Source organism: Ectothiorhodospira sp. PHS-1 (assembly GCF_000225005.1).
Taxonomy (GTDB): domain Bacteria; phylum Pseudomonadota; class Gammaproteobacteria; order Ectothiorhodospirales; family Ectothiorhodospiraceae; genus Ectothiorhodospira.
This window is the reverse complement of record NZ_AGBG01000009.1, coordinates 57,278-110,804: the sequence shown is the minus strand read 5'-3', so window position 1 is coordinate 110,804 and position 53,527 is coordinate 57,278. Positions and strand designations below refer to the sequence as shown.

The following is a 53,527-nucleotide window of genomic DNA, read 5'->3' as shown; positions in this document are numbered from 1 at the left end:
ATCAACAGGCGCGGGTCGCGCACCACTGGAGGCGTCGACCCACAAAGAATCGGCGCGTACTTTGCGATCAAGTCTGTTTTCATTGTTTGATGTGTCCTGGTCTACGACTGGTCCGACAGCCTGTTGGAATCAGTCCGAAGCCCACAGCCGCTCGTCATCCTGGGTGCAAACAGACAAGAAAAAGCCCCAACTGATAACAGTTGGGGCTTCAGTATTGGTGGTGGGGCGGCAACCAGCGCCAAACCCTGATAACTCAGCGCCTTAGAGCCGCTGCGGGCTCCTGCGGATAGGCGCGGAGCCGAGCCCCTGCTGTCGGTAATCGAATCAGTTTCGGCCGGCCTTGGCATCAGCCAAAGTGCCTCAGATCGACCGCCAGTTCGATTCCCAATTTTGGAATCGAACCCGCGTCCGCCTATGATGTCGCGCCACCCTTCGGCGGGGAGCGGGCTTGGGGCGTGGGTGACCATCACTGCTGGTGATGATTCGGAGCGGTTCCACCGGGCAGTAGAGGAAGTGCGTCCGGTCCTTGTTAGTCAGGCAGGAATCTCACCAACGGGAAGAAAATCCCCTTGCTCGTCGTCGCGTAAGCTGACGTATTCTAGTCTCCACTGATCTACGCGTCGAAGATCGGCAAGCGTCATGTGCGTGTCGGCCACCGCTTCGCAGGCATCAAGTGCGATTTCCGTGGCTATGTCTGGCGTCCCGTAAACCCTCTCGAAAAGATCGCGCAACTGCTTCGCGACGCGTTCAGCGGACTCACGTGCAGGTGAGCCACCCTCAATTGCGTCATAGACCACCGATATAGACAGTGCGTATGGTTCGCCGTCGGTCTCCTCTGTCTAACGCTGGGCACCCAGATCAAAGAACAAGCCAACCAGATGCCTTGCCTCTGGCTCCAGAATCCTTGCAATCCAGTTCTTGACCTCTCGTTTGCCGGAGCGCTTGCTCAGCCGGTTCTCGAACGCATTTGGGAAAGCCGGCCTTCCATAGCGGGCGGCAAGCCACTGTTTCAAGACTCGCTTCGATTCGGTCGGGAGTGAGACGCTATCGTCCCTCGCTGCGTACTTGGCAAAGGCGTCTTTGGAAATCGGGTGTCGATTCCCGTGCCGAAGCTCGAGTATCAGTGGGCTGCGATCCGCAACGTGATACGCAAGATGGAGTCGACGCGGGTTCTTGGCATAAGAGAGCTGCGGGTCAAGCGTTGCATCGCCGATTACGTCAGCGAGGATGACCTCGAGGCAATGCTCGGCTTCATGCGAGATGTCACAGTCGTGCGTGATGATGATGGCGCGGACCCCGTCATCCGCCGTCTCGACCAAGCCCAGTTGTGCCGCAGCTTCGCGAGTGAGTAGGTCTCCCTGTCGCCAACCCGTATCCCGTGCCAGCATTCATCATTCCTCCCACGTCATTGCTCGGGAGACCCGGGAATGGAAGCTTCAGTACGCCAATCGTCCGAAGGTTCGGCTTTGGTTCGCGCCAGCCCGGAACGGTCGTATGCCATATCCATGGCTCGTGCTTCGGAAATCAATGATTGAACGTGCGATGGCGAAAGCTGGTCGGCGGTGATTAGATCCATCAGCGATCGGCCTTCGAACACCTTCATTTTCAGCATCGCAGGCGCACGCGTGATTCCAGCTTCGTGAAAAGCATCGGCCACATGGCTGAGCGATTGGATTCGCTTGAAATTATCGGCCTCAGGCATCGACTCGCCGCCAAGCCACTTGTAGATCGCTTGCCTGGAGACACCAAATGCCGCCGCCAGATCAGCGATGGCTGGATTGAGCACCTGCCGTATGTTGGTCAGGTGTTCCGAAGCGGAACGAAGATCCGGGCGCTCGACGACGTCGTCTGTCGCTCCAATATCGACATGGACAGGAATGCGAGCCTCGACCAGCTTGCGCCACTCCCCGGCGCGGGAGATATCGAACACGCTACCGGTGCCGCTGACCGCGAGCGTCGAGCCGATCAACGCGAACGCTGCCGTGGCGGCAGCACTGATCGGTAAGATGAACGGCGCACTTCGATGTGTAGGAAATGCTTCGGTGTACATAGCAGATGCCTCCAATGAGCTCATGCCCATGCCTTGCGTGCGTGATCCGTCGTGGTTGCTTCGAACACGGATTTGATCGTCGCATGAAGCGAAAGCAGCTGCTCTCCAAGCTTGTCCATATCGATTGGCATACGCCCTTCGGCGTAATGATCCGTGTCGATCACGCCATGTTCGCGAGGTTCTTTCATCTCGAACCGTGGATTCACCGCCAGACCGCTAGGTAGCATGTCTGGAGGGAAGCCGAGCGCTGCAGTCATCCTGTACACGCGGGCCACCAACGTCCCGGTTGGTAGGAGTGGGCGAGTTTCTGTAGTAAACACAGATTCGGTCATCGTGTGTCGGCGAGTTGCATTGAAGTCCACGCCATGCAGTCCACCGACCAGGTACTGTTCGACTGTTTCGCCGGCTTGTGGCAATACGGCATCCAGGTAGCGCAGTCCCAGTCGGCCAACGTGGTCGAGGGTTACAGTTTCATGCACTGCATTCAAACCGCGCAGCAATTCCGGGATGAACTCATTGTGGGTTTCGTAATGAGTCGTGTGGAAGGTGATCGCCGAAGGCGAAAGGATGTAACCGGCTGTCCGGTCGCTCCTGGTCATGAGCCAGGAAACCGTCTGCTGGATCTGCGGCTCGACGCGCTGTGCCTGTCCAGGACCCGGGACCACCAAGTGAGTGACCTGCTGCGGCTCGAATAGTGGGTAGCCCTCGCGCCGCAGCCGATCCTGGATCTGGTCGACGTACTTGGCCATCGCGGCAACAGGATTGAAATGCGCCTGTGCCAGCGCATAGTAAACAGGCGCGTTCGACATTCGCTCGCTCACAGGCTGCTCCATTTCATTGGTTGACACTTCAGTTGTCAGTTTACACTGTGGTTGACGATGGCGCCAGGTGGGTTTGGCCTTCGGTGTTGGTCGCGAGGAATATTTTTGGTTGACGCTGTGCTTGACAAGGCGATGCGATATTGCAAATATCGCAAAAATGACAAAACAAGCCCAAGCTCTACCCGCCACGCTTCGCGCCATCCGCGCCAAGCTTGATCTCACCCAGGAGCAGCTCGCCGAGCGGCTCGGGGTCTCGTTCGCCACGGTCAACCGCTGGGAAGGCGGTGGCAGCAAGCCGCAACGCGCGGCGCAGGAAGCCATTCTCGCGCTCGCCCGCGAGGCCGGGGTGGAGGAGGCTGCCGAGGATGCCCCGGAGGCCGCCGTCCAGGTCTCGCGTCGTCGCAGTCGGCGAACCGCCGCCGCGACGCCTACCACCAAGCCCATGGAGCAGATGCTCTGGGATGCGGCCTGCTCCATCCGGGGCGAGAAGGACGCGGCGAAGTTCAAGGACTACCTGCTGCCGCTGCTGTTCCTCAAGCGCCTGTCGGACGTGTTCGATGACGAGATCGAGCGCCTCGCCGAAGAGTACGGCGATCGCGCCACGGCACTCGAGATCGCCGAGTCCGACCACTCGCTGCTGCGGTTCTATCTTCCGCCCGAAGCCCGTTGGGCGGTGATCAGCGGGCGCGAGCCCTATGAGTGGCCGCTCGACGACAAGAAGCGCAGCACCGCACCGAAGGACATCGGCGAGCACCTCACCAAGGCTGTGCGCGCGGTGGTCAAGCAGAACCCCTCGCTCTCGGGCGTCATCGACGTGGTGGACTTCGTCGCCGAGCGCAACGGCGAGCGCGACATCAATCCGGCCAAGTTGCGCGGCGTGGTCGAGACCTTCTCCGATCCGCGCTACCGGCTGGGGCTGGCTGACGTGCAGCCGGATTTCCTCGGGCGGGCCTACGAGTACCTGCTGCGCAAATTCGCCGAAGGCTCGGGCCAGAGCGCGGGTGAGTTCTTTACGCCGACCGAGGTCGGCTTCCTGATGGCCCATATCATGCGGCCGAGGCCGGGCGAGACCTGTCACGACTATGCCTGTGGCTCGGCAGGCCTGCTGATCAAGCTCCAGCTCGTGGCCCGTGAACTCGACCCGACCAGCAAGGTGCCGCTCAAGCTCTCCGGCCAGGAGCTCCAGGCCGAGAGCTACGCCGTGGCGCAGATGAACGCGATCATCCACGACATGGAGGTGGAGCTGGCGCGTGGCGACACGATGATCAATCCCAAGTTCCGCAACGCGGATGGGACCATCAAGCAGCACGACATCGTCGTCGCCAATCCCATGTGGAACCAGCCGTTCGCGACGGACATCTTCGCCAACGATCCGTTCGACCGCTTCCGCACGGCCGGCGGCATCACCACCGGCAAGGGGGACTGGGCGTGGCTGCAGCACACGCTCGCTTGCCTGGCCAACGATGGCCGCGCGGCGGTGGTGCTGGACACCGGCGCGGTGACGCGCGGCTCCGGCTCCAAGAATGAGGACAAGGAACGCAACATCCGCAAGTGGTTCGTGGACAACGACCTGATCGATGGCGTCATCCTGTTGCCCGAAAACCTGTTCTACAACACCACGGCGGCGGGCGTCATCGTGGTGCTGAACAAGCGCAAGCCTGCTGCGCGCAAGGGCAAGATCGTCCTACTCAACGCCAGCCGCCGCTTCAGGAAAGGCCGGCCCAAGAACTACTTGCCGGAGGAGGACATCCGCCCGCTGGCGGCAATGTACCTCAAGGGCGAGGCGGTCGAGGGCGAGGTGGCCGTCATCACCCTGGAGCAGGCAAGGGAGGCGGATTACAACCTGAGTCCGAGTCGGTGGGTGGGGCAAAGAGATGGCGCAGAAGTCGACTCAGTTCCGAACCTGATTCACACGCTTGAAAGACTCAATGAGCAAGAAACCAGCCTCACATCAGAGCTGCTGCGCTTGCTGCGTCCGCTGGTGAATACGGAGGGCGCGTGATGGAAACATGGGCCAGTACATCCGTAGCCGACTGCCTTGTTCCGGTGCCAGTCGCGGGCAAATCCAAAGTGCAGTCACGGGACTATAAGGCTGCGGGCCGGTTTCCGATCATTGACCAGGGGCAGGAGCAAATCGCGGGCTGGACAGACGACGAAAACGCCGTGATTGATGCACCGCTGCCGCTAGTTGTTTTTGGCGACCATACGCGCGTCTTCAAATTCGTGGATACGCCCTTTGCACGCGGCGCTGACGGCACGCAACTGCTTCGGCCCAAGCCGGAGATTGACCCGCTGTTCTTCTTCTACGCCTGCCGCAGCATTGACTTGCCAGCGCGTGGTTACAACCGGCATTTCACTGTCCTGAAAGAAAAGGAGCTTTTTTATCCAACGGACGGCAACGAGCAGAAAGCGATTGCCGGCGTGCTGCGGCAGACCGAATCGGCCTTGCAGAAACAATTTGAGCTTCTGAAAACGCTGCAAGAACTCAAACGCGCCGCCATGCGGGAACTGTTCACGCGAGGACTGCGCGGCGAGCCGCAGAAAGAGACCGAGATCGGGCCGGTGCCGGAGAGTTGGGTTGAGGTTGCTTTTTCTGACTTGGGCGAAATCGTCACAGGCACGACGCCTCCGACCAAGGAACGCACGTACTACGATGATGGGACGATTCCTTTCATTTCGCCGGGCGATATTGACCACGGATTTCCGATTGCTTCGACGCAAAAGCATATTACCGAGCCGGGTTTGGCAGTTTCGCGGGCACTTCCCGCAGGCACCACTTGCGTTGTCTGCATCGGTTCAACAATCGGCAAGGTTGGACGCACCACGGCACCGGCTAGCGCCACCAATCAACAAATCAACGCAATCATTCCGGGCGCAGGGTATGACCAAAACTACGTTTCGCACCTGCTCACTTACCGCTCGGACATTGTGCGCAATTCGGCCTCGCCCAGTCCCGTTCCAATCTTGAGCAAAGGCGCGTTCGAGAAGCTCGTCCTGTTCACCTCGAGGGATTTCGACGAGCAGGCGCAGATTGCAACTATCCTCGACGCTCTCGACCGCAAGATCGCCCTGCACCGCAAAAAGCGCGCGGTGCTGGAAGAACTGTTCCAGTCCCTGCTGCACAAGCTGATGACGGGCGAAATCCGCGTCGCCGACCTCGATCTGTCGGCGCTCGATCCCCACCGCGCCCCCCACGTGGTGGCTTGATAGAAAAGGAGACTTCGGCTATGATCAGGCCGTCATCCGCCCCTGGCAGTAAGCCTTCCCTCACCGATTCAGGGATCGCCGAACCCCGGGGCAATTCTTTTTCCGGCAGCCGCGCCGCCGACCTGCTGCGGCACGTCACCCCCGTCGTGACGGCGGTGATGGTGGACGCCGAGTTCTTCCTCAAGCGTACCAGGCGCCTGTTCGGCGCCACGTCACCTCGCGACGCAGCCGAGAAGCTTCACAAGCTGGCGCTTGATCACCTCAACGATGCCAAAGGCCGACGCACGGCCCGCCTGTACCGCATCTTCGTCTACGACGCGCCGCCGGCAGCCTGGAAGGGGCACACGCCTCTGGCCAAGAAGTCGCTGGACCTGGCCCAGTCGCCGACGGCGCGCTGGCGGCACGAGTTTCACGAGGTGCTGCGCGGCCTGCGCAAGGTGGCGCTGCGCATGGGCGAGATCCCGACCAGCCAGGTACGCTGGCAGCTCAAGGCCGAAGTGCTGAAGGAGCTCACCAACGGCAAGCGGCGTTGGGAGGACCTCACCGACGACGATTTCCGGTTGGACCTGCGCCAGAAGGGCGTGGACATGCGCCTGGGCCTGGATATCGCTTCCCTGGCCTACAAGCAGCAGGTCAACCAGATCGTGCTGATCTCGGGCGATACGGACTTCGTGCCGGCCGCCAAGCTCGCGCGTCGCGAGGGCATCGATTTCATCCTGGACCCGATGTGGGCCACGATCCGCCCCGATCTGTACGAGCACATCGACGGCTTGCGCACGGTCTGCCCGCGGCCGGTGAAGAAGCCCGAGGGTGACGGTGCCGCGGAGGGTGCTGCATGAGCACCCTCAAAATCTCCGAGGCGGGCACGGTGCAGTTCCCGATGGTGAAGCACGCGGTGGAGATCGGCTGGACGCCGATTACGCCGGAGGATGCGCGTGTCAAGCGCGGGGGCGAGGCGGGGACGTTCTTCCGCGACGTGCTGGAGGCCAAGCTCGCCGCGTTCAACCCTTGGCTTTCGGCCGATGCGGTGCGTTCGGTGGTCGAAACCCTGGACGCGCTGCCCGCCACCATCGAGGGCAACCGGGAACTGTTGGCCTGGCTGCGTGGCGAACGCCAGTGGTACGACGAGACCGAGAAACGCCATCGCCGCGTCCAGCTCATCGACTTCGAGCACGTCGAGGCGAACGCCTTCCATGTCACCTGGGAGTGGAAGATCAAGCCGCCGGCTCGCAAGGGCAACCGCGCGGACGTGATGTTCGTCATCAATGGCGTGCCCGTGTGCATCGTCGAGCACAAGAACCCGAAAGACGGTGATGCGATCGAGCGGGGAATCAAGCAACTGCGCCGCTACGAGTTGGAGACGCCGGAGCTGCTGGCGGCACCGCAGCTCTTCAACGTGACCCACCTGCTCGATTACTGGTACGGCGTGACCTGGAACGTGAGCCGGCGTGACATGGCGCGCTGGAAGCAGATGCCGGAGGAGAGCTACCGCTTCGCCGTGCAGTCGTTTTTCGAGCGCACCGATTTCCTGCGCACGCTGGAGCACTGGATCCTGTTCTACGTGCAGGACGGCGAGACGCGCAAGTCCGTCCTGCGCCAGCACCAGCGGCGCGCCATCGACGCCATCCTCGGCCGCTGCCTGGACCCCGCCAAGACCCGCGGGCTGATCTGGCACACCCAGGGCTCGGGCAAGACCTTCACGCTGCTGACGGCGGCGCGCCAGATCCTGGAAGATAAGGCCCGTTTTACGAACGCGACGGTCATCCTGGTCGTGGACCGGACGGAGCTGGAAGGTCAACTCAAGGGCTGGGTCGAGCGCCTGCTCGGCGAGATGCAGCAACAGGACATCGCAGTGAGAAGGGCCAACAACAAGGCCGAGCTCCAGGCGTTGCTGGATGCCGACTTCCGCGGGTTGATCATCTCAATGATCCACAAGTTCGAGGCCATCCGCAAAGACAGCTGCCTGCGTGACAACGTCTACGTCTTCATCGACGAGGCGCACCGCTCGGTGGCCAAGGACCTGGGCACCTACCTGATGGCGGCCGTGCCCAAGGCCACCATCATCGGCTTCACCGGCACGCCGATCGCCCGCACCTCCCAGGGGGAGGGCACGTTCAAGATCTTCGGCGCCCAGGACGAGTTGGGCTACCTCGACAAGTACTCGATCGCGGAGTCCATCGCCGACGAGACCACGTTGCCCATCAAGCACGTGATGGCGCCGTCCACGATGACGGTGCCGGCGGATCGCCTCGACAAGGAGTTCTTCGCGCTCGCCGACAGCGAAGGGGTCACCGACGTCGAGGAACTCAACAAGGTGCTGGACCGTGCGGTGGGGCTGCGGACCTTCCTGACGGCCGACGACCGCATCGAGAAGGTGGCCGCCTTCGTTGCGGAGCACTTCAAGGAGAGCGTCCTGCCCCTGGGTTACAAGGCCTTCCTCGTCGCGGTCAACCGCGAGGCCTGTGCCAAGTACAAGAAGGCGCTGGACGAGCTGCTGCCGCCGGAGTGGTCGGTGCCCGTCTACACGGAGAACGCGGCCGACGCCATCGATCGCCCCCTGGTGGCGGAGCTCCAGCTCTCCCCCGAGCGGGAAGAGGACGTCCGGCTGCTGTTCAAGAAGCCCGCCGAGGCCCCCAAGATCCTCATCGTCACCGACAAGCTGCTCACCGGCTACGACGCCCCGCTGCTCTACTGTCTGTACCTCGACAAGCCGATGCGCGACCACGTGCTGCTGCAGTCGATCGCGCGCGTCAACCGCCCCTACGTCGATGCCAACGGGGTGCAGAAGCGGGTCGGCCTGGTGGTGGACTTCGTCGGCGTGCTGCGCGAGCTCAAGAAGGCCCTGCAGTTCGATTCCAGCGACGTGAGCGGGGTGATTGAGGACCTCGACGTCCTGCTCCAGGACTTCCAACAGAAGATCGCCCAGGCCGAGACGGATTACCTCGACGCCGGCGAGGGCGGCAGCGCCGACGAGCGTCTGGAACGACTCGTCTATGGCCGCTTTCTCGCGCCTGAGGCCCGGAAGGCCTTCTTCGAGGCGTACAAGGAGATCGAGGCGCTGTGGGAGATCCTCTCCCCATCGCCCGAACTGCGCGACCACATAGCGACCTACAAACACCTGAGCCAGCTCTACGCGGCAGTCCGCAACGCCTACGCCGACAAAGTGGGCTTCGTGGCCGACCTCGCCTACAAGACCCGGCGGCTGATCGAAGGCAGCGCGACACAGGAGGGGTTGGGGCGGCTGACCAAGAGCGTTACCTTCGACGTCAAGACGCTGGAATCGTTGCGGGGCGAGAAGGGATCCGACGAAGGCAAAGTGTTCAACCTCGTACGCGGTCTACAACAGGAGATCGACGAGGACCCCGCTACCGCTCCGGTGCTGCAGCCGTTGAAGGATCGTGCGGAACGCATCCTGAAGGACCTCGAGGAGCGCAAGACCACCGGCCTGGCCGCGATGGACCTGCTGGCCCAACTCGCGGCCGAGAAAGAGGCGGCGCTCAAGACGGCCCGTGAGAGCGGCCTGGCGGCACGCGCCTTTGCGATCTATTGGACGTTGCGCGGCGATGCCGCGTTGCAAGGGGCCGGCATCGATGCCATGGAAATCGCCAGGGAGGCCGAGGCTTTGCTCGGACGCTTCCCGAACGCGGCAGTCAATCCCGACGAGCAACGTCGCTTCCGTGCTGCCCTCTACAAGCCGCTCCTCGCGCTCTCCCAGGACGAGCGCGCCCGCGTCGTCGACCTGGTGGTCAAGTTGCTGCTGATGGAGGGTGAATGATGAAGGCTGGTGGTGCAGCGTATCGCGACTCCCGAGCGAGAAGGCGTACAGGGCCCGGAAAAGGCGCGCTCTATCCGGCTCAGGAGCTCAAGCGCCGCGCCATGGCCTGGGCGGTGACGCTGCGTGTCAACCCGAAGGTGATCCGGGTGCAGGAGATGCGCAGGAAGTGGGGATCATGCTCCTCTGCGGGTACCGTCACCCTCGCATCCGATCTCGTCGAGCAGGAAGAGCGGTTCCAGGATTACGTCATCGTCCATGAACTGCTGCACCTCCGTTTCTCGACGCACGGCAGGATGTTCAAGGCGCTGATGAGCGCGCATGTGCCGGGGTGGCGTGAATTCGAAATGTTGCGGCACGCGGGCAAGATGAATGCTCCGCAGGTTAGGGTTTGATCAATGGCTATCTCGCTACCAAAGAAGAAACTTTCCAAGTCTAAGCTCTCGATGTACCTGCGCACGCAGTGCGACCGGGAGCTTTATCTGTCTTTGTTCAATGCTACTGCCCCCGACATGGCGGCGGCAGGCCTGCCAGCACCACTGAAGTCCAGGCCGAACGTGCAGCTCGTAACTGCCGCGGGCAACGATTTCGAGAACGCTCAATTCCAGATGCTTGTCGCCCGCTTGGGGAGCCATGTTTGTCATGCCCCGAGCTTCAAAGACATTGATCTGCTAACTGAGTTGCCTTCAATCACACCTCCGACGTTATGCATCCAGCCCGCGGTAGAGCCGGAGGACTTCAGAGCGCAGCTCTTGACTAACCTGGGTGTTTCCGCTGCAGATCAGGCTTTCGTGCCCCTTCTGTCTGGCATGCGTCCTGACATTGTGCTCGTGGATCACCCGATGGTGGGTGACTGGGAAGTCCTCTGCGATGGGGGGCGGAAGCGGATTGCGCCTGGCGAGAACCGGTTGGCGTTGTCCATCATTGACTTGAAGAATGTCGCCGAAGGAAACGCTAGCTACGCGGCGGAGGTCTGTCTATACGCTGTGGTCTTGTCCAACTGGCTCGAGCACAACGGCCTGAAAGACAAGTACTACGTATCCGAGAAAACCTACCTCTGGACGACACCGTTTCTCAGTGAGTTCGAGGCGATGTTCAAGGCTGGGCCAACGACGCCAAAGCCGGTGCTTATAGCTGCCCTTATGAGGGATCTCGGGCGAGAGGCAGTCGACTTCCTGCAGTTTGTGCCCAGCGTAAAGAAATTCTTTGCCCAAGACGTGCCGCGCGTGGTCCAGCGTGGCGACACGCTTGGCTGGCAGGCCGTAGACATCCACGTCGGCAGCCGCTGCAACGCGTGCGACTGGCTCGGTAACCGCGACTGGCTCTCGCCTGCGGACCAGAAGTTCTACGACGCCAATCCCAGTCACTATTGTGTTCCGGCGGCGAAGTCTTCCGGCCACCTGGGTCAAGCCCCTGCTGGATCTGGCCCGTGCCGCTTGCCGGGGCCGTGCCGAACCTATCGGAGCGGCCTACCGGCCCTTCAACCAGCGCACGGACGACGGCCGCGACATGGGCTTCTATTCCGACCTGCTGGACCAGGCCATTCGCAGCATCATCCAGGTGCAGGACGAAAAGGACCTGGACAGCCTCTTCACCGGCTCGCGCACCAGTGCGCTCACCAACCCCATTTCCGGGCTGGATGACTTCGAGTTGATGTCGTTTATCGTCGTGCAGGGGGTCCAGTGAGTACGCCGGTCACCCATCCTGCCTTGTTCGACTATCCCGCCCGCGCGGCCGTGGGCCGTGCGGTGCCCAAGACCCGCATCTACGCCGCCGGCCAGCCCGGCCGCCGGGTGCGGGACAAAATCGCCCAGCAGGTCGCCAGAATCGACTGGCAGTACAAGCTGGCGCCGGAAACCCTGAATCTAAAGGCCAGCCGGGCCGTGCCGGAAATTCAGGTATTCACGCTTCCGCTGAAACCCGGCGGCGTGACCGAGGAACTCCCGGACGATATCCTGCGCTGCATCGACCGCGCCATTGGCTTTCCGTTAATCTTCGAGCTGACCGCCAGCCGAGCGGATGGCGCGGCGCGCGATCAGGTCCGCGTGGCCGCCACCTACAAGCGGCCCAACGAGGCGGAAGCCGGAAAATGGGTGATGGGCGAATACTTCGCCACCGACTGGCTGCCGGCCGATGCGTCGCGAGCGCCGCTGCCCGTAGCCCTAGACCTGGCTCGGCTCTACGAACAGATGCTGCGGCAACTGATCCCGTTGCCAGCACGCGAAGGCGAGTCCATCGAGGCGCTGGCCGACCGGCAGCGCCAGCTCGCCATCAAGCAGCGCGAATGCCGCCGGCTCGAAACCCGGCTCCATCGTGAAAAACAATTCAACCGCAAGATCGAGCTCAACCGCCAGCTTCGGAAGCTGAAGGCCGAGCTCGACACCTTGTCCAAACCTACACCGGAAAGTCAGAGGCAACATGACTGAAGAACAGAAAATCAACAAGCTGAAGATGCATAGCCCCGACCTGAGTCAGGACAACATTGCCAAGATTCGCGAGCTGTTCCCCGGTTGTGTGACCGAGGCGCGGGACGAGGCGACGGGTAAGCTTCGCCTGGCGGTGGATTTCGATCAGCTCCGGCAGGAGTTGAGCGACCATATCGTAGAGGGGCCGCAGGAGAGGTATCGGTTGGATTGGCCGGGGAAGCGCGAAGCACTGGCGCTCGCCAATACACCAGTTGCCAAGACCCTGCGTCCATCTCGTAATGAAAGTGTGGCGTTCGATACTACACAGAACCTATTTATCGAAGGCGATAACCTGGAAGTGCTGAAGCTCCTGCAGGAGACATATTTGGGGCAAGTGAAGCTGATCTACATCGATCCCCCCTACAACACAGGCAATGAATTTATTTATGTAGACGACTTCTCAACTAAAGCCGAAGAATATCTTCTTCAGTCCAGTCAGGCCGATGCCGAGGGAAATCGATTAGTCGCCAATCGGCTCACGAATGGACGCTATCATTCTGACTGGTTGAATATGCTGTATCCGCGCCTCAAGCTTGCACGCAACCTGCTTGCAAATGATGGCCTGATTTTTATTTCAATCGATGACCATGAGCTTCATAATTTGCAAAAGATTGGCATTGAAGTATTTGGAGAGGATAATTTTGTTGGTCTAATTACGCGCGCCACTGGAACGCCTACCGGCGGAGGATTTGATGGCCTAACTAATATGGTAGATTACATAGTTGTTTTTCGTCGGAGTCCCGAAGCTGTACTGAACGGCCTTGAGTTTCAGGAAGAAGATGCCGCGATTTACAACGAAGAGGATGAGAGAGGTAGGTACCTTACCCGCTCCTTGCGAAGAACGGGCGGAGAAGATCGTCGTGAAGATAGGCCTAGCATGTACTATGGCGTGGAGGCCCCGGATGGCACCTTAGTGTACCCGATCGGCCCTGGGGGATACGAAAGTCGGTGGATTTGTGGAAGAGATCGCTTCGATGAGATGGAACGCAATGGACTTGTTCAATGGAAGAAAATCGATAGAGATAATGGGCCTGAGTGGCATCCATACCAGAAGTTCTACCTAGAGGGGAGGCAGAAGCGGCCCTCAAATCTCTGGACGGGAGTTGAAGGTAATAAGAAAGGCACACGTCAAATAAGAGAGTGTTTTGACGGAGAAAAAGTGTTTGATTCCCCCAAGCCTGTTGGATTGCTTCAGAGAATTGTTCAGATTGCGACAAACAAAGACTCGCTCGTGATGGATTTCTTCTCCGGCTCGGCAACTACGGCCCATGCGGTCATGTTGCAAAACAAGACTGATGGGGGATGCCGGTCCCATATCCAGATTCAGTTGCCAGAACCTACGCCGGAAGAAAGTGCAGCGCGGACTGCTGGCTACTCTACAATTGCCGATGTCGGGAAGGAGCGCATACGCCGCGCTGGAAATACGATGTTTGACGGCGAATGCCATCCCGACTGGAACCGCGATGTCGGCTTCCGGGTACTTAAGGTGGATACGTCGAACATGAAGGACGTCTTCTACCGACCTGACGAGATGAAGCAGTCCGACCTGCTCGACATGGTCGACAACGTGAAAGAGGACCGCACGGCCGAGGATCTGCTGTTCCAGGTGCTGGTCGATTGGGGCGTGGACCTGACGCTGCCCATCCGCCGCGAGACCGTGCAGGGTAAGACCGTGTTTTTCGTGGATGACAATGCCCTGGTCGCTTGCTTCGAAACTGGCGTGACCGAGGAGCTGGTGAAGGAGCTGGCCAAGCGCGAACCACTGCGCGTCGTCTTCCGCGACAACGGCTTCGTCTCGGATGCGGTGAAGATCAACGTCGAACAGATCTTCCGCCAGCTCTCGCCCACCACTGAAGTCAAAAGCCTCTGAGGAGGCGCGGAATGGACCAGTCAGCCCTGAAGGCGCTGCTTGAGGCACTGATCAACACCTGGGAAAACGAGGTGGTGGAGTTCAAGCAAGCCAGCAACGATTACGACACCAATGATATTGGCAAGTACTTCTCCGCGCTCAGCAACGAAGCCAATCTGCGCGGGCTGGAGCGTGCCTGGCTGGTCTTTGGCGTCAGCAACAAAACCCGAGAGGTGGTGGGCACCCATTACCGGGAAGAGCCGGAGCGCCTGCATGGCCTGAAGCATCAAGTGGCGCAAACTACCGAGCCCAGCGTCTCCTTCCGCAATATCCATGAGTTGCACCATGCCGGCGGGCGGGTACTACTGTTCGAGATTCCCGCAGCGCCTCGAGGCATTCCGATAGCCTGGAAGGGGCACTATCACGCCCGAGCCGGCGAAAGCCTGGTATCCCTGGGCCTGGACAAGCTCGATGAGATTCGCCAGCAGACCCTTGCACAGGACTGGAGCGCGCAACTGGTGCCGGCGGCCAGCCTGACCGACCTGGAGGAGGCGGCGCTGACCAGGGCGCGGGAGGCCTTTGCCCAGAAGTATGCCAACCGCTTCAGTGCCGAAGAGGTCATGGGCTGGCCGCTGACGACTTTCCTGGACCGGGCGGGCATCACTCAGAACGGTCAGATCACGCGGACGGCATTGTTGTTGCTTGGCAAGCCCGAGTCGGTCTGGCATCTGTCTCCGCACCCGGCACAGATGACCTGGAAGTTGGAGGGGGCCGAACGAGCCTATCACCACTTTGCGCCGCCGTTTCTGCTGGCCACTACCCAGCTGTATCAGCGCATTCGCAATATCCAGCTGCGTTTGCTGCCGCAGGATGAGCTGTTGCCCATTGAGGTTTCCAAGTACGACCAAAAGATCGTGCTGGAAGCACTGCACAACTGCATTGCCCATCAGGATTACACCCGTAATGGCCGAGTCGTGGTGATCGAGCAGCTCGACCGCTTGGTGTTCGAGAATGAGGGCAACTTCTACGACGGCACGCCGGGGGACTATCTGGAAGGCAACCGCGTACCCCGCCGCTACCGGAACCCCTTCCTGGCTCAGGCCATGGCCGAGCTGAACATGATCGACACCATGGGTTACGGCATTCATGACATGTACGCCCGCCAGGCCCGGCGTTACTTACCCATGCCGGATTACGACCTTGAGAAGCCCGGGGCGGTCAGGCTGACCATCTACGGTGGGGTAGTTGACCCGGCCTACAGCCGGTTACTGATTCAGAAAACCGACCTGCCGCTCGGGGATGTGCTTGCCCTGGACCGGGTGCAGAAAAAGCTGCCGATTCCCGATGAGGCTGTGAGCCGCCTAAAGCGTGCGGGGCTGATTGAAGGGCGTAAGCCCCGTTTCCATGTATCTGCCACAGTTGCCAAGGCGACCGGTAGCATGGCGGACTATATTCGCACCCGCGCCCAGGATGATGAGTTTTACGCCAAGCTGGTCACCGATTATCTGCAGCAGTCTGGCCAGGCCAGCCGCGCCGATATTGATAAATTGTTGATCGACAAGCTCAGCGACGTTCTGACTAATGACCAAAAAATAAATAAAATCAGCAACTTGCTAACCAAACTGAGGCGGCGGGGCCGTATACGTAATGCAGGCTCCAGAGGGCGGCCGAAATGGATGCTTGCAGAATGATTGGTGGAAAAAAAATCGCTAAATATCAGTTGGTTATCGCTTTCTGCATGGTGTCGTCTGAGCGACGCTTGCAGAAAGAACGCAGAAAGAGAGACACATGAAACTCAAGTTCAAAGTTCAGCCCTATCAGACCAATGCCGTCAACGACGTGGTCGACTGTTTCGCCGGCCAGCCCATGACCTCGGGCCTGACCTATCGCATCGACCCCGGCCGCAAGGCACAGACCAGCGTCTTCGAGGAAGGCTTCAAGAACGCCGATCTCGCGCTGACCGACGCGCAGATCCTGGAGAACATCCAGAAGGTCCAGCGGCGACAGAACTTGCCCCTCTCGCAGTCGCTGGCGGATTTCACCACCTTCAACAACTGGGGTGAGCGCGTGCCAGCCCCAGCAACCTACAAGAGGCAGGCGCTGGCAGCGACCGGCGTTCACCTTGATGTCGAGATGGAGACCGGCACGGGCAAGACCTACTGCTACATCAAGACCCTCTTCGAGATGAACAAGCGCTATGGCTGGTCGAAGTTCATCATCATCGTGCCGTCCATCGCCATCCGCGAAGGGGTCTACAAATCCTTCCAGATGACGGCCGACCACTTCACCGAAAGCTATGGCAAGAAGGCGCGGTTCTTCATCTATAACTCCAAGCGCCTGCACGAGGTCGAGAGCTTTTCCTCGGACGCCGGCATCAACGTGATGATCATGAACATCCAGGCGTTCAATGCCCGTGGCGCGGATAATCGGCGCATTTATGACGAGCTGGACGACTTCCAGTCGCGCAGGCCTATCGACGTGATTGCGGCAAACCGGCCGATCCTGATTCTGGACGAGCCACAGAAGATGGAAGGCAAGGCCACGATGGAGGCGCTGCCGAAGTTCAAGCCCCTGTTTATCCTGCGTTACTCGGCCACGCACCGCACCCAGCACAACCGGGTGCACCGGCTGGACGCACTCGACGCCTACAACCAGAAGCTGGTAAAGAAGATCGCCGTGCGCGGCATCCAAACCCGTGGGTTGGCCGGGACCAATGCCTACCTCTACCTCGAAGGCATCGACATCTCTAAGAAGGCGCCCGTAGCCCGGATAGAGATGGAAATAAAGCTGAAGTCAGGTGAGATCAAGCGCCAGCTTCGGCGGCTGAATTTCCGCGACGATCTGTTTGTGGCGTCAGGCGAGCTGGACCAGTACCAGGGGTTCACGATCAGTCAGATCGATGCGGTCAACGATACCGTCGAATTCACGAACGGCGTCGTGCTCAATGCCGGCGAGGCCATGGGCGATGTCTCCGAGCGCGATATCCGCCGGATCCAAATTCGCGAGACGGTCAAGGCGCATTTGGACAAGGAAAAGCAGCTGTTCGCTCAGGGGATCAAGGTCCTGTCGCTGTTCTTCATCGACGAGGTGGCGAAGTACCGCGACTACGAACAGGCCGACGAGAAGGGCGAATACGCCCGGGTCTTCGAGGAAGAGTACGAGCTGCTTAAGGAGGAGTACCTGTCGGAGCTGGCCATCGACAACGAACAATACCGGAAGTACCTGGCCGGGATCGAGCCGCCAAAGACCCACAACGGCTATTTCTCGATTGACAAGAAGACTAACCGGCTCAAAGACCCGAAAGTTGGGGCCCGTTCGATCGACTCCGACGATGTCGACGCCTACGACCTGATCTTGAAGGACAAGGAGCGTTTGCTGTCATTTGACGAACCGACCCGGTTCATCTTCTCCCATTCGGCGCTTCGCGAGGGCTGGGACAACCCAAACGTTTTCGTGATGTGCATGTTGAAGCACAGCGACAACACTATTTCCCGGCGCCAGGAGGTGGGTCGCGGGCTGCGCCTGAGCGTCGACCAGCACGGGGATCGCATGGACCACCCGGCCGTGGTGCACGACATCAACGTACTGACGGTGGTGGCGAGCGAAAGCTACAAGGATTTTGTCGGTGGCTTGCAAAAGGAAATTTCGGAAACTTTGTCGTCGCGCCCACGCCAGGCGACCGAAGCCTATTTTACGGGCAAGGTTATCGCCACAGACCAGGGAACACTGGAAGTGACCGCCCCGATGGCGAAGCAGATCTATCGTTATCTGGTAAAGAACGACTACACCGATGATGCCGACCAGATTGCCGAGGCCTACCATGAAGCCAAGGCCGCCGGAACGCTGGCGGAGCTACCAGATGAGCTGAAGCCCCACGCCGAGCAGGTTTTCCAACTGATCGACAGCGTCTTCAGCGACGCGCAACTGCCGAAAGTGGATGACGGGCGCAAGCCCAAGACCAATCCGCTCAATGCAAACTTCGAGAAAAAGGAATTCCAGGCGCTTTGGGCCCGGATCAACCGCAAGGCGGTGTACCGCGTCGAGTTTGATTCACCGGAACTGATCAGGAAGTGCGTCAGTGCGCTGGACAAGAGTCTGCGCGTCACGCCGTTGCAGTACACCGTACACGCCGGCATCCAGCAGGATGGATTAACAGATGAGCAGCTCCGTCGCGGCGACGGATTTGCGGTGCAAAAGACGACGACCGAGTACGGCGACTCCGTCCACTCTGTAGTGAGGTACGACCTGATCGGCAAGGTCGCGGAGAATGCCCAACTCACGAGGGCCACCACGGCAGCGATCTTCGGTCAAATCAAATCCGCGGTGTTCGAACAGTTCCGAAAGAACCCGGAGCACTTCATTTCGGAGGCGTCACGCATTATCGCCGAGCAGAAAGCGACCATGGTCATCGAGCGCCTAGCCTACGACGAAGTGGACGAGCGCTATGACGTCGACATTTTTACCGCCAACCAGACCGGGCAGGATTTTTCACGCGCCACGGCGAAGCTCAAAAACCACGTCTACGATTACGCCATCACGGACTCCGATGTGGAGCGAAAGTTTGTCAACGAGTTGGATACCAGCACCGAGGTCGTCGTTTACGCCAAGCTGCCGAGCGGTTTCCTGATTCCAACTCCAGTGGGGGACTACAATCCGGACTGGGCCATATCCTTCAAGGCCGGCAGCGTCAGGCACGTCTACTTCGTGGCCGAGACCAAGGGCACCATGTCGTCGATGAAGCTGCGTGAGATCGAGAAAACAAAAATCGAGTGCGCCCGGAAATTCTTCGATGAGATCAGTCAGAGGGTCACTGAGGATCGCGTCAAGTATGACGTCGTTACGGACTACGCGAAGTTGATGGACGTCGTTGGACTGGCGGCCAGGGACTGAGGTGATCGGAGAATGTCACGGAAGGGATACCCCAAGCCCTGGAAGAGCTACGAGGAGCAACTGGACCTGCTGATCTCCCGTGGATTGGCTGTTACGAATCGCGCCAAGGCGCTGGATTATCTGCAACGTATCGGCTACTACCGGCTCAGTGGTTACTGGTATCCGTTCCGTGAGCGCTCGGGTCCCTTTATCTTCCTTGATGAGCTGGGCCGAAAGCCAGCCAAGAAGCATCGAAACGTAGTAAAGGTCGCTCTGGACGAATTTCGCCCGGGAGCCCGTTTTGAAGACGCCGTGAAACTCTACGTCTTCGACAAGAAGCTTCGACTGCTGGCCATGGATGCGCTGGAGCGAATCGAGATTGCATTGCGCGTCGACATCTCTCACACGCTCGGTGAAATTGATCCCGTGGCCTATCTTCACCCGGAGCTATTCCATGACAGTTTTAGTCGGGATCTGAATAATGGAAAAGGGGTAACCCGGCACCATGAATGGCTAGGCAGGCACGCGCGGCTGATCAACGAATCCAAGGAAGAGTTTGTTCGTCACAACAAGACCCGATACGGCTTGCCGCTGGTCATCTGGGTGGCTTGTGAGGTCTGGGATTTCGGCACCATGTCGCGACTGTTTGCCGGAATGCGCGAGCGGGATCAGGATGCCATTTCGGCAAAGTATGGAATCCATAATGGGCGGACGTTTGCTACCTGGCTTCGAAGTTTGAACTACTTGCGCAATGTCTGTGCTCACCATAGCCGGCTGTGGAACCGGAATATAGTGGATCAGCCAAAACTGCCGCCGGCAGACGAAGTCGCTTGGGTTACACCGTTCCAGGACGATTCCCATCTCCGCGCGCGATGTTACTTGCTGTTGCGCATTGCGCGCCATCTGCTACAGGTGGTGAACCCGAGTTCAAGCTGGCCTGGGCGCGTGAAGGCGCACATGGAGACCTTTCCCGATTTAACTCACCTGGGCTTGAACTTGGCGGGAATGGGGGCTCCCGACAACTGGGAGACTGATTGGTAGCTTGATCCAGCCAATAAAAAACCCCTCAGCGATATCGCCGCCGGAGCGGTTCAACCGAAAGGGGCCGTGTTACGGACAATACTAGGGCTGTTTCGTGGAAAAATCAAGCGCGAACGCGGCGGCAGAGTTTAGCTCGGACCGCCCGTCACGCCGCTTGCATGCTTCGCCGGCAAGCGTCGTGCCGGGCTGCGCCGTGCCAGCGTCAGGGCCGCCAGACTGCCTCCGCAAGCTCCGGCAGACTGGCTCCGTGGCTCCGTTCGACGCTTGGCCCCTTCGTTACCGCCCGCGCTCCGCCACGGCGCCCTTCGCCCCCGAAACGGGGGCCAAGGGCTTGCGGCTCCGCAGCGGGCTACGCCTTGCCGGAATTGGGCACCGCCGGCTGCTTCGCAACCGGCTCGGCGGCTTCGGCCGGCCTGGGTTCCCTTCGTTGCCGCTTGCGCGGGGCCACTGGCAGGCTCGGCTGGCGCCCAGCCTGCCGCGTCCCCGCACGGCGCTGCGCTTTCCCGCCCCCAATTGTCTACGGCTTCGGTGAAGGTCTGGTGCGGCCTGCCCAGCCAGGGTCGGTGGTCGGCAATGGAACATAATGCTGGAAATTATGCGCAGCACTCCGCTTCGCTCCGTGCAGTCCGGCTTGCGCCCGCATAATTTGCATTATGTGTCAATTGCCGCCGCTTGTTTGTTCCCCCGCCCGCGCGGCGGGTCACTGCGCGTGGGGCTCCAGCCGCTGCGCGGCTTCCGCTCCCCATGCTCGCGCCCCGCTGCCCGTCCGCCCCGGAGGGGCTCCCTGAAGGCGGTCAGGCGCTGCGGTTCTTATGGAGCGGGATCACTTCCGCGCCGCTCTTGAGCGTGTCCAGGTAGTCCGCCCATGCCTGCATCATCTCGCGGCGTTCGGGCAGGTGCGCGGTGCGGTTGTAGGCGCGCCCGTTCGGGTCGCGCACGGCGTGGGCGAGCTGATGCTCGATGTAGTCGGGGCGGAAGCCGAGCACCTCGTCCAGGATGGTGCGCGCCATGGCCCGGAAGCCGTGGCCGCTCATTTCGTCCTTGCCGATGCCCATGCGGCGCAGGGCGGCCAGTACGGCGTTGTCGCTCATGGGGCGCGATGCACTACGGGCGCTCGGGAAAACATAGCGTCCGCGTCCGGTAAGCGGTTCCAGCTCACGCAGGATGGCGACGGCCTGGTGGGAAAGGGGCACGATGTGTGGGGTGTTGGTCTTGGTGACGGTGTAGCGCCACTCGGCGGCGTCCAGGTCGATGTCGGCCCATTCGGCCTTGCGCAGCTCTCCGGGGCGCACGAACACCAGCGGGGCGAGACGCAGGGCGCAGCGTACTGGGAGGGTGCCTTCGTAGCCGTCAATCGCCCGCAGCACGGCGGCGATCTTGTCGGGCTCGGTGACGGCGGCGAAATGCCGGCTCTTGACCGGCGGTAGTGCGCCGCGCAGATCGCCGGAGGGGTCGCGCTCGGCGCGGCCAGTGGCAACGGCGTAGCGGAAGACCTGGCCGCAGCAACCGAGCACGCGGTGGGCGGTTTCCAGCGCGCCCCGGTCCTCAATGCGCCGGATCACTTGCAGCAGTTGCGGGGCGGTGATGTCGGCGATGGGCTTGCCGCCGAGCCAGGGGAATACGTTCAGCTCCAGCCTGCGGATGATGGTCTCGGCATGCTTTTCGGTCCAGGAGGGCAGGTGCTTGGCGTGCCACTCGCGCGCCACCACCTCGAAGCTGTTCGCCGCCCGGTCTTCCTTGGCGGCTTTCTGCGCCTGGCGGTGCTCACTGGGGTCGATGTCGTTGGCCAGCAGCTTGCGCGCCTCGTCCCGGCGCTCGCGGGCGTCCTTCAGGGAAATATCGGGGTACACGCCGAGGGAAAGCCGCTTCTCCTTGCCCCCGTAGCGGTACTTCAGCCGCCATCACTTGCCCCCGGACGGCGCGACTTCCAGATACAGCCCGCCGCCGTCGAACAGCTTGCGGGCCTTGTCGGCGGGTTTGGCGTTGCGGATGGCGGTGTCGGTCAATGGCATGGGGGCAACTCCCTGCGGGGGCAACTCACTTGCCCCGAATGTTGCCCCCAGTTGCCCCCGGATGTCAACGAATTCCGTTGCCCCTTGCTGGACGACATGGTAAAGAAAAAGCCCGCTGTTACGCGGGCTTGAAGACTTCGTTGGATGGTGCTGGATGTTGAATTGGTGGAGGCGGCGGGAATCGAACCCGCGTCCGCAAGCCCTACGCCCTTGGTACTACATGCTTAGTTCGTCTTTTAGGTTAACGCCTTGGTCTCCGACGAACAGGATACCGCAGCGCGAGCCCGATCGGTTTTAGTGGTTAAGACCCGGGCAGGTCCGCTCCACGAGCTTGTATGCGATGACCTCTGAGTAGAACCTACAAGCAAATCCCGTCAGAGGCTGACCGGTTTTTAGGCGGCCAGAGCGTAGTTGTCGTCGTTGGCAACTATAGCGTTACAGCATTTTGACGAGGTTAGCTGTATCCTCGGCATGCACCTCAGGTTTCACGACCCACGTCGAAGCCAGGTCGCCCCCTTGAAGTAATGGACAGGTTACCCGAATGGAGGTTCCTTGTCATCCGGTGTTTTTTTCAGTGCCCTTGCAGCCCCGGGTTGTCCAGCAGCTTGATCCAGTGGACCACGGGGGTATCGGTGCTGGCCTGTAGGTGGGTCTGGCAACCGATGTTGGCGGTGGCGATGAGTTGGGGGCCATCCCGCTCCAGGTGTTCCAGCTTGCGCTGCCGCAGGGGGGCCGCCAGATCCGGCTGCAGCAGGGAGTAGGTCCCCGCCGAACCGCAGCACAGGTGACTTTCCGCCACCGGTAGCAACTGGAATCCGGCACTGCGCAGCAGGGTTTCCACCCGGCCGCCCAGCTTCAGGCCGTGCTGCAGGGAACAGGGGGGATGAAAGGCCACCGTCCGGTTGCGGCCATCCACGGCCAGACGTCGGATATCCTCCGGATTCAGAATTTCGCAAGGGTCCCGCGTCAGCTCGCTGACCCGCAGGGCCTTGTCCCTGTAGTCGGGATCTTCACGCAGCAGATGGCCGTAGTCGCGCACATGGGCGCCGCAGCCGCTGGCGGTGATCAGGATCGCTTCGGCGCCCGCTGTCAACTGAGGCCACCAGGCGTCGATATTGTGCCGGGCCCGGTCGCGGGCGGCATCCTCGGCGCTCAGATGCATGTCGATGGCGCCGCAGCATCCACCCTGGGTGGGAATCAGGCTGATGTCCAGGCGGTTGAGCAACCGGGCCAGGGCGGCGTCGATGTCCGGTTGCAGGGCCGGCTGGACGCAGCCCTGGAGCACCAGCATGCGCCGCACATGGCGTGGGGGCGGCCAGCTGCCCCGGTGGTGGCGTTCCGGGATGCGTCGACGCAGGGAGCCGGGCAGGAGCGGGCGCAGAGCCTGACCCGTACGCAGCAGGAGGCTGAACAGCATCCGGTTGGGCAGGATCTGCCGCAACAAGCGTCGTTGCAGGCGGTCGGTCCAGGGGCGCGCCACCTGCCGTTCCACCTGTTCCCGTCCGATCTCCACCAGATGCCGGTAGTCCACCCCGGAGGGGCAGGTGGTCATGCAGTTGAGGCAGGTGAGGCAGCGATCCAGATGCTGCTGGGTGCGGCGACTGGGAGGCTCGCCCTCCAGGACCTGCTTGATCAGGTAAATCCTGCCGCGGGGGCCATCCAGTTCGTCGCCGCGCAGCTGGTAGGTGGGGCAGGTGGCGTTGCAGAACCCGCAATGGACGCAGCTGCGGAGGATATGATCCGCCTCGGCTCCGCGGGTGGTCTGGGCAATGGCATCCACCAGGCGGGTCTGCATGATCAGAGCTCCGGATACAGGCGGCCCGGGTTGAGGATGCCCCGGGGATCGAAGGCCGCCTTGAGGCGACGCTGCAGGGTGAGCATGGGGGCGGGGAGGGGATGGAAGGGTTCCATGCGACCGCCGGCATGCCCCCGGAAGAGGGTGGCATGTCCGCCGCGGGCTTCGGCCAGGGTGCGGATGTCCGCGGCCGGTGCTTCACTGTAAAACCAGCGCAGGGCGCCCCCCCAGTCCACCAGGCAGGCCTCGGGGAATCCGCTCATGGGGGTGCCGGGGGGAACGCTCACGCGCCACAGGGGGGCGCCGCCATGAAAGAAGGAGTGGGTCTGTTCCCGTATGCCGTGCCAGAAATCGTCGGCGCCCTCCATCACTTCCCCACCGATCAGTTCAGCGGCCTGTTCCACGCCCTGGCGGGCACCGCACAGGCGGATATGGAGGGTGTCATCCACATGGCAGGCGGCGGAGAGGGGCAGGGGGCGCAAGCCCCATTCCTGCAGGGATTCCAGGGCGCGGGAGGCGCTGGCGGCCTGGATCAGGGTGAGCGTGAAGGCCGGTCGGGGCAGCACCTTGACGGAGATGTCCAGCAGGATGCCCAGGGTGCCCTGGGCCCCGGCCATCAGTCGGGACACGTCATAGCCGGCGACATTCTTCATCACTTGACCGCCGAAGCGCAGCACTTCGCCTTGCCCGTTGAGCATGCGCACCCCCAGGACGGCATCGCGCACGGCACCGGCATAGGGGCGGCGGGGGCCGGAGAGACCGGTGGCGATGGTGCCGCCGAAGGTGGCCCGGGGGCCGAAGGCCGGCGGCTCGAAGGGCAGCATCTGACCATGCCCGGCCAGGCGCGTCCGGATCTCGTCAAGGGGGGTACCGGCTCGGGCGGTGAGGACCAGTTCCCCCGGTTCATGGTCGATGATGCCGCGATGGCCGCCGATCTCCAGCGGCGCGGCATTGACCGGGCGACCGTAGAAGCCTTTGCTGCCGCCGCCGCGGATGTCCACCGGACTGCCGTCGGCATGGGCCTGGCGTAGTCGCGTCTGTAGTGCTTCAGTCTGATCCTGATCGGTCGTCATCCCCGTTTTTATCCTTTCTGCGGGCGGTGTTCAGGGTGGTCAGGTTTCGCCGCGGGTGGATCTGCAGGATGCTGAGCTTGGCGTCCCGAGATTGATGGCCGTAGGTGGCCCCCGTATCCAGATAATAGATGTTGCCGCAAAGGCGTGCCTCCGGGATGGGGGTATGGCCGAAGATCACCAGGTCGATGCCCGGCACCGAGGGGATCGTCTCGCCCTTGAGGAGTCGATTGATGCGTTTTCTGGACCACAGGGCGTAGTCCCGCAGCTTCTGTTCGTCTTCCAGGCGTTGGCTGAAGCGTTGCCAGGGCATGTCCGGCGGGATGTCGGCATGCACGATGCCGACCAAGCCCTGATCGGTGTCCACTTCGATGGCGAAGGGGAGTTGTTGCAGGGTCTGCTGGAAGCGCTCCTGCTGTTCCCGGGAGATGGAGACCCACCATTCGCCGCCATTGAGGCTCAGCCAACTGCAGGCCAGGTCCTTGTCGACGGCGGAATCCAGCAGCAGTTGTTCATGATTGCCCTGAACCGCGTGGAACCAGGGCGCGGCGAGGAATTCCAGGGCCCGGTGGGACTCGGGTCCGCGATCGATCAGGTCGCCCACGGAGATCATGCGGTCCCGGTCCGGCTCGAAGCGGAGATTGTCCAGGGCCTGTTCCAGGGCCGAGAACATGCCATGCAGGTCGCCCACCACGAAATCCCGGCCGCGGGTATTTTTTTCCAGTCGCAAAAAGGCGTTGCTCATGTCCTTGAAAACCCGTTCCAGTGGCCGGGCAGGCCCAACGCGGGGTTGGTGCCTCCGGGTACGCAGGTTATGATGATCAACCCTGTCCTGGCTCTCGCCAAGTTTCTTTATGCCAGATCCTTTCTCTCATAGCACGCTTCCCTGTTTTCTGGATTTCGAGGCGTCATCGCTCAGCGAACAGAGCTACCCGATCCAGGTGGCCTGGTCCGATGGCGTGGGACAGGTGGAGTGCTGGCTGATCCGTCCCGCCGAGGAGTGGAGTGACTGGTGCGAGAGGGCGGAGGAGATGCACGGCATCACCCGTGAATCCATCGAGGACGAGGGTCGGGACATCGACTGGGTATGCCGGCGCATGAATCAGGCCCTGGCCGGCAAGGTGGTCTTTACCGACGGAGTCCATCTGGACCGTTTCTGGCTGCGACGCCTGTTCGTCAGCGGCAACGCCATGCCCCGTTTTCGGCTGGGGGACCTGTTCAAGCTGCTGGAGCCCCGGTTGCCGCCCCCGGAATACCGACCGCCGGATCTGCTGCGCAACCTGATGGACAAGGCCTGGAAGCTGACACCGGGCTTTGCCCATCAGGCGGATAGCGACGTCAAATACATGCTGAATCTGTGGCGGCTGGTGCGCCATGGGTCAAAATTGCCGGGAGAACCAGATGCCGGCGCCGCGACGTCCGCCGGACTCCGCCTGGAGGGTCACCCGTCCGGTGGCATCCACGAACACGTCCAGGGCGGCGGTGGCGGTTACTGATTCCTCCTCGTGCAAGGTGGCGCTACGCCGGATGTCGCCCCGGGCGGTTTCATCGCCATCCACCCGGGCATAGTCCACGCCCAGGCGCAGCTGCAGTGGATCGAACCGGAACGCGGATTCCAGGCCCGCTCCCCACTCATTCCAGACCAGACGGGTGCTTTGCCTGGCGTCGTTCGCGTCCGCCTCGTGGTAGGTGAAGCGGCCCAGGGCGCTGAGGGTGGCCGGGCCGGCCTGCAGCATTCGCCAGCGTCCCGAAGTGCCCAGATACCAGCCGGTGAGATCCATGCCCCGGGTGCTGGGGCTGCCGCTCTGGGTCAGGCTCAGATAACCGCCGTGGAGCCCCATCCAGAACCCATCCAGAAATTGTTCGTGCAGGCGCAGACCCAGCCGGTTCATGCGGGTTTCCACCGTGTCGCCCTCTATTTTCCAGTCACTGATCTGCCGCTGCAGATAGACTTCCAGTTCCGGTCCGCCGGTCTGCGCCGGCAGGCTCAGGGGCAGGGCCAGCAGGGCAATGAACAGGATCGGACGCATCGGATCACCTCGGGGTGGACATTGGGTCGGCAGGATCCCGACGGCGATGCTGCCGCCAGGCGATCAGGCCCAGCAGGGCCAGGGCGGGCAGGTAGAACCATTCGGGAGCCGGCTGGCTGGCGGGTACCATCACTTCGGTGATCTGCCAGCCGGGTTCCAGTCCCAGGCGTTCCGCCGGGCTGCCGAAGGCGACGAAACTGATACTCACTTGATCACCGAAGGCCATGATGCCCAGGCCGGCCTGGCGCAGGCGCTGGGTTGCCGGGGCCGGTTCGCCCAGCGGCAGCATCACGGCCCGGGTCACTTCCCGACCGTCCAGATCCATGCCTTCCACCCGTAGCCGCAGTTGTCCCCCGCCCGCGGTGGCCTCGGCCACCGCCTGGATCTCGGCGGCGGGCAGGTGGTCATAGCGGGGGTGGATGCGATCCATGAGCAGGTTGGGGGCGAACATCACCAGGGCCGCTGCCAGCAGGAGTACGGATTCGTGCAAGCGGCTGCGGGTCAGGAACCAGCCCTGGGTGGCGGCGGCAAACATCAGGATGCCGATGAGCGCGCCCATGAAGGTGATCAGAAGCTGCCAGAGACTGTCCACGCCGATGAGCAGGAGTTGGGTGTTGAACACGAACAAAAAGGGCAGGGTCACGGTCCGCAGGCTGTAGATGAAGGCCTGCACCCCGGTACGGATCGGGTCGGCGCGGGAGACCGCGGCGGCGGCGAAGGAGGCCAGGCCCACCGGCGGGGTGACGTCGGCCATGATGCCGAAATAGAACACAAACAGGTGGGCGGCGATCAGCGGGATCAGCAGGCCGTGCATGGAGCCCAGTTCCACGATCACCGGGGCCATCAGGGTGGCGACGATGATGTAATTGGCGGTGGTGGGCAGACCCAGGCCCAGCACCAGGCAGATGACGGCGGTGAGCAGCAGCATGAGCATCAGGTTGCCGCCGGAAAGGAATTCCACCAGGTCGGTCATGGCCAGGCCGATGCCGGTCATGGCCACGGTGCCGACGATGATCCCGGCGGCGGCGGTGGCCACGCCGATGCCCACCATGTTGCGGGCGCCCTGCACCATGCCGTCGGCCAGATCCTTGAAACCCCGTAGCAAGGCATTCTCCTGTCGGTGCCCGAACAGCACCATCAGCGGCCGCTGGGTCACCATGATGAAGATCATGAATACCACCGCCCAGAACGCCGACAGGCCGGGGGAGAGCCGTTCCACCACCAGACACCACACCAGCACCACCACCGGCAGCAGGTAGTGCAGTCCCGCCTGCAGGGTGGGTCCGGGATCCGGCAGTTCCAGATGTCCCTCGTCCACCATGGGGGGCTCCGGTACCCGGCAGGCGATCCAGAGCAGACCCAGGTAGGCGGCCATCACCAGCGTGCCGATCACCCATGTGGAAGCGTCGCCGGTCACGGTCTTGATCCAGCCCAGGCCGTAGTAGGTGACGCCAGCCAGGATGAACAGCCCCGAGACGGTCAGGCCGAAACCGAGCAGGCGGCGCTGCCAGGTGCTTTCATGGCGCCTGGGCAGTCCTTCCATGCCGGCCTTCATGGCTTCCAGGTGAACGATGTAGAACAGGGCGATGTAGGCGATCACCGCCGGCAGGAAGGCGTGCTTGACCACCTCCACGTAGGGGATGCCCACGTATTCCACCATGAGAAAGGCGGCGGCCCCCATGACCGGCGGCATGAGCTGTCCGTTGACCGAACTGCTCACTTCCACCGCCCCGGCCTTGTGGGCGGGGAAGCCCACCCGTTTCATGAGGGGCACGGTGAAGGTGCCGGTGGTGACCACGTTGGCGATGGAAGAACCGGACACCACGCCGGTCATGCCGGAGGCCACCACGGCGGCCTTGGCCGGGCCACCCCGCAGGTGGCCCAGCAGGGCGAAGGCCACGCGAATGAAATAGCCGCCGGCACCGGCTTTTTCCAGCAGGGCACCGAACAGCACAAACAGGAAGACGAAGCTGGTGGAGACCCCCAGGGCAATGCCGAAGACGCCTTCGTTGGAAAGCCATTGCTGGGACATGGCGCGGGCGAAGGACGCCCCCCGGTGGGCGATCATGTCGGGCATCCAGGGGCCGGCGAAGGTGTAGAGCAGGAATACCAGGGCAATGATCATCAGGGCCGGCCCCAGCACCCGGCGGGTGGCTTCCAGCAGCAAAGCCATGCCGCAGCCGGCGATGGCCAGGTCCAGGGGAGTGGGTGCGCCGGGGCGCTGTGCCAGTTCCTGGTGGAACAGGAACAGGTAGGCGGCGCAGAAGGCGGCAATGCCCCCCAGCAGCCAGTCGGCCACCGGCACGCGCTCGGCCGGGGCGGGGCGCAGGGACGGCCAGGCGGCCAGCAGGACGGCGCCGCCGGTGGCGGCGAAGACCCAGGCCCTGGGGATGTCCTGGATGAACTGGTACAGGGCCAGGCCGAACAGGCCGGCGGCCAGCAGCAGGAAGAAGATGCCCGCCAGGGGGCGATGCCTGGCCATGGGGCTGACGGCGGGGAAGGCGATGAAGGCGAGGAAGACGGCGAAGGCCAGGTGGATGGACCGGGCCTGGGTTTCGGAGACGACGAAAACGTCGAACCAGAAGGGCAGGGGAGAGGCGATCCAGATCTGGAACAGCGACCAGGCCAGGGCGGTGACATAGAGCAGCGCCCGGACCGGTGGTCCGGGTTTGCGACCGCCGGTTTCCACCTGACCGGCCAGGTCGATGCTGGAAGTGTCCGGGTTGTTCACGGGTATTTTGTCCGGTCAGCGCCTGAAATAGCCCCCCTCCCCTTGCGGGAGAGGGGTTGGGGTGAGGGGAGCGTCTTGGCGGGGAGAAGGGGGGATAGGGAAGGTCTCAGTCCATCAGCCCCGCTTCCCGGTAATACCGCCTGGCCCCCTCATGCAGCGGCGCCGACAGGCCCTGACTCACCATGGCCTCTTTCTCCAGTACGCCGAAGGCCGGGTGCATGCCCTTGAAGGTGTCGAAGTTTTCAAACACCGCCCGGGTTACGCTGTAGATGGCAGACTCCGAACTGCGGGTGGAGGAGACCAGGGTGGCGCCCACGCCGAAGGTCTCCACGTCTTCGTCCTGCCCCGGATACATCCCCGCCGGGATGGTGGCGCTGAAGTAGTAGGGGGTGTCCTCCACCAGACGATCAATCACCTCGCCACTGACCGGCACCAGGCGTGCGTTGCAGGTGACGATGGGCTCCTGGATGGCCGCCGACGGGTGACCCACCGTGAACAGCACCACGTCGATCCGGTTGTCGCACAAGGCCTGTCCCTGCTCCCGGGACGGCAATTCCGAGGCGAGGGCGAAATCCTGCATCGTCCAGCCGTAATGCTGCATCAGCATTTCCACCGTGCCCCGCTGCCCGGACCCCGGATTACCCACATTGACCCGCTTGCCCTTGATGTCTTCGAAATGCCGGATATCGCTGTCCGCCCGCACCAGCACCGTGAATGGCTCCGGGTGCAGGGACATGACGGCCCGCAGGCTCTCGTCCGGCCCGGCTTCCTCGAAACGCTCGGAACCATGATAGGCATGGTACTGCCAGTCCGACTGCACCACCCCAAGGTCCATCTCGCCGGCACGGATGGAGTTGAGGTTGAACACCGAACCACCGGTGCTCTGGGCTCGGCAGCGCAGGCCATGGCTGTCCTGGTCCCGGTTGACCAGCCGGCAGATGTGCTGGCCGGTGGGATAATAGACACCGGTGACGCCGCCGGTGCCGATGGTGATGAAACGCTGGTCGGCTGCGGCGGGCAGGGCCGCCAGGCCGGCCAGTACCGCGGTCAAGGCCATTCCTGTCATGTGCTTGCGCATGGGTTTTTCTCCTGAAGGCAGCTGTGAACCTGACTCCTGTTCATGTGTTTTTTGCGTGCGTGGAAAGGCAAAATCCAGTAACATTCAAGCCTTTTTCGAACGCCTGATCAATCGCTTTGCGGGGAGTAACCCGAAATGTTTTCCAGCAACATGAGTATCGCCGGCTATGACGATGAGCTTTGGCAGGCCATCGAGTCCGAGTCCCGTCGTCAGGAAGAGCATATCGAGCTGATCGCCTCGGAGAACTATGCCAGCCCCCGGGTGATGCAGGCCCAGGGCTCGGTACTCACCAACAAGTATGCCGAAGGATACCCCGGCAAGCGCTACTATGGTGGCTGCGAATACGTGGATACGGCCGAACAGCTGGCCATCGACCGCGCCAAGACCCTGTTCGGTGCCGACTACGTCAACGTCCAGCCCCATTCCGGCTCCCAGGCCAATGCCGCCGTCTACATGGCCCTGCTCAACCCCGGTGATACGGTACTGGGCATGAGCCTGGCCCATGGCGGCCATCTTACCCATGGTGCCAAGGTCAATTTCTCCGGCAAGATCTACCACTCGGTGCTCTACGGCATCGACGATCAGGGCTACATCGACTACGATCAGGTGGAAGCCCTGGCGGTGGAACACAAGCCGAAGATGATCGTGGCCGGTTTCTCCGCCTATTCCCGGGTGGTGGACTGGCAACGCTTCCGTGACATCGCCGACAAGGTGGGTGCCTACCTGATGGTGGACATGGCCCACGTGGCCGGTCTGGTGGCCGGCGGGGTCTATCCCAATCCGGTGCAGATCGCCGATGTGACCACTTCCACCACCCACAAGACCCTGCGCGGTCCCCGCGGCGGCATCATCCTGGCCCGGAGCAATCCGGAGCTGGAAAAGAAATTCAATTCCCTGGTCTTCCCCGGCACTCAGGGTGGTCCGCTGATGCACGCCATCGCCGGCAAGGCCGTGGCCTTCAAGGAAGCCCTGGAGCCCGGCTTCAAGGCCTATCAGCAGCAGGTGGTGGCCAATGCCCGCGTGATGGCGGCCGAGCTCATGGCCCGGGGCTACAAGGTGGTTTCCGGCGGTACCGACAACCACCTGTTCCTGGTGGACCTGATCGACAAGGGCATTACCGGCAAGGACGCGGACGCAGCACTGGGTCGGGCCAACATCACCGTGAACAAGAACTCGGTGCCCAACGATCCCCAGTCCCCCTTCGTCACCAGCGGTCTGCGCATCGGCACCCCGGCCATCACCACCCGCGGCTTCAAGGAGGCCGAGTGCAAGGCGCTGGCCCAGTGGATCTGCGACGTGCTGGACGATCTGGACAACCAGGCCGTGATCGACCAGGTCAAGGCCCGGGTGCTGGATGTCTGCGCCCGTTTCCCGGTGTATGGTCGCTGAGGCCGCATCGGGGCAGCCCGGGATGATGTCACCATGAAATGCCCTTTCTGCGGCGCCCCCGATACCCGCGTGGTGGATTCCCGCCTCGCGGGCGAGGGGGATCAGGTCCGGCGGCGCCGGGAGTGCGTCTCCTGCGGCGAACGCTTCACCACCTTCGAAGGGGCGGAGCTGAATTTGCCGCGGGTGATCAAGCGCGACGGTAGCCGAGAGCCCTTTGCCGAGGCCAAGTTGCGGGCGGGCATGATGCATGCGCTGGAAAAGCGCCCGGTGGCCACGGACCAGATCGAGGCCGCGGTGGTACGGATCAAGCATCAGGCCCTGAGTCAGGAGGAGCGGGAGATTCCGGCCAAGCGCATCGGCGACTGGGTGATGGAAGCCCTCAAGGAACTGGACCAAGTGGCCTACATCCGTTTTGCCTCGGTCTATCTGAGTTTTGCCGATGTCCAGGCGTTCCGCGAGATGGTGGAGCGCCTGGAGCGGGAACCGCCACCGGACGGCGGTGGTTCGACCGCCTGACCGATGGTCATGGCGCCGTTTACCAGCCGGGATCATCGGCTCATGGGGCGGGCCCTGCAACTGGCTCGCCGCGGGCTTTACACCACCGATCCCAATCCCCGGGTGGGGTGTGTGGTGGTCCGGGATGGTCATGTGCTGGGGGAGGGCTTTCATGTGCGGGCCGGCGAACCCCATGCGGAGGTCCTGGCCCTGGCCCATGCCGGCGAGGCGGCCCGGGGCGCCACGGCCTATGTGACCCTGGAACCTTGCAGCCATCATGGCCGAACCCCGCCGTGTGTGGATGCCTTGCTCCGGGCCGGCGTGGGGCGGGTGGTGGTGGCCATGACCGACCCCAACCCCCTGGTGGCCGGTCGGGGACTGGAACGGCTGCGGGAGGCGGGCGTGGCGGTGGCCGTGGGCCTGATGGAATCGGAGGCACGCGCCCTCAACCCCGGCTTCGTCAGCCGGATGGAGCGGGGGCGACCCTGGGTCCGGGTCAAGCTGGCGGCCAGTCTGGACGGTCGTACCGCCATGGCCTCCGGCGAGAGCCGCTGGATCACCGGCGAGGCGGCGCGGCGGGATGTACAGTTTCTGCGGGCCCGTGCCTCCGCCATCCTGACCGGGATGGGTACGGTACGGGCCGATGATCCCCGCCTGGATGTCCGCCTGTCGGCCGAGGCCCTGGACGTGGACGGACCGGTGCGCCAGCCCTTGCGGGTGGTGCTGGACCGGGAGGGCCGGCTGACCGCCGCCGCCCGCCTGTTTCAGACCGAGGGTCCGGTGCTGGTCTTGACCGACCCCGAGGCGCTGGCCCGTCAAACCCGGGATCTGGCCGATGTCAACGCCCGGGTCGAGGCCGTGACCGTCTCCCGGGGGCACCTGGATCTGCCCGCCGTGATGAACCTGCTGGCCCGGCATCAGGTCAATGAACTGCATGTGGAGGCCGGGCCGGTCTTGTGCGGTGCCCTGCTCGGGGCCGGTCTGGTGGATGAACTGGTGATCTACCTGGCACCCCATCTGATGGGCGCCACGGCACGGGGGCTGTTCGACCTGCCCCTGGGGCGAATGGCGGATCGCGTGGCACTGGACATCAGCGACATGCGGGCCGTGGGCAGGGACTGGCGAATCACGGCCCGTGTCGTCGGTCCGGGCGCGGGGGACGAGGGTCGCTGATCGACCCGCCCCGGCGCAATCGACAATCATCAACCCGAGATCCCGACATGTTCACAGGTATCATTCAGGCCGTCGGCACCCTGTCCGCTGTTGAGGCCCGGGGCGGAGACAGCCGCCTGACCCTGGGTACCGGCAAGTTGGACCTGTCCGATGTGAGACTGGGCGACAGCATTGCCGTCAACGGTGTGTGTCTGACCGCCGTGGCCCTGCCCGGCGACGGCTTCGTCGCCGACGTCTCCCGCGAGACCCTGTCCAGAACCTCTCTGGGGAATCTCTCGCCCGGTGACCCGGTGAACCTGGAGAAGGCGATGACTCTGTCCACGCCCCTGGGCGGCCATCTGGTCAGCGGCCATGTGGATGGCCTGGGCCGGATTACCGCCATCGAGCCCGATGGCCGCTCCTGGCGCTATCATGTGCAGGTGCCGGACGAACTGGCCCGTTACATCGCGCCCAAGGGATCGGTGTGCATCGACGGCACCAGCCTGACCGTGAATACGGTGGATGGGGCACGGTTCAGCGTCAATATCGTCCCCCACACCCAGCAGGAGACCATCATCCGGACCTATCGGGTGGGTACCGGGGTGAACATCGAGGTGGACGTGATTGCCCGTTACCTGGAGCGTCTGCTGCTGGGGGACGGGGCCGCCCGCTCCGGCAGTGCCATCAGCGAGGCCTTTCTGGCCGAGCACGGCTTTCTGAAATAAGCTCGGTGCCTGTGCACGATGTGATCTCGAACCAGGGGGGGGATGACCCATGATGGAATGGCTGGATGATACCCTGCTGCAGGCGGGGAACTGGGTGCGTGGCCATGTGGGCCAGATTGCACTGGCCTTCGTGGCCACGGTGCTGGTGATCTACGGCAACGATATCAATCGCGTGTTGAAGATGATCCTGCGCGCCTATCATCGTCTGGTCCGTCTGCTGGGCTTCGTCCTCATGTGTGCCTTCGGCTACGGCGCCCTGACCGTCTTCCTCACCCCCATGCTGGCCGATGCCATGCTCATGGTGGACACCCGATGGCTGGCCCCCATGGTGGTGGGTGCCTTCCTGTTGCTGGGCTTTCTGGCCGAGCGCAAGCATCAGATGTGATCCGACCCGGTCGGATTTCCACTCCAAACCCCAGCCGGCGATTGCCCATGTCATTCAATACCACGGAAGAAATCATCGAAGACCTGCGTCAGGGTCGGATGGTGATCATCGTCGATGACGAGGACCGGGAAAACGAGGGCGATCTGCTCATGATCGCCTCCCTGACCCGGCCCGAAGACATCAATTTCATGGCCCGCTTCGGGCGTGGCCTCATCTGCCTGACCCTGACCCGGGAACGCTGTCGTCAGCTCAAGCTGCCACTGATGGTGGGGGATACCAACGACAAGCATGCCACCAACTTCACCGTCTCCATCGAGGCGGCGGAAGGGGTGACCACCGGGATTTCCGCCTACGATCGCGCCCATACGGTGCGTACCGCGGTGGCGCCCAATGCGCGCCCCGAGGACCTGGTCCAGCCCGGACACATCTTTCCCCTCATGGCGCAGCCGGGTGGGGTGCTGGTGCGGGCCGGACATACCGAGGCCGGCTGTGACTATGCCCGCCTGGCGGGATTCGAGCCGGCGGCGGTGATCGTCGAGATCCTCAACGAGGACGGCTCCATGGCCCGGCGCCCGGACCTGGAGCGCTTTGCCGCCGAGCATGACCTGAAGATGGGCACCATCGAGGACCTGATCCGTTACCGCATCGAGAACGAGCGCAGCGTGGAACGGGTGGCGGAAAGCCCGTTTCCCACCGAGTTCGGCGAGTTTCGCCTCATCGCCTATGAGGATACGGTGGATAAGGTCCTGCACTTTGCCCTGGTCAAGGGCGAGGTGGACGGCGAGACACCCACCCTGGTGCGTGTCCATCTGGGAGGTGGCCTGTGCGATACCCTGGCCTATCGCGGCCCCAACTGCGGCTGGCCGTTGCGGGCGGCGCTGGCTCGCATCGAGGCGGAAGGGGCCGGGGTGGCAGTGGTCATTCACAAGCCGGAAAGTCCCCGGGAAATGGTCCGTCGCCTGCGGGAGATGGCCCTGCGCAGCCGCCAGCCCAGCCCGCCGGTCCAGGATGAGCAGGAACCGGCCGAGCTGCGCACCCACGGCATCGGCGCCCAGATTCTCAAGGACCTGGGCATCAGCAAGATGCGCCTGCTGTCCTCCCCCAAACGCTTCCATGGGCTCGGTGGTTTCGGGCTCGAAGTGGTCGAATACGTCAACGACTAAGTCAAGAGTGATCCCATGCATTCAGCCATCCAGACCCATGAAGGGACCTTCACCGACCTCTCCGACGTGCGCGTCGGCCTGGTCTTGTCCCGCTTCAACTCCTTCATCGTCGAGCGCCTGCTGGAAGGGGCCGAGGACGCCCTGCTGCGTCACGGCGTGCCGGCCGCGAACCTGACCGTGGCCCGGGTGCCCGGTGCCTACGAACTGCCCCTGGCGGTCAAGGTGATGGCCGATTCCGGCAAGTACGACGCCATCATCGCCCTGGGCTGCGTGATCCGCGGTTCCACCCCCCATTTCGACTATGTGGCGGGCGAGGCCACCAAGGGCCTGGCTCAGATTCAGCTTGAATACAGTCTGCCCATCTCCTTCGGCGTGCTGACCACGGACACCATCGAGCAGGCCATCGAGCGCGCCGGCACCAAGGCCGGCAACAAGGGCGCCGATGCCGCCCTGGGCGCCTTGGAAATGGTCAGCCTGATCCGGTCGCTTCGAGCATGAACCAGCCCCATTCCATGGACCACCGCCGCCTGACCCACGCCCGGCGCCATGCCCGGCGTCTGGTCATGCAGGCCCTGTATCAGTGGCAGCTGACCGGCTACCACCCCAAGGACATCCTGGCCCAGTTCAAGGAAGATCCCGAGATGGAAAAGGCGGACTGGGAATATTTCCGCATGATCCTGCTGGGGGTGACCGAGCAGGTGAAGGCCATTGATGCCCTGGTGGAGCCCCATCTGGACCGCCCCATGGAACAGGTGGACCCGGTGGAGCGGGCCATCCTGCGTCTGTCCGCCTATGAACTGCAGCATTGCCCCGAGGTGCCCTACAAGGTGGCCATCAGCGAGGCGGTGGCCCTGGCCAAGAAGTTTGGTGCGGAACAGGGCCATCGTTTCATCAACGGGGTCATCGACAAGGTGGCGGCCCAGGTGGCGACCCGCTAGTACCTGCCGTGAAGGAATTTGACCTGATCCGTCGTCATTTCACTCAGGCGCCCAGGCATCCGGACGTGATCCTGGGGGTGGGGGATGACGCGGCCCTGTTGCGGGTGCCGCCGGGACATGAATTGGTGGTATCGGTGGATACCCTGATTCAGGGCGTTCACTTTCCCGCGCAGACGCCCCCGGCCGCCGTGGGCCACAAGGCCCTGGCGGTGAACCTGAGCGATCTGGCCGCCATGGGCGCCATGCCCCGCTGGATCACCCTGGCCCTGACCCTGCCGGATCAGGACCCGGACTGGCTCGGAGCCTTTGCCCGGGGTCTGCTGGACCTGGCCCGGCAGCACGGGGTGGAACTGGTGGGCGGGGATACCACCCGGGGTCCCTTGTCCATCACGGTGCAGATCATGGGGGTGGCGCCGGTGGGGGCCGCCCTGCGACGTCGGGGTGCCCGCCCGGGAGATCGCATCATGGTCACGGGCACGCCGGGGGATGCGGCGCTGGCGTTGCAGCGGATGCTGGCCGGGCAGGCCCTGGATCCCGACGATCCGCTACGCCGGCGCCTGGATCGGCCCACGCCCCGGGTGGCGGCCGGATTGGCCCTGCGCGGTCTGGCCTCGGCCTGCATCGACATCTCCGATGGGCTGTGTCAGGACCTGGGTCATGTCCTGACGGCCTCCGGGGTCGGGGCGACCCTGCGCACATCCGACCTGCCCCTGTCGGCCGCCTTTCTGGCCCACATGCCCGCCGAGGGGATTGACTGGTCCCTGCCCCTGGCGGGAGGCGATGACTACGAACTCCTGTTCACGGTACCTCCCGAGAGGGTGCCCCGGGTCCATGAGCGTCTGGCGGGCACGGGGTGCCCGGTGACCGAGATAGGTGAGATCGAGGCCGAATCGGGGCTACGGGTGCTGGATCCGGCCGGTGACCGGCTGTCGCTGGATCGGGGCGGCTATGACCATTTTCAGATCGCGGAGTCCTCATGAGCCCATCCAAGCCCGCCCCCATCCCCCCGCGCCGGGTTCTCACGGACCCGGTGCATTTTCTGGCCTTCGGCTTCGGCAGCGGCCTGTCGCCCAAGGCCCCGGGCACGGCGGGCACGGTGGCCGCCATACCCCTGTATCTACTGTTGTCCGGCCTGCCGCCGTGGGGCTACCTGCTGGCCACCCTGATCGTGATCGGCGTCGGTGTCTGGCTCTGCGGCGAGAGCTCACGGCGTCTTGGGGTCCATGACCATCCTGGCATCGTCTGGGATGAGTTCGCCGGTTTTTTGGTCACCATGATCGCCGCGCCGGCGGGCTGGATCTGGGTGCTGGTGGGTTTCGTACTGTTCCGGATCTTCGACGTGCTCAAGCCCTGGCCCATCGGGTGGCTTGACCGGCGGGTGGAAGGCGGTTTTGGCATCATGGTGGATGACCTGTTGGCGGGGGTCTATGCTCTGGTGGTGCTGCAGCTACTGGCCTTTGCCTTCACCGCCCCATGAGAACCTGCCATCTCCCCCGGCTGACCCTGCTTTCGGTGCTCCTGGCCGCTCCCGCCGCCGCCGTGGACATTCATTTGATGGGGGTCTTTTCCGATCGCGCCGTGATGGCCCTGGACGGGCAGCGTCAGGTGTTGCGGGTGGGGGAGACGTCCGAAGCCGGGGTGCGCCTGATCAGCACCGACAGTCGCAGCGGGACCGTGCTCATCGAACTGGAGGGGCGTCAGCGTCAGATCGGCATCGACGGCCGCGTCGGCGGGGAATTCCAACCTCGGGCCATCAGCCAGGCGCGGATCTATCGGGGCAGTTCGGGCGGCTTCACCACGCCCGGCGCCATCAACGGCCATGCCGTCACCTTTCTGGTGGACACCGGCGCCTCGGCCATTGCCCTGAGTGCCGTGGAAGCCCGTCGTCTGGGGCTCGACTACACCCGGGGGGCTCAGGTTCGGGTGCAGACGGCCTCGGGCACCGAATGGGCGCACCGCATTCATCTGGACCGGGTGCGGGTGGGCGGGATCGAACAGCGCAATGTCCCGGCCTTCGTGCTGCCGGGAAATCAGCCCGGCATGGCCCTGCTGGGCATGAGTTTTCTGGACCAGGTGGACATGCGTAACGAAGGTGGGGCGCTGATACTGGAACAACGCTTCTGACCCAGTGCTTGTTCAGCGGTTCACCCATCGCTCATGCACCGCCAGCAAGGCGGGGATCACCACCAGGACCAGCACCGTGGCCACCGCCAGACCGAAGACGATGGATACCGCCATGGGGATCAGGAACTGGGCCTGCACCGAACGCTCGAACAACAGCGGCACCAGTCCCGCGATGGTGGTGAACGAGGTCAGAAGCACCGCACGCAGGCGCTGGCAGGAGGCCTCCACGATGGCCGCGTCCTGGGCCAGGCCTTCCTCGCGCAGGGACTGATAGAAACTCACCAGGATGATGGAGTTGTTCACCACGATACCGGTCAGGCCGAACAGCCCGAACAGGGACAGGATGGTCATTTCCATGCCCAGGAGCCAGTGCCCGGCCAGGGCGCCCAGCAGGCCGAAGGGGATGATGGCCATGACCACCAGCGGCCAGCCGTAGGATCCGAACACCCAGGCCAGGGTGAGATAGATCAGCGCCAGGGCAAAGATCAGACCCATGCGCATGTCCGCCAGGGTTTCCGCCTGGTCCGCTGCCCGGCCTTCGAAGGACCACGTCACCCCATGACGTTCGGTCAGCGAGGGAAGTACGTCGGCCGCCAGCTGTTCGCGGACCCGGCCGGCATTGTTCACCGCCCGGTCCACTTCGGCGGATACGGAAATGGCCAGCCGGCCATCGGCTCGGCGCAGGGTTTCGAAGCCCTGGCGCGGCTGGAACTCGGCCACCGTGTCCAGGGGGGCCATGCCCCCGCCCGGCAGGATCACCGTAAAGCGCTCCAGGGTGACGCCGCGGTGACGCTCGTCGTCGGGCAGGATCACGCGCACCTCTACTTCTTCCAGACCCTCTTGAAAGATCTGTGCCAGCGCCCCGTCGAAGGCGTGACGCAGCTGACGACCGAGGGATTCCGTGGTCAGTCCCAGGGCCAGGCCCTCGGGTCGGAGCCGGTAGATGAGCTGCTCCCGGCCATAGGGCATGTTGTCTTCCACCGCAAACACGCCGGGAAAGTCGTTGAGTGTCTCGGCCAGTTCCAGCCCGGCCGCCTTGAGCCGTTCCGGGTCCGCCCCGGTCAGGCGGATATCCACGTCCCTTCCCGGCGGGCCGGCCTGGCGTTCCGTGATGCTGAACAGCTCGATCCCCGGCGGCATCTGGATGCGTGACTGCCATTCCCGGATGAACCGGGTGTTGCGCACGTCCCGCTGATCCGGGGAGACCAGTTCCACCAGGATGGCGCCGAACTGGTCTCCCCGGGGCGCCTGTACCGGCCCACCGGTGTCCACGCCCCGGCCCAGGGAGACCACCACGTTGCGGATCAGGTTGCCGCCCAACTCGGATTCGGTGTCACGGAGGGTGGACTCCACATGTTCCAGGAACCGTTCCACCCGTTCCGGCGGGGTCCCGGCGACGAAGTGGGCGGCGGCCGTGACCACGGTGCCTTCGGGAGCGGGAAAGAAGGTGAAGCCGATGCGACCACCCACCAGCAGGCCCATGGCCAGGATCAGGACCGCCACCGCGCCCGCCAGGGTGATGCCGGCATGTTCCACCGATTGGGTGACCAGTCGCCGGAAGGGGCCTTCACGAAAGGCATCGAAGCGCTTGTCGAAACGGTCGCGGAAGGAGCCGGGTCGAGGCGGTCTGACCTTTTCCAGGCTGTTCTTGAGGTGGAAGGGCAGCACCAGGAAGCTGATCACCAGGGTGGCCAGAATGACGCAGATCACCACCAGGGGGATGTCGAAGAGGATGTTGCCGATGATGCCGCCGATGAGCATCAGCGGCAGGAAGGCGGCCACGGTGGTGAGGGAGGCGGAGATCACCGGGGCGATCATGCGTTGAGCGCCCCGCTGGGCCGCCTGGGCCGCGTTCATGCCCCGTTGGTACTGGGTGTAGGCATGTTCACTGACCACGATGGCATTGTCGACGATGATGCCCAGGGACATGATGAAGCCGAACAGGGACATCATGTTGATGCTGCCGCCCAGGGCCCAGAGGGCGAGGAAGGCGGCGGTGAACGAGACGGGGATGCTCAGGGCCACCCGCAGGGCCAGGCGGCCGTTGAGGAACAGGAACAGGATCGCCAGTACCAGGATCAGACCGCCGGCCCCGTTCTTGAGCAGCAGGCCGATGCGTTCCACCAGGGGTTCGTAGAACTGGTCATAGACATGGATCTGTACTCCCGGCGGCAGCGTCTCTTTTGCCTCGTCCAGCCAGCCCAGCAGGATGCCGGAGGCGTCCAGGGCATCATCCCGTTCCGCCCGTTGCAGGGACATTTCCACCGCGGGTTCGCCCTGATAGCGCACCAGCACCTGATTGTCCCGGATCCTGCGCTCGATCCGGGCCACATCCCCCAGCAGGATCAGGCCCCCTTCGGCGTCGCTGCGCAGGGGCAGGCGGGCAAAGGCCATTTCCTCCCGACCCTGTTCCAGGCTGCGCAGCTGCCGGGCGCTGTCGTCCCGGCCCACCATCCCCGCGGGCAGATCAAGGGAGAGACCGGCGATCCGCTCGCCCACCTGACCCAGGGTCATGCCCAGATCCAGCAGTCGGGCGGTGGGAATCTGGATGGCCATCTCCTCTTCCGGCAGGCCGGAAAAGTCGATGCGGGCAATCCCCTGGTCCAGCAACTGACGCTCGAACTCCCGTACCAGGGGGCGCAGTTCACGCAGATCGGGCCCGCTGACGAGTAGCCGGGCGATGGGCTCGTAGCGGATGATGCGGTTGACAATGGGTGTCTCGGCGGCCTCCGGCAGGTTGCGTTGCTGGGCCACCACGTCCTTGACCTGGTCCGTGGCCAGGGTCATGTCGGTGCCGGCCTGGAACTCCAGAGTGATGGAGGCGATGCCCAGGGCCGAGGTGGAGGTGAGGCTGCGCAGACCGTCCACGGTGCGCAGTTCCTGTTCCAGGGGAATGGTGATGCCGGTTTCCACGTCTTCCGCGCTGGCGCCGGTCCAGGCCACCTGCACGGTGACGAAATCCAGGGCGAAGTTGGGGAAGAACTGGGTGTTGAGCTTGAGCAGCGCCCAGGAGCCGGACAGCAGCATCAGAGCCACCAGCAGGTTGGCCGCCACCGGATGCCGCAGGAAGAAGGGGATCACACCACGGGAACGGGCCATGGATCAGTCTGCCTCCGCGCTGACCCGCAGGCCGTCGATGGCATTGGGCAGCCGGGTGGTGATGATCCGGTCACCCGCTCGCAGGGCCTCGCCGGACACCAGGATGCGTTCGCGACCGTCCTCGTCCACCCATTCGCCCACCCGTCGCACTGCAAGGCCCTGCATGCGTCCGTCTTCCAGGCGGTAGATGCGATCCAGCCCGTACAGGGCCTCGAAGGGCAGGGCCACCACGTGCTCTCTGGGTGGCAGGGAGAGGCGCAGGCTGACGAAGCGTCCCAGGGGGACGTCCTGGGTATCCGAGACGATCCGGAACAGCCCTTCCACGCCGGCACTGCCGGCCCCGGTTTCGCCGGCCAGACGGCTCAGTTCAAGGGTCAGGGGCAGGCCATCCACCCGGGCCTGGGCAACGGGCGGGGATGCCATGTCGAGGGCCTGGCGCACCGCCGGCAGATGGACGGCGGGGATGGGGGCGCGCACCTCCAGGGCCTGGGTATCGAACAGGGTCACCAGTGCGTCGCCCACCCGCACCCGGTCCCCGGGGGCGACATTGACGCGGGCGATGCGGCCGTCGAAGGGGGCGCGGACATGGCTGCGCTCCAGATCCAGGGCGGCCTGGGCCAGCTGGGCCTCTGCCCGGCGGGTGCGTGCTCGCAGCTGTTCCCGGCGGGCGTCGTAATCATCCAGGGCCAGCTGCCGGTTGGCCACGGCCAGGGCCTGCTGCTCCCGGTTGCGCTGGGCCTCTTCCAGGGTGGCGGGGGAACCCAGGTTGCGATTGAGCAGGTCCTGGGCCCGGTTCACGGCCCGTTCCGCCAGCGCCAGCAGGGTGCGTTCCCGGTCCAATGCCTCCCGATCCCGGGCGTGGCTTCGTTCCAGGGCCCGCAGCTGTGCCCGCAGGTCATCCAGATCCGCCTGCCGTTGCCGGACCAGCAGTTCCAGTTCCCGGTCGTCCAGGATCACCAGGGTGTCTCCGGCTTGGACCTGGCGACCTTCCTCCACCGGCACCCGGGCCACGTCCGCTTCCACCGCGGCGCGCAGGCCGGCCGCCCGGGGCGAGGTGACATGGCCGTGGAGCGTGACCTGGGGAGGAAGGGTCCGGGGCGTGATCTCTTCGGCCGTCACCCGCCACACCCGCTCCGCCACCTGCCGGGGCGGTTCGGAAGGCCGGGTGATCAGCAGCAGGACGAACCCGCCGATACCGATGGCCAGCAGGATCAGGGGCAGCAAGCGCTTGATGCGGGGAGGCAGGGGCATGGGCGGTCGAGGGCTGAGGTGAACCGGCATTGTAGCCGGGTTGAGGAGGTAATTCAGTGTTTGCTTATTTTTGGGTCTTTGGGCCGGACGTTACCGGGTTCGGGGAAAGAACACCGGCATGCCTTCCACCTCGCCGGTGACCAGGGCCTGTCCGTAGAGGCGTTCCAGGGCGTTGGGCACCAGCATCTCCCGGGTGGTTCCCCAGCATGCCTCGTCGCCGGGGTACATGAGCAGCAGGTGATCGCAGTAGCGGGCGGCCAGGTTGACGTCGTGCAGGGTGAGGACGGCGCTGCGTCCCTCGGCCACGGCCCGGCGGACGATGTCCAGCACCGCCACCTGATGGTGCAGGTCCAGATGGTTGGTGGGCTCGTCCAGCAGGAAGATGCGCGGGTCCTGGGTGAGGGCGGTGGCAATGGCCAGGCGCTGGCGCTCGCCGCCGGAGAGGGTGGCGATGAGACGGGTTTCCATGCCGGCCAGATCCACCTGCCGCAGGGCCTTGAGGGCCGCCTGATGGTCTTCGGCCGACTCCATCTCCCAGGGACGCAGGTAGGGATGACGGCCGATCAGGGCCGTTTCCAGCACCGTGGCCGGAAACCCGTCCTGATGATCCTGGAAGACCATGCCCAGCAGACGGGCGATGCGGCGGCGGGGCAGTTGCCCCAGGGGCTGGCCCTGGAGCCGGATGGTACCCCGGCGGGGCGGTCGCAGACCGGCCAGGGTATGCAACAGGGTGCTCTTGCCGGCCCCGTTGGGGCCCAGGATGCCCCAGCACTGACCGGCCCGGATGTCCAGGTTCAGGGGGGCGCCGTCGCCCCGGCCGGGGATGTCCACCACCAGGTCCATGAGTGTCAGCAGGGGTGCGGGGGCTGACTGAAGAAGTCGGGAATCGGTCATCGGCTGCGGTAGAGCAGGTACAGGAACACCGGGACGCCCAGCATGGCGGTGATCACGCCCACCGGCAACTGCTGGGGGGCGATCAGGGTCCGCGCCAGGGTGTCCGCCAGGGTGAGCAGGATGCCGCCGGCCAGGGCCGAGGCCGGCAGGATCAGGCGCTGGTCATTGCCCAGCACCAGACGTAGCATGTGCGGCACGATCAGACCCACGAAACCCACACTGCCCGCCATGGTGATGGCCGTCGCCGTGACCAGGGCCGCCACCCCGTAGAGGGTCCATTCCAGGGGGCGCACGGCAACACCCAGGGCTGCCGCCTGCAGCGGTCCCCGGGCCAGTACGTTGAGACTGCGCCCCAGGGGCATGGCCACCAGCACGACGACCACCAGCACGATCCAGGCCGGCCAGGGGCTGTGGGCATGGGACAGATCCCCCATCAGCCAGTAGAGCATCCCCGGTAGTTCGGTGGTGGGGCTAATCGCCAGCAGGAAGCTGATGAAGGCACCCCAGCCCGCCGCCACCACCACCCCGGTCAGCAGCAGACGGGTGGGTGTCCAGCTCCCGGTGCCGTGGGCCAGGCCGAAGACGATGAGGGTGGACAACAGGGCGCCGGCAAAGGCCGCCCCCGATACCATGGCCATGCCCAGGCCCGCCAGCATGGACAGCAACGCCCCCACCGCCGCGCCGCCGGACAGCCCCAGCACATAGGGGTCCGCCAGGGGGTTGCGCAGCAGTACCTGCATCAGCGCCCCGGCCACCGCCAGCAGGCCGCCGGTGGCAAAGGCCGCCAGGGCGCGGGGCAGGCGCAGTTCCAGGATCAGGGTCCGGTGCAGCGGCTCGCCGCCGCCGGTGAGCACGGCCAGGGTCTCGGTGGGCGTCAGCGGGACGCTGCCCAGGGCCACGGCGATGCCCAGGGACAGGCCGGCGGCCCCCAGCAGGATCGGCAGCACCAGGGCCGGTCGGCTCACTCGGTCGCCTCCGGGCGTCGGGTGCGGGCGGTCTCCAGGGCTTCGCAAACCTGCCGGGTGCCTTCCAGAATGCGGGGCGTGGCCCGTTGCAGCAGGGACGGGGGGATGAAGAACAGATTGTCCCTGGCGGTGGCGGTCAGGGTCGGCCAGCGGCGCCACTCCTCGATCCAGTGCGGGCTGTCCTCACCCATGCCGCCCCCCAGGATCGCTTCCGGATCGGCGGCCAGCACCACTTCCCGATCCAGTCGCGGGACCAGGGCTTCCAGGTCACCGAACAGGTTGTGGCCGCCGCAGATTTCGATGGCGCGGGAGATCAGGTGCTGGTCGTTGAGGGTCATGAGGGGACGGTCCCAGATCTGGTAGAACACCGTCACCCTGGGCCGGTCGCCGTATTGTGCTTCCAATGCCCGCAGATCCCGACGGAAGTCCTCGGCCGCTTCCCGTCCCTGGGGTGCCCGCCCGGCCAGGGTGCCCAGGCGTTCCAGGGCCAGGGCCAGCTGTTCGAAATCCTCGGGGTCGTTGTAGTAGACGGGAAGCCCCAGCCGGGCCAGGCGCTCCACCTGGGCCTGGACGTTGCCGCTGCTCCAGGCCACCACCAGATCCGGTTTCAGGGCCAGGATGGATTCCATGTCCAGTTGCTTGTAGCTGCCGATCCTGGGGATGTCCGCTGCCGCCGCCGGGTAGTCGCTGAAACTCACCGTGCCCACGATCCGGTTGCCGGCACCCACGGCAAACAAAAGCTCGGTGATGTGGGGGGCCAGGCTGATGATGCGCTCGGCCGGCGCGGCGAGGGACACCGTCTGCTGTCGGTCATCGATGACCTGGACCGGCGTCGGCGCGGCGGGGTCGGCCGTGGCCATGGTCAGCCAGGCACTGAGGCATAAAATGCCGGATATCATCGGTAAACGGGCTTTTTTTGCGCGCATCGTCGCCTTTCTTGCTGATTGCCGATAGTGGGTGATCAAGTCTTGAAGGCAGGCATTATAGCAGTTGCCGGCGGTCAATCCTGCCGGAAAAAACCCCATTGGCGGTAGCCAATCATGATCCTGTTGCGTATTATCCTGCCTCGCTTCAGGTGCCGGATGCGTGACACACATCCGGTGAAACGGGAAGCCGGTGCGACCATGGCCCAAGGCCATGGACAATGCCGGCGCTGCCCCCGCAACGGTAGGCGAGGTGGGGGGTCCATGGTGTTTCCAGGATCCCCGGCAGGGCGATACAACCACTGCGCGCAAGCGTGGGAAGGTGCCCTGACCAGGTCGTACATGACCCGCCCGCGAGCCCGGAGACCGGCCTGATGCGCTTACGCGGCATTGCGGAGGGCTTTGCGCGGCTCGATATCTTCGGGTTCCCCGGTAGGGAAGTGCCGTTCGTGGTCGTGTGCCAGGACGGGTTTCCCGTGCCCCTGGCTCTCCAGCATGCCGTCCTGATTCAAGACTGCATGGCGCGCGGGCGGCGCGCCGGAGAGTATCCCCATGCACAAGAAGTCCCTGCTGTCGGCCGCGATCCTGCTGGCCCTTCCCCATGCCCTGTCTGCCCAGGAAATGATCGCCCGGCTCGATCCCATCCTGGTGACCCCCACCCGCACGGCCCAGACCGTGGATCAGACCCTGGCGTCGGTGACCGTGATCGAGCGTGAAGAGATCGAGCGGTTGCAGCCGAAGGCGTTCGCGGATCTGTTGGCGGCCCGGGCTGGCATTGCCCTGTCTCAAAATGGTCCCTTCGGCAAGACCACCGGCCTGTTCCTGCGCGGCGCCGCTTCGGATCACACCCTGTTGCTGATCGACGGCGTGCGCATGGGCTCCGCCACCCTGGGCAGTGCCTCCTGGCAGTTCCTGCCCCCGGCGGAGATCGAGCGGGTGGAGATTGTTCGCGGACCCAGAACCAGTCTCTATGGTTCCGATGCCATCGGCGGCGTGATCCAGGTCTTTACCCGGGAAGGTGACGGCCCGGCCCGGGTGCGGGCGCACATGGGGGCCGGTTCCTTCAATACCCGGGAATATGGCCTTGGGGTATCCGGCAGCCAGGACCGGACCCGCTACAGCCTCTCCGGCAGTCACTTCGGCACCGATGGCATCGATGTTCAGCGGGGGGTGGGGGATTCCGGTCGGGACGGATTCCACAACAGCAGTGTCTCCGGACGTTTGTCCCACCAGGCTACCGAGGGTCTGGAGCTGTTCGGTTCCTTCCATCATGCCTTCGGAGAGACCGACTACGATTCTGGTCAGTTGGCCCGGGACTGGATCGATTTCGTCCATCATGCCTCCCGAATCGGTGTCCGTGGGCAGCTCCACGAGGTCTGGTTCAGTGAACTGAGCGTCAGCCACAGCCGGGATGAGAACGAAACCTTCCAGAATGGGGTGGCCTCGTCACGGATCGATACGACGCGCTACCTGCTGGCCTGGCAGAACGACCTCCTGCTGGGGGATCATCTGTTCACGGCGGGGGTGGACTACCAGGAAGACAAAGTGAGCAGTTCCAGGGACTATGACGAGACCCGGCGGGACAACTGGGGGGTATATGCTCAGCTCCAGCTGGACCTGGGGCATCATGCCCTGACCGGCAGCCTGCGGCAGGATGACAACGAGGCTTTTGGCAAGGAAACCACCGGGCAGCTGGCCTGGGGCTACCGGATCACCGATGCCTGGCGGGTTCGTGCCAGCGGCGGCACGGCCTTTAAGGCGCCCACCTTCAACGACCTGTACTGGCCCGGTGGCGGCAATCCGGACCTGGCACCGGAATCCTCCGAAACCTATGAACTGGGGCTGCGTCATCAATCCGGTGGTTTTCATGCGGATCTGGCGGTGTTCCAGTCTGACATCGACGATCTGATCGAGTGGGCGCCGGTGCCCGGCAGCTCTTTCTGGCAGCCGCAGAACGTGGAAAAGGCGCGTATCCGTGGCCTGGAACTGGAGACGGGGATGCGTCATGCCCACTGGTCGGCCCTCCTGTCCCTGACCTTGCTGGATCATGAGAACCGCCATACCGGTCATGAGCTGCGGCGTCGCCCCAACGAGATCGCGCGTCTGGATCTGGACCGGCGATGGCAGGACTGGTCTTTCGGGACCACCCTCATTGCCGAGGGACGGCGCTACAATGATGCCGCCAACACCGACCGCATCGCCGGTCACGAGTTGGTGCATCTGCGGGCCGCTTATCAGGTGAATCCGGCCTGGACGGTGCGGGCGACCCTGAACAACGTGTTCGACCGTGACTATGTCACGGCCCGCCAAGCCGGGTTTGGTGGGCAGCCCGCCATTGATTATGAACAGCCGGGTCGGGCATTTTATCTGACCCTCAACTACCAGCAATGAGGGGCCTGCCCGCCCCGCAACGACCATGCACACCCGCCATTGCCCAGCTCTGTTGATCACGGCCCCGTCGTCCGGGCAGGGCAAGACCACGGTCACCGCCGCCCTGGCCCGGTATCACCGCAACCAGGGGCGGCGGGTGCGGGTGTTCAAAGGCGGACCGGATTTTCTTGACCCCATGATTCACCACCAGGCCTGCGGTCACGAGGTCCATTCCATCGACATGTGGATGACCGGCGAGGCCGACGCCCGCCAGCGTCTTTTTGAGGCGGCGGGGGACGCGGACCTGATCCTGGTGGAAGGGGTGATGGGCCTGTTCGATGGTCGCCCTTCCACGGCGGATATTGCCCGAACCCTGGGAATTCCCGTGCTGGCCTCCATCAGCGGTGCCGCCATGGCCCAGACCTTCGGGGCCATCGCCCACGGGTTGTCCACATTCCGGCCCGACGTGCCGTTTGCCGGGGTCTTTGCCAATCGGGTGAGCAGTGAGGGCCACTATCGGATGCTGCTGGAAGACCTGCCGCCGGGGCTGACGGCCCTGGGCTATCTGCCCAAGGCGCCTGACGCGGCCCTGCCCAGCCGGCATCTGGGGCTGGTTCAGGCCGAGGAAATCCAGGATCTGGATCAGCGCCTGGAGGCTGCCGCCGGCCGTCTGGTGTGGACGGCGGGTGGATTGCCGCCCCCGGTGTCCTTCGCGCCGGTGGACCGGAGCCCGCCCCCCAGGCTGCTGGCGGGACGGCGCATCGCGGTGGCCCGGGATGCGGCCTTTGCTTTCATTTATCCGGCCAATCTGGAGGTGCTTGCCAAACTGGGCGCGACGCTGTGCTTTTTCTCGCCGGTGGCGGGGGAAAGATTGCCCGAGGCCGACGGGGTCTATCTGCCGGGCGGCTATCCGGAGTTGCATCTGCCCGCACTGGCGGCCAATGAGCGGCTGAAACAGGACCTGCTTTCCCACATCAGCGCCGGGCGCCCGATACTGGCCGAGTGCGGCGGCATGCTGTATCTGCTGGAACGATTGTCGGATGTGGCGGGGCAGGAGGCGGACATGGCCGGTCTGCTGCCGGGGGAGGCACGGATGCAGGGTCGGCTGGCCGGACTGGGACCCCAGGAAGTCGTGTTGCCGGAAGGCACGTTGCGGGGACATACCTTCCATCATTCCGCCATGACGGCGAGGATAGAGCCGCTGACCCATGCCTGCAGCCCCAACGGGCGGGCCACGGCGGAGCCGGTGTATCGCCTCGGTCCCGTCACGGCCAGCTATGTCCATCTGTATTTCCCCTCCAACCCGGAGGCGATCGGTCACCTGCTGGGCGGACACCGGCCATGCTGACCCTGGTCCTGCTGCTGTCCGCGCTGCTGCTGGACCGGCTCCTGGGCGAGCCTCCCCGCTGGCACCCCCTGGTGGGTTTCGGTGCCCTGGTGGATGCCGCCGAACGCCGTTTCCATCGGGATGACCGGCGCCGGGGTGCCTGGCTGGTGGCGATGCTGGTGATCCCGTTCGTATTGCTGGCCCTGCTGGTGTCCCTGCCGCCCTGGGGCTGGGTGGCCGAACTGGTCCTGCTCTATCTGGCCATCGGCTGGCGCAGCCTGGGCGAACACGGCAAGGGTATCGCCGACGCCCTGACCCAGGGTCATCTTGACCAGGCCCGCGAGCGGGTCGCCTTTCTGGTCAGCCGGGATACCCGAACCCTGGATGCGCAGGACATCAGTAAGGCCACCCTGGAATCCGTGCTGGAAAACGGCAACGATGCCCTGTTTGCGCCGGTGTTCTGGTTTCTGGTGGCCGGAGCGCCCGGGGTGGTGGCCTACCGGCTGGTGAACACCCTGGATGCCATGTGGGGGTATCGCACCGATCGCTATGGTCGCTTTGGCTGGGCGGCGGCCCGGCTGGACGATGTCATGAATTGGATCCCGGCGCGCCTGACCGCTCTGGCCTATGCCCTGGCGGGCCATACCCGGGTCGCCCTTGACTGCTGGCGACGGCAGGGACGGGTTTGGAAAAGCCCCAATGCCGGCCCGGTGATGGCTGCCGGCGCCGGGGCGCTGGGCATCCGTCTGGGCGGGGCGGCGGTCTACTACGGCCGGCTGGAGCCGCGTCCGGATCTGGGGGCGGGGCAGGCGGCCCGGCCCGAGGACATCCGGCGGGCACTGGATCTCATTCGACGGGGGATGGGGATCTGGCTGGCGTGCTTCATGTTATTGATACTGATCGGCCATCTTCTCCCTATCACGGGCTTTTTGTCATGAACATGAGCACTCCGGTGACCTTGCCCCACGGCGGCCGCCTGCGTCAGGCGGCGCGGGAAGAGGGTATCCCCCTGAGCCGCTGGCTGGATCTGTCCACCGGCATCAATCCGGTGGGCTGGCCGGTGCCCGATGGGATGCCGGCGTCGGTCTGGTCCCGTCTGCCGGAGGAGGCCGATGGGCTGGAACAGGCCGCGGCCGCCTATTACGGTACGGATGCCCTGTTGCCGGTGGCCGGTTCCCAGGCGGCGATCCAGGCCCTGCCGGGCCTGCTGCCGCCGGGGCGACGGGTGGGGATGCTGCATCCCAGCTATGCCGAGCATGCCCATGCCTGGCGCCTGGCGGGGCACCAGGTGATCCCGCTGGCCGTGGAGGAGATCGAATCCCGTCTGGACGGACTGGATGTGCTGCTGCTGGTCCATCCCAACAACCCCACCGGCGACACCTTCGCACCGTCCCGGCTGCAGGCCTGGCTGGCTGATCTGGCGGTCCGGGGTGGCTGGCTGGTGGTGGATGAGGCCTTCATGGACGCCACCCCGGACCTGGGTCTGGCCCCGCTTTGTCCCCGGCCCGGCCTGGTGGTTCTGCGCTCACTGGGCAAGTTCTTTGGTCTGGCCGGGGCACGGGTGGGGTTTGTCCTGGCGGAGGCGCCCCTGCTGGCCCGTCTGTCCGCCCGCCTGGGACCCTGGTGCCTGAGCGGTCCCTCGCGCTGGGTGGCCACCCGGGCGCTGGAAGACCGGGACTGGCAGATCCGGACCCGGGCCTTACTGGCCGCCTCCGGGCTGCGTCTGCAAGCTTGCCTGAGTGCGCACGGGCTGGTGCCTGACGGCGGGACCGATGTGTTCCAGTGGGTGCGTACCCCCCACGCCAGGCAGATCCATCAGGGGCTGCGCCGGGAAGCCATTCTTACCCGGTTGTTCACCGATCCCTTGAGTCTACGCTTTGGTCTGCCGGCCGATGAGGCCCAATGGCAGCGTCTGGAGGTTGCGCTGGCCTGGGTGGTGGGCAGGGTGGATGCCGGGCATGAGCGAGGTATTGACCCATGAAAGAACTGATCCTGGGCGGTGTCCGTTCCGGCAAAAGCGCCCTGGCCGAGCGTCTGGCCCTGGAGAGCGGTCTGCCGGTGACCTATGTGGCCACCGCTCGACCCGGTGACGACGAGGAAATGCACGCGCGCATCCGCCACCACCGTGAGCGCCGTCCGTCGGACTGGACGCTGGTGGAGAGCGGGGCCGATCTGGCGGCGACACTGGTCCGCCATGCCCGTCCCGGGCATTGTTTGCTGGTGGACTGCCTCACCCTCTGGCTGACCCATTTGTTATGGGATGAGGAGGCACAGACCTGCGCCCGTGAACAGGAGGACTTTCTGGTGGTGCTGCCCCGTCTGCCCGGCCGTGTGATCATGGTCAGCAATGAGACCAGCATGGGCATCGTGCCCCTGGGAGAACTGACCCGACGTTTCTGCGATGATGCCGGACGCCTGCATCAGGCGGTGGCCGCCCGTGCGGATCGCGTCGTCCTGACCGTGGCCGGCTTGCCACATACCCTGAAAGGAGAACCCCTTTGAATCACGAAACCCCCTGGTTGCAGGTCCCCGCCGCACCGATCGATGACACCGCCCGCCGCGCCGCGGAAGATCGACAGACTCAGCTCACCAAACCCCTGGGTTCCCTGGGCCGCCTGGAAACCCTGGCCACCCGACTGGCCGGGATGCAGGGTACCGACAAGCCGCGGGTGGATCAGGTGCGGATCAGCATCTTCGCCGGTGATCACGGCGTGGCGGCCGAAGGGATTTCCCGCTTTCCCCAGTCCGTCACCGCCGAGATGGTCAGGAATTTTGCCCGCGGCGGGGCCGGGATCAGTGTCCTGGCGCGCTCCATCGGTGCGACACTGGAAGTGATCAATCTGGGAACCGTGGTGGAACTGGAGCCCATGTCCGAGGTGCTGGATGTGCGTCTGGGACCGGGGACCGCCAATTTTGTCGAAGGCCCCGCCATGGATGCCCATCAGTTGGCCAAAGCCATGAATGCCGGCCGTCACAGTGCCGAACGGGCACGCCTGGCCGGTGCCCAGCTCTATCTGGCCGGAGAGATGGGCATCGGCAACACCACGGCGGCGGCGGCCGTGTCCTGCGGGCTTTTGGAGCGTGACCCGGAGGTGCTGGCGGGACCCGGCACCGGGCTCAATCAGGAGGGTGTCCGGCACAAGGTCGAGGTGTTGCGTCGCGCCCTGCATTTGCATGGCGCGGAGAACCTGTCGGACCCGGTGGAATGCCTGCGTCGGGTCGGGGGGTTCGAGATTGCCGCCATGAGTGGCGCGTATCTGGCCTGCGCGCAGATGGGCATGCCCATCCTGGTGGATGGTTTCATCAGTTCCGCCGCAGCCCTGGCCACGGTGCGCATCTGTCCCGGTGCCCGGGACTGGATGCTGTTTGCCCATGCTTCCGCCGAGCCGGGTCATCGTCTGCTGGTGGAGGCGCTGGCGGCGGATCCCGTCCTGGATCTGGGCATGCGCCTGGGCGAGGCCAGCGGTGCCGCTACGGCGGTGCCCCTGCTGCGTCTGGCCTGCGACATTCATTGTCACATGGCCACCTTCGCCGAGG

General features: G+C 64.1%; 44 protein-coding genes, 1 other RNA gene, 1 pseudogene and 1 riboswitch (1 of these 47 only partly in view). Of the genes and pseudogenes, 29 read left to right on the top strand and 17 right to left on the bottom strand.

From position 1 onward, the window contains the following. Nucleotides 1-839 precede the first annotated feature (839 nt). The 3 genes from ECTPHS_RS14930 to ECTPHS_RS05920 are packed head-to-tail and all read right to left on the bottom strand — an operon-like array spanning nt 840 to nt 2,871. Nucleotides 840-1,388, bottom strand: coding sequence for a hypothetical protein (locus tag ECTPHS_RS14930; RefSeq protein WP_008931790.1), 549 nt, complete (start codon nt 1,386-1,388; stop codon nt 840-842). A gap of 17 nt (nt 1,389-1,405) precedes the next feature. Then, the gene (locus ECTPHS_RS05925; protein WP_168044641.1) at nt 1,406-2,050 is read right to left on the bottom strand and encodes a helix-turn-helix transcriptional regulator; all 645 of its coding nucleotides are present in this window, start codon (nt 2,048-2,050) and stop codon (nt 1,406-1,408) included. Nucleotides 2,051-2,070: 20 nt separating this feature from the next. After that, nucleotides 2,071-2,871 (bottom strand): TIGR04255 family protein, encoded by an 801-nt coding sequence (locus tag ECTPHS_RS05920; protein WP_246828322.1) that lies wholly within the window; start codon nt 2,869-2,871, stop codon nt 2,071-2,073. Between the two features lie 67 nt (nt 2,872-2,938). Between ECTPHS_RS05920 and ECTPHS_RS05915 the strand changes: the two genes are divergently transcribed. The 11 genes from ECTPHS_RS05915 (at nt 2,939) to ECTPHS_RS05860 (ending at nt 20,074) form a co-directional block, all read left to right on the top strand. Continuing rightward, nucleotides 2,939-4,873 (top strand): N-6 DNA methylase, encoded by a 1,935-nt coding sequence (locus ECTPHS_RS05915; RefSeq protein WP_210386895.1) that lies wholly within the window; start codon nt 2,939-2,941, stop codon nt 4,871-4,873. Then, the gene (locus ECTPHS_RS05910; protein WP_008931786.1) at nt 4,873-6,078 is read left to right on the top strand and encodes a restriction endonuclease subunit S; all 1,206 of its coding nucleotides are present in this window, start codon (nt 4,873-4,875) and stop codon (nt 6,076-6,078) included. The genes ECTPHS_RS05915 and ECTPHS_RS05910 overlap by 1 nt, the downstream gene beginning before the upstream one ends. Nucleotides 6,079-6,098: 20 nt before the next feature. Then, nucleotides 6,099-6,917 (top strand): NYN domain-containing protein, encoded by an 819-nt coding sequence (locus ECTPHS_RS05905; RefSeq protein WP_008931785.1) that lies wholly within the window; start codon nt 6,099-6,101, stop codon nt 6,915-6,917. Then, nucleotides 6,914-9,853, top strand: a complete 2,940-nt coding sequence (locus ECTPHS_RS05900; protein ID WP_008931784.1) for a type I restriction endonuclease subunit R — start codon at nt 6,914-6,916, stop codon at nt 9,851-9,853. The genes ECTPHS_RS05905 and ECTPHS_RS05900 overlap by 4 nt, the downstream gene beginning before the upstream one ends. Then, nucleotides 9,850-10,245 carry a M48 family metallopeptidase gene (locus tag ECTPHS_RS05895; RefSeq protein WP_246828321.1) on the top strand — a complete coding sequence of 132 codons (396 nt, stop codon included), beginning with the start codon at nt 9,850-9,852 and terminating at the stop codon, nt 10,243-10,245. Before ECTPHS_RS05900 ends, ECTPHS_RS05895 begins: the two co-directional genes overlap by 4 nt. A gap of 976 nt (nt 10,246-11,221) precedes the next feature. Further along, a complete protein-coding gene (locus tag ECTPHS_RS05885; protein ID WP_008931781.1) occupies nt 11,222-11,536 on the top strand; it encodes a hypothetical protein in 315 nt (104 codons plus the stop codon). Between the two features lie 23 nt (nt 11,537-11,559). Beyond that, a complete protein-coding gene (locus ECTPHS_RS05880; protein WP_210386894.1) occupies nt 11,560-12,276 on the top strand; it encodes a DUF4391 domain-containing protein in 717 nt (238 codons plus the stop codon). Beyond that, nucleotides 12,269-14,185 (top strand): site-specific DNA-methyltransferase, encoded by a 1,917-nt coding sequence (locus ECTPHS_RS05875; protein ID WP_008931779.1) that lies wholly within the window; start codon nt 12,269-12,271, stop codon nt 14,183-14,185. The genes ECTPHS_RS05880 and ECTPHS_RS05875 overlap by 8 nt, the downstream gene beginning before the upstream one ends. Before the next feature lie 11 nt (nt 14,186-14,196). Further along, on the top strand, nt 14,197-15,855 hold the full coding sequence (locus tag ECTPHS_RS05870; RefSeq protein ID WP_008931778.1) for an RNA-binding domain-containing protein: 1,659 nt from the start codon (nt 14,197-14,199) through the stop codon (nt 15,853-15,855). Nucleotides 15,856-15,952: 97 nt separating this feature from the next. Beyond that, nucleotides 15,953-19,054 carry a type III restriction-modification system endonuclease gene (locus ECTPHS_RS05865; RefSeq protein ID WP_008931777.1) on the top strand — a complete coding sequence of 1,034 codons (3,102 nt, stop codon included), beginning with the start codon at nt 15,953-15,955 and terminating at the stop codon, nt 19,052-19,054. A gap of 12 nt (nt 19,055-19,066) precedes the next feature. Then, nucleotides 19,067-20,074 carry an Abi family protein gene (locus ECTPHS_RS05860; protein ID WP_008931776.1) on the top strand — a complete coding sequence of 336 codons (1,008 nt, stop codon included), beginning with the start codon at nt 19,067-19,069 and terminating at the stop codon, nt 20,072-20,074. Nucleotides 20,075-20,868: 794 nt separating this feature from the next. Here the strand turns inward: ECTPHS_RS05860 and ECTPHS_RS05855 are convergent. The 6 genes and pseudogenes from ECTPHS_RS05855 to ECTPHS_RS05840 all read right to left on the bottom strand — a co-directional run bounded on the left by ECTPHS_RS05855 (nt 20,869) and on the right by ECTPHS_RS05840 (nt 25,696). Then, nucleotides 20,869-21,780 (bottom strand): tyrosine-type recombinase/integrase, encoded by a 912-nt coding sequence (locus tag ECTPHS_RS05855; RefSeq protein ID WP_371200081.1) that lies wholly within the window; start codon nt 21,778-21,780, stop codon nt 20,869-20,871. A gap of 54 nt (nt 21,781-21,834) precedes the next feature. Then, nucleotides 21,835-22,086 (bottom strand): annotated as a pseudogene (locus ECTPHS_RS15405) (Arm DNA-binding domain-containing protein); the annotation flags it as partial. Between the two features lie 163 nt (nt 22,087-22,249). Further along, nucleotides 22,250-22,602: a transfer-messenger RNA gene (ssrA, locus tag ECTPHS_RS14215) on the bottom strand. Nucleotides 22,603-22,657: 55 nt separating this feature from the next. Then, nucleotides 22,658-23,881, bottom strand: coding sequence for a glycolate oxidase subunit GlcF (glcF, locus tag ECTPHS_RS05850; RefSeq protein WP_008931773.1), 1,224 nt, complete (start codon nt 23,879-23,881; stop codon nt 22,658-22,660). 2 nt (nt 23,882-23,883) lie between these two features. Next, a complete protein-coding gene (gene glcE, locus ECTPHS_RS05845) occupies nt 23,884-24,954 on the bottom strand; it encodes a glycolate oxidase subunit GlcE (protein WP_008931772.1) in 1,071 nt (356 codons plus the stop codon). Next, nucleotides 24,929-25,696, bottom strand: coding sequence for a metallophosphoesterase (locus ECTPHS_RS05840; protein ID WP_008931771.1), 768 nt, complete (start codon nt 25,694-25,696; stop codon nt 24,929-24,931). The genes glcE and ECTPHS_RS05840 overlap by 26 nt, the downstream gene beginning before the upstream one ends. A gap of 109 nt (nt 25,697-25,805) precedes the next feature. Between ECTPHS_RS05840 and ECTPHS_RS14210 the strand changes: the two genes are divergently transcribed. Beyond that, nucleotides 25,806-26,447, top strand: coding sequence for a hypothetical protein (locus ECTPHS_RS14210; protein ID WP_210386893.1), 642 nt, complete (start codon nt 25,806-25,808; stop codon nt 26,445-26,447). Here the strand turns inward: ECTPHS_RS14210 and ECTPHS_RS05830 are convergent. The 3 genes from ECTPHS_RS05830 to ECTPHS_RS05820 all read right to left on the bottom strand — a co-directional run bounded on the left by ECTPHS_RS05830 (nt 26,331) and on the right by ECTPHS_RS05820 (nt 30,790). Beyond that, nucleotides 26,331-26,981, bottom strand: coding sequence for a hypothetical protein (locus tag ECTPHS_RS05830; protein ID WP_008931769.1), 651 nt, complete (start codon nt 26,979-26,981; stop codon nt 26,331-26,333). The genes ECTPHS_RS14210 and ECTPHS_RS05830 overlap by 117 nt on opposite strands. 4 nt (nt 26,982-26,985) lie before the next feature. Beyond that, nucleotides 26,986-29,712: a TRAP transporter permease gene (locus tag ECTPHS_RS05825; protein WP_008931768.1), complete on the bottom strand. Its 2,727-nt coding sequence runs from the start codon at nt 29,710-29,712 to the stop codon at nt 26,986-26,988. 106 nt (nt 29,713-29,818) lie between these two features. Further along, nucleotides 29,819-30,790, bottom strand: a complete 972-nt coding sequence (locus ECTPHS_RS05820) for a TAXI family TRAP transporter solute-binding subunit (RefSeq protein WP_008931767.1) — start codon at nt 30,788-30,790, stop codon at nt 29,819-29,821. Between the two features lie 135 nt (nt 30,791-30,925). Here ECTPHS_RS05820 and glyA point away from each other — a divergent pair, with 135 nt between their 5' ends. From glyA to ECTPHS_RS05765, 11 genes are read left to right on the top strand one after another with little or no spacing between them, the layout of a single operon-like run. Next, entirely contained in the window at nt 30,926-32,179 is a 1,254-nt protein-coding gene (gene glyA, locus ECTPHS_RS05815; protein WP_008931766.1) for a serine hydroxymethyltransferase, read from the top strand. A 33-nt stretch (nt 32,180-32,212) separates the two neighbouring features. Beyond that, on the top strand, nt 32,213-32,695 hold the full coding sequence (gene nrdR / locus ECTPHS_RS05810) for a transcriptional regulator NrdR (RefSeq protein WP_008931765.1): 483 nt from the start codon (nt 32,213-32,215) through the stop codon (nt 32,693-32,695). Between the two features lie 9 nt (nt 32,696-32,704). Continuing rightward, a complete protein-coding gene (gene ribD, locus ECTPHS_RS05805) occupies nt 32,705-33,847 on the top strand; it encodes a bifunctional diaminohydroxyphosphoribosylaminopyrimidine deaminase/5-amino-6-(5-phosphoribosylamino)uracil reductase RibD (RefSeq protein ID WP_040405274.1) in 1,143 nt (380 codons plus the stop codon). A gap of 47 nt (nt 33,848-33,894) precedes the next feature. Then, nucleotides 33,895-34,551: a riboflavin synthase gene (locus ECTPHS_RS05800; protein ID WP_008931763.1), complete on the top strand. Its 657-nt coding sequence runs from the start codon at nt 33,895-33,897 to the stop codon at nt 34,549-34,551. Between the two features lie 49 nt (nt 34,552-34,600). Next, the gene (locus ECTPHS_RS05795; RefSeq protein ID WP_008931762.1) at nt 34,601-34,936 is read left to right on the top strand and encodes a DUF3392 domain-containing protein; all 336 of its coding nucleotides are present in this window, start codon (nt 34,601-34,603) and stop codon (nt 34,934-34,936) included. Nucleotides 34,937-34,983: 47 nt separating this feature from the next. Further along, nucleotides 34,984-36,099, top strand: coding sequence for a bifunctional 3,4-dihydroxy-2-butanone-4-phosphate synthase/GTP cyclohydrolase II (gene ribBA, locus ECTPHS_RS05790; protein WP_008931761.1), 1,116 nt, complete (start codon nt 34,984-34,986; stop codon nt 36,097-36,099). 15 nt (nt 36,100-36,114) lie between these two features. Continuing rightward, nucleotides 36,115-36,597, top strand: coding sequence for a 6,7-dimethyl-8-ribityllumazine synthase (gene ribE / locus ECTPHS_RS05785; RefSeq protein WP_008931760.1), 483 nt, complete (start codon nt 36,115-36,117; stop codon nt 36,595-36,597). Next, nucleotides 36,594-37,037: a transcription antitermination factor NusB gene (gene nusB, locus ECTPHS_RS05780; RefSeq protein ID WP_008931759.1), complete on the top strand. Its 444-nt coding sequence runs from the start codon at nt 36,594-36,596 to the stop codon at nt 37,035-37,037. Before ribE ends, nusB begins: the two co-directional genes overlap by 4 nt. Before the next feature lie 8 nt (nt 37,038-37,045). Continuing rightward, a complete protein-coding gene (thiL, locus tag ECTPHS_RS05775) occupies nt 37,046-38,017 on the top strand; it encodes a thiamine-phosphate kinase (protein WP_008931758.1) in 972 nt (323 codons plus the stop codon). Next, on the top strand, nt 38,014-38,514 hold the full coding sequence (locus tag ECTPHS_RS05770; protein WP_008931757.1) for a phosphatidylglycerophosphatase A: 501 nt from the start codon (nt 38,014-38,016) through the stop codon (nt 38,512-38,514). The genes thiL and ECTPHS_RS05770 overlap by 4 nt, the downstream gene beginning before the upstream one ends. After that, a complete protein-coding gene (locus tag ECTPHS_RS05765; RefSeq protein ID WP_008931756.1) occupies nt 38,511-39,161 on the top strand; it encodes a TIGR02281 family clan AA aspartic protease in 651 nt (216 codons plus the stop codon). The genes ECTPHS_RS05770 and ECTPHS_RS05765 overlap by 4 nt, the downstream gene beginning before the upstream one ends. Before the next feature lie 12 nt (nt 39,162-39,173). On the opposite strand, the gene ECTPHS_RS05760 is transcribed toward ECTPHS_RS05765, so the two are convergent. The 5 genes from ECTPHS_RS05760 to ECTPHS_RS05740 all read right to left on the bottom strand — a co-directional run bounded on the left by ECTPHS_RS05760 (nt 39,174) and on the right by ECTPHS_RS05740 (nt 46,230). Then, nucleotides 39,174-42,260: an efflux RND transporter permease subunit gene (locus ECTPHS_RS05760; RefSeq protein WP_008931755.1), complete on the bottom strand. Its 3,087-nt coding sequence runs from the start codon at nt 42,258-42,260 to the stop codon at nt 39,174-39,176. Nucleotides 42,261-42,263: 3 nt separating this feature from the next. Then, nucleotides 42,264-43,511, bottom strand: a complete 1,248-nt coding sequence (locus ECTPHS_RS05755; protein ID WP_008931754.1) for an efflux RND transporter periplasmic adaptor subunit — start codon at nt 43,509-43,511, stop codon at nt 42,264-42,266. A gap of 90 nt (nt 43,512-43,601) precedes the next feature. Further along, a complete protein-coding gene (locus tag ECTPHS_RS05750) occupies nt 43,602-44,405 on the bottom strand; it encodes an ABC transporter ATP-binding protein (RefSeq protein WP_008931753.1) in 804 nt (267 codons plus the stop codon). After that, nucleotides 44,402-45,370, bottom strand: a complete 969-nt coding sequence (locus tag ECTPHS_RS05745; protein WP_008931752.1) for an iron ABC transporter permease — start codon at nt 45,368-45,370, stop codon at nt 44,402-44,404. Before ECTPHS_RS05745 ends, ECTPHS_RS05750 begins: the two co-directional genes overlap by 4 nt. After that, on the bottom strand, nt 45,367-46,230 hold the full coding sequence (locus ECTPHS_RS05740; protein WP_246828320.1) for a cobalamin-binding protein: 864 nt from the start codon (nt 46,228-46,230) through the stop codon (nt 45,367-45,369). The genes ECTPHS_RS05745 and ECTPHS_RS05740 overlap by 4 nt, the downstream gene beginning before the upstream one ends. Nucleotides 46,231-46,426: 196 nt before the next feature. Next, nucleotides 46,427-46,683: riboswitch (cobalamin riboswitch) on the top strand. Nucleotides 46,684-46,845: 162 nt separating this feature from the next. Here ECTPHS_RS05740 and ECTPHS_RS05735 point away from each other — a divergent pair. The 6 genes in view from ECTPHS_RS05735 to cobT are tightly spaced (at most 25 nt apart) and all read left to right on the top strand, a layout consistent with a single transcriptional unit that may run on beyond the window. Then, entirely contained in the window at nt 46,846-48,684 is a 1,839-nt protein-coding gene (locus ECTPHS_RS05735) for a TonB-dependent receptor domain-containing protein (RefSeq protein WP_008931749.1), read from the top strand. Between the two features lie 25 nt (nt 48,685-48,709). Continuing rightward, a complete protein-coding gene (locus tag ECTPHS_RS05730; RefSeq protein WP_008931748.1) occupies nt 48,710-50,011 on the top strand; it encodes a cobyrinate a,c-diamide synthase in 1,302 nt (433 codons plus the stop codon). Then, complete coding sequence (cbiB, locus tag ECTPHS_RS05725) at nt 50,005-50,928, top strand: adenosylcobinamide-phosphate synthase CbiB (protein WP_008931747.1); 924 nt, start codon at nt 50,005-50,007, stop codon at nt 50,926-50,928. The genes ECTPHS_RS05730 and cbiB overlap by 7 nt, the downstream gene beginning before the upstream one ends. A gap of 2 nt (nt 50,929-50,930) precedes the next feature. After that, nucleotides 50,931-51,971 (top strand): threonine-phosphate decarboxylase CobD, encoded by a 1,041-nt coding sequence (gene cobD / locus ECTPHS_RS05720; RefSeq protein WP_008931746.1) that lies wholly within the window; start codon nt 50,931-50,933, stop codon nt 51,969-51,971. After that, on the top strand, nt 51,968-52,492 hold the full coding sequence (gene cobU / locus ECTPHS_RS05715) for a bifunctional adenosylcobinamide kinase/adenosylcobinamide-phosphate guanylyltransferase (RefSeq protein ID WP_008931745.1): 525 nt from the start codon (nt 51,968-51,970) through the stop codon (nt 52,490-52,492). Before cobD ends, cobU begins: the two co-directional genes overlap by 4 nt. Continuing rightward, nucleotides 52,489-53,527 carry the 5' portion of a nicotinate-nucleotide--dimethylbenzimidazole phosphoribosyltransferase gene (gene cobT, locus ECTPHS_RS05710; RefSeq protein ID WP_008931744.1) on the top strand. It continues 23 nt past the right edge of the window, so 1,039 of the gene's 1,062 nt are visible here — the first part of the coding sequence; the start codon lies at nt 52,489-52,491; its stop codon lies off the right edge, out of view. The genes cobU and cobT overlap by 4 nt, the downstream gene beginning before the upstream one ends.

Bases quoted from the DNA above. Each gene is read 5' to 3' on its own strand.
- ribD (WP_040405274.1), top strand. From the start codon at position 32,705: ATGGCGCCGTTTACCAGCCGGGATCATCGGCTCATGGGGCGGGCCCTG.
- nusB (WP_008931759.1), top strand. From the start codon at position 36,594: ATGAACCAGCCCCATTCCATGGACCACCGCCGCCTGACCCACGCCCGG.
- ECTPHS_RS05875 (WP_008931779.1), top strand. From the start codon at position 12,269: ATGACTGAAGAACAGAAAATCAACAAGCTGAAGATGCATAGCCCCGAC.
- ECTPHS_RS05770 (WP_008931757.1), top strand. From the start codon at position 38,014: ATGAGCCCATCCAAGCCCGCCCCCATCCCCCCGCGCCGGGTTCTCACG.
- ribE (WP_008931760.1), top strand. From the start codon at position 36,115: ATGCATTCAGCCATCCAGACCCATGAAGGGACCTTCACCGACCTCTCC.
- cobD (WP_008931746.1), top strand. From the start codon at position 50,931: ATGAGCACTCCGGTGACCTTGCCCCACGGCGGCCGCCTGCGTCAGGCG.
- ECTPHS_RS05865 (WP_008931777.1), top strand. From the start codon at position 15,953: ATGAAACTCAAGTTCAAAGTTCAGCCCTATCAGACCAATGCCGTCAAC.
- ECTPHS_RS05925 (WP_168044641.1), bottom strand. From the start codon at position 2,050: ATGTACACCGAAGCATTTCCTACACATCGAAGTGCGCCGTTCATCTTA.
- cbiB (WP_008931747.1), top strand. From the start codon at position 50,005: ATGCTGACCCTGGTCCTGCTGCTGTCCGCGCTGCTGCTGGACCGGCTC.
- ECTPHS_RS05820 (WP_008931767.1), bottom strand. From the start codon at position 30,790: ATGCGCAAGCACATGACAGGAATGGCCTTGACCGCGGTACTGGCCGGC.
- ECTPHS_RS05730 (WP_008931748.1), top strand. From the start codon at position 48,710: ATGCACACCCGCCATTGCCCAGCTCTGTTGATCACGGCCCCGTCGTCC.
- ECTPHS_RS14930 (WP_008931790.1), bottom strand. From the start codon at position 1,388: ATGCTGGCACGGGATACGGGTTGGCGACAGGGAGACCTACTCACTCGC.
- glcE (WP_008931772.1), bottom strand. From the start codon at position 24,954: ATGACGACCGATCAGGATCAGACTGAAGCACTACAGACGCGACTACGC.
- ECTPHS_RS05905 (WP_008931785.1), top strand. From the start codon at position 6,099: ATGATCAGGCCGTCATCCGCCCCTGGCAGTAAGCCTTCCCTCACCGAT.
- ribBA (WP_008931761.1), top strand. From the start codon at position 34,984: ATGTCATTCAATACCACGGAAGAAATCATCGAAGACCTGCGTCAGGGT.
- ECTPHS_RS05800 (WP_008931763.1), top strand. From the start codon at position 33,895: ATGTTCACAGGTATCATTCAGGCCGTCGGCACCCTGTCCGCTGTTGAG.
- ECTPHS_RS05900 (WP_008931784.1), top strand. From the start codon at position 6,914: ATGAGCACCCTCAAAATCTCCGAGGCGGGCACGGTGCAGTTCCCGATG.
- ECTPHS_RS05795 (WP_008931762.1), top strand. From the start codon at position 34,601: ATGATGGAATGGCTGGATGATACCCTGCTGCAGGCGGGGAACTGGGTG.
- ECTPHS_RS05765 (WP_008931756.1), top strand. From the start codon at position 38,511: ATGAGAACCTGCCATCTCCCCCGGCTGACCCTGCTTTCGGTGCTCCTG.
- glyA (WP_008931766.1), top strand. From the start codon at position 30,926: ATGTTTTCCAGCAACATGAGTATCGCCGGCTATGACGATGAGCTTTGG.
- glcF (WP_008931773.1), bottom strand. From the start codon at position 23,881: ATGCAGACCCGCCTGGTGGATGCCATTGCCCAGACCACCCGCGGAGCC.
- ECTPHS_RS05755 (WP_008931754.1), bottom strand. From the start codon at position 43,511: ATGCCCCTGCCTCCCCGCATCAAGCGCTTGCTGCCCCTGATCCTGCTG.
- ECTPHS_RS05735 (WP_008931749.1), top strand. From the start codon at position 46,846: ATGCACAAGAAGTCCCTGCTGTCGGCCGCGATCCTGCTGGCCCTTCCC.
- ECTPHS_RS05760 (WP_008931755.1), bottom strand. From the start codon at position 42,260: ATGGCCCGTTCCCGTGGTGTGATCCCCTTCTTCCTGCGGCATCCGGTG.
- ECTPHS_RS05740 (WP_246828320.1), bottom strand. From the start codon at position 46,230: ATGGCCACGGCCGACCCCGCCGCGCCGACGCCGGTCCAGGTCATCGAT.
- ECTPHS_RS05860 (WP_008931776.1), top strand. From the start codon at position 19,067: ATGTCACGGAAGGGATACCCCAAGCCCTGGAAGAGCTACGAGGAGCAA.
- ECTPHS_RS05870 (WP_008931778.1), top strand. From the start codon at position 14,197: ATGGACCAGTCAGCCCTGAAGGCGCTGCTTGAGGCACTGATCAACACC.
- ECTPHS_RS05750 (WP_008931753.1), bottom strand. From the start codon at position 44,405: ATGACCGATTCCCGACTTCTTCAGTCAGCCCCCGCACCCCTGCTGACA.
- cobU (WP_008931745.1), top strand. From the start codon at position 51,968: ATGAAAGAACTGATCCTGGGCGGTGTCCGTTCCGGCAAAAGCGCCCTG.
- ECTPHS_RS05830 (WP_008931769.1), bottom strand. From the start codon at position 26,981: ATGCGTCCGATCCTGTTCATTGCCCTGCTGGCCCTGCCCCTGAGCCTG.
- ECTPHS_RS14210 (WP_210386893.1), top strand. From the start codon at position 25,806: ATGCCAGATCCTTTCTCTCATAGCACGCTTCCCTGTTTTCTGGATTTC.
- nrdR (WP_008931765.1), top strand. From the start codon at position 32,213: ATGAAATGCCCTTTCTGCGGCGCCCCCGATACCCGCGTGGTGGATTCC.
- ECTPHS_RS05840 (WP_008931771.1), bottom strand. From the start codon at position 25,696: ATGAGCAACGCCTTTTTGCGACTGGAAAAAAATACCCGCGGCCGGGAT.
- ECTPHS_RS05910 (WP_008931786.1), top strand. From the start codon at position 4,873: ATGGAAACATGGGCCAGTACATCCGTAGCCGACTGCCTTGTTCCGGTG.
- ECTPHS_RS05895 (WP_246828321.1), top strand. From the start codon at position 9,850: ATGATGAAGGCTGGTGGTGCAGCGTATCGCGACTCCCGAGCGAGAAGG.